Consider the following 57,671-nt stretch of genomic DNA (forward strand, 5'->3'; position numbering starts at 1 on the left):
TCAAGATGAGATTTCCCATGGCGCAAGCTAGTAAGATCCCTGAAAGATGATCAGGTTGATAGGTCAGAGGTGGAAGCGTGGCGACATGTGGAGCTGACTGATACTAATAGATCGAGGACTTAACCAACGCTTTTTAAAAAATGAAATACCTTCTTATTATCTAGTTTTGAAGGAATGAAAATTTCTTCTTGCATTTTGATTTCATACATGGTATGATAATAAATGTCCTAAAAGATTAAATGTTTGGTGGCGATAGCGAAGAGGTCACACCCGTTCCCATTCCGAACACGGCAGTTAAGCTCTTCAGCGCCAATGGTAGTTGGGGGTTTCCCCCTGTGAGAGTAGGACGCCGCCAAGCTATAATCATTGTATTCTTTTTAAATAAATGGGAATACTATATTTATAAAAGTAACATTCATACCGTCGCGGGGTGGAGCAGTCCGGTAGCTCGTCGGGCTCATAACCCGAAGGTCGCAGGTTCAAATCCTGTCCCCGCAATCATGAAAAAAACGAAACTTAGGTTTCGTTTTTTTGTTTTATCTGAAATTCGAATAATTATGTCCCTAACTTATTTGTTTCTTCTTTTGAAACAAGGTAAACTAAATATAGAATGGTTTTTGTTCCATAATATTGCGTTTATGGTTATAGACATGAACTATAGGACGTTTCCTAATAATGATAAAGGTGATTGATATATGCAACATGTTGAATGGATTTCTCAGAGTGAGGAAGAAACTGCGCAATTTGCGCATAGATTGGCACAAAAGCTTTCCAGTGGAGATGTTCTGGCATTAGAAGGTGACTTGGGTGCAGGGAAGACGGCATTCACAAAAGGGCTGGCTAAAGGACTAGGTGTTACCAGAATGGTGAATAGCCCTACCTTTACGATAATAAAGGAATACATGGGTCGCTTGCCTTTGTATCATATGGATGTATATCGGGTAAGTGAATCGGAAGAAGATCTAGGCTTTGATGAATATTTTGATGGTGATGGTGTGACTGTCGTTGAATGGGCCCATTTAATAAAGGATCACCTTCCAGAGGAAATCTTGACCATTTATATCTATCGTCTGGGAGATACCAGCCGGCGTATTGTTTTGGAAGCCAAAGGCGAACGATATGTAAAGTTATGTAAGGAGATTATTTGATGAAGGTTTTAGCTATAGATACATCGAATTTTACATTAGGGATTGCACTGGTAAACGAGAATCAAGTAATTGGTGAGTATACGACGAACCTAAAGAAAAATCATTCGGTGCGGGTAATGCCTGCAATTGAGACACTGCTGAGGGATTGTGATACTAAACCGAAGGAATTGACTAAGATTGTGGTCGCTCAAGGTCCAGGCTCATATACAGGGGTCAGGATTGGAGTGACGATAGCGAAAAGCTTGGCCTGGACGCTTCAGATTCCCTTATCAGGTGTTTCCAGCTTAGAGGTTTTAGCAGCTAATGGACGATATTTTAACGGGGTGATCTCTCCCTTGTTCGATGCAAGAAGAGGGCAGATTTATACTGGATTATATGAAATGGAAAAGGACTCTTTAAAGACAGTCATAGAAGATTGTAATATTCTATCCTCTGAGTGGGCGAGTCAATTGAAGGAATTAAATCGTCCTGTTTTATTTGTTGGTCAAGATGTGGACATCCATCGGGATGCAATTACGGATGCATTAGGGGAATTGGCGGTATTTGCTCCGGTACAGTCATATAATTCAAGGCCAAGCGAACTGGCCTTCATTGGTCTTGATAAGACTGAAGTGGATGTTCACCAGTTTGTACCGAATTATATCCGCATGGCTGAAGCAGAAGCAAAGTGGCTTGAACAGCAGGGGAAATAAACAAGGAAAGCGACCGATTATTATGAGTAAAACATTGACGTTCCGAAAGATGAATACGGAAGATATCGACCAAGTGCTAAACGTGGAAAAGCAGTCCTTTACTTTGCCTTGGAGCCGGGAAGCTTTTTTTAATGAATTGAATCATAATCAATATGCTGTATACATGGTGATAGAGGATGAAGGTAAAATCGCCGGTTATTGCGGTGCCTGGATCGTCATTGATGAATCGCACATTACCAATATAGCGATATTGCCAGAATACCGAGGGCAAAAGCTAGGAGAAGCTTTGCTCAGGAAGATGATTGAAATCTCCATTTCGATGGGTGTGGTGAGGATGACGCTAGAGGTCCGTGTCAGTAATGCAGTAGCCATTTCGCTCTATGAAAAAATAGGTTTCCAAAAGGGCGGAATCCGAAAAAATTATTATACAGACAATCAAGAAGATGCTTATGTTATGTGGGTGAATTTTTCATGAAACAAGATCAATTTATATTAGGTATTGAAACGAGCTGCGATGAAACTGCGGCAGCTGTCATAAAAAATGGTACGGAGATACTGAGTAATGTCGTGGCTTCACAAATTGAAAGCCATAAACGTTTTGGCGGTGTCGTCCCTGAAATAGCTTCCCGTCATCATGTAGAACAAATTACGATTGTTCTTGAAGAAGCACTGCTGCAAGCCGGTGTGACATATGAAGACTTGGATGCCATTGCCGTTACAGAAGGCCCCGGCCTTGTTGGGGCACTATTAATAGGCGTGAATGCGGCGAAGGCTGTAGCTTTCGCACATGGAATACCAATTGTCGGTACGCATCATATCGCTGGTCATATCTATGCAAATCGGCTTATTCAGGAGATCGAATATCCTGCGCTTTCTTTAGTCGTTTCGGGAGGTCATACAGAATTGGTGCTTTTAGAAGAGCCAGGTTCTTTCAAGGTGATAGGGGAGACGCGGGATGATGCAGCAGGAGAGGCGTATGATAAAGTGGCTCGAACATTGGGGCTCCCTTATCCTGGCGGTCCTCATATCGATAGGCTTGCGCAAGAAGGCTCACCAACTTTAAAACTGCCTAGGGCATGGTTGGATGGCAGCTATGATTTTTCCTTCAGCGGGTTGAAATCGGCGGTGATCAACACTTTGCATAATGCAGAACAGCGCGGGGAAAAAATCGAACCTAAAGATTTAGCGGCAAGTTTCCAAGCAAGTGTGATAGAAGTGCTTGTAATGAAAGCTGTAAAAGCTGCAAAGGAATATAGTGTGAAGCAGGTATTGCTTGCTGGAGGAGTTGCGGCAAATAAAGGCCTTAGGGAAGCATTAACGGAAGCTTTTAAGGATTTACCTATGGATATATCCATTCCGCCCCTCTATCTTTGTACAGACAATGCCGCCATGATCGGTGCTGCTGGCAGTGTCATGTTTGAAAAAGGAAAACGATCTGGTTTGGATTTGAACGGAAATCCTGGATTGGATATAGAAGCATTTTAATTGACGAGAAGACAGGATCCCACACTTCGGCATCCTGTCTTTTTATCGTGTTAATAAAATAATAGAATATTCTGTGGATAAAGTTTTTTTGATCATCCTACTGCATGTGTATAAAGTGGTGTTTTTGTGGATAAGTGGATATGTTTCTGTGGATAATGTGTATAACCCAAATTATTGGCTAATAAACGGTAAGTGAATTGTTAACAAGTTTGTGGATAACTTTTTAATTTGAAGTGAAAAAGACCGAGTCGATTGACCCGGTCTTTTGTCATTCTTCCAGTTCAGCCCATTCTTCGAGCAGCTGGTCCAATTTTTCCTGTGCATTATCAAGCTTTGTTTGGACTTCCATCACTTTTTCGTGGTCCTGAAAAACATTTGGATCGCAAAGGAGGTCATTATATTCGCTTATTTCGGTTTCAAGACGCTCCATGGCTGCCTCGATTTCCTCAATGCGCCGTTTTCGCTGGCGTTCTGCTTTTTTTGCTTCTTTATCAATTTTGTAATTTGTTTTTTCTACAGCTGCATCTAAAGTTTTAGCCTGATCCTGCTGTTCAAGTGCTTTGATTTCCGCTTGCTCCTGTTTCTTCTCTAAATAGTAATCATAATCACCGAGGAATTCTTCGTTGCCGTCTTTGGAGAGCTCTATCACTTTCGTTGCTATCCGATTTATGAAATAACGGTCATGTGAGACGAAAAGAATAGTTCCCGGATAATCGATCAAAGCGTTTTCAAGCACCAATTTACTATCGAGGTCCAAATGGTTCGTTGGTTCATCAAGAATTAAAAAATTACCTTTTTGCATCATCATTTTGGCAAGAGCAAGCCGAGCCTTTTCGCCCCCGCTTAGTGTGGAAACGGTTTTCAAAACATCGTCCCCGCTAAATAGGAAATTACCGAGTACGGTGCGGATGTCCTTTTCCGGTTTAAGGGGATAGTCGTCCCATAATTCATTGAGTACGCGTTTATTGGAAACAAGGTTAGCCTGTTCTTGATCGTAGTAGCTGACTTCTACGTTCGTTCCAAAACGGAATTCCCCAGAAAGTGCAGGCAGCTTAGAAATGATCGTTTTCAATAAAGTTGATTTTCCAACTCCATTTGGGCCAACAAGAGCTATGCTCTCTCCCTTTGTCATCCGGGAATTTATATTCCTTGATACCGTTTCCCCTTCGTATCCGATAGCCAAGTCCTGGAGGTGGAGTACTTCATTTCCGCTTTGCCTTTCAATCTGGAAAGAAAAATTCGCGGATTTTTCATCCCCTTGCGGCTTGTCCAAAACATCCATCTTTTCGAGCTGCTTGCGTCTGCTTTGTGCTCTTTTCGTGGTCGAAGCCCTTGTGATATTACGTTGGACAAAGTCGCGAAGCTTTTCGATTTCCCCTTGCTGCTTCTCGAACAGTTTCATGTCCCGCTCATAATCTTCCGCTTTTCCCTCTAGGTAAGAACTATAATTACCATAGTATTTTTTCATGTTATTCCGGGAAATCTCATATACCAGGTTTACTACTTTATCTAAAAAATAGCGGTCATGGGAAACAATGAGCACAGCTCCCTGGTACCCTTGTAAATATTGTTCAAGCCAAGATAGGGTTTCAATATCCAAATGGTTCGTCGGCTCATCCAGAATCAATATATCCGGTTTCCTTAAAAGCAGCTTTCCTAATGCAAGCCTTGTTTTTTGCCCGCCGCTTAATGTGGAAATTGGGGTAGAATAGTCAAAGTCAGCAAACTGAAGCCCATGCAATACGGAACGGATATCCGCTTCATATTGATAACCGCCCTTCTCTTTGAATGCCACCATCAAAGTGTCGTATTCATTCAGCACTTTTTGGTAAACCGTTTCGTTTTCAAAGATGTCAGGTCTGGTCATATCAGCTTCAAGGCGACGCAGTTCCTTTTCCTGCTCTATAAGGTCCGTGAATACCGTCAGCATCTCATCCCAAATGGTCAGTTCGGATTCCAATCCCGTATCCTGGGCCATATAGCCGATTGTGACGCCTTTTGGTTTGATAATTTCACCGCCATCATGGGAAATCTTCCCGGCTATGATTTTTAGCAGAGTCGATTTTCCGGCGCCATTACGGCCGACAAGTGCAATTCGATCTTTATTTTGAACTTCGAGCTTCATATTTGATAAAATAAGTTCAGCTCCATAATATTTCGATAGTTGATTGATTTGTAATAAAATCATAGATTTCACCTCAATTGATTATAGATAGTGTAACGTATTTTAGTTATTATCGGCAACAGCTTGGTTCCATGGTAAAACAAAAGCTGTTACATAAAGTGGAATAATAGTGTATGATTTAGGAGGGGTTACTTAAATGGGAGACTTAACGCATTTTAATGAACAGGGCAGGGCCAAAATGGTCGATGTGAGTGCTAAGCCTGAAACAACCCGGACGGCAGTAGCTCAATCGAGCATTTTATTGAATGATGAAATATATGAATTGGTCACGAACCAGAAAATGAAAAAAGGTGATGTACTGGCTGTTGCACAGGTTGCAGGAATAATGGCCAGCAAAAATACATCCAATATCATTCCGATGTGCCATCCCATTGCTCTGCAAGGGGTCAATATAGCCTTTGAGTGGGAAAAAGAGGAACAAGGATACAGACTTAGGATTGAAACGGAAGCTAAGACAAAAGGGAGTACAGGTGTGGAAATGGAAGCGTTAACAGCTGCATCCGTGACTGCCTTGACTGTTTATGACATGTGTAAGGCCATTGACAAGGGAATGGTGATCGGGCCTACATTCCTAGTGGAGAAAACAGGCGGAGTTTCCAGTAACGATTATAAAAGACAAGTAAAACAAACAGATAGAGAATTAAGTTGAAAAGCATGTGTGAAGGCGGGGAAGAACAATGAACCATGACCCAAAGATACCGCAGGCAACAGCCAAAAGGTTACCATTGTATTATCGATTTTTAAAGAACTTACATTCCTCAGGCAAACAAAGAGTTTCCTCGGCAGAGCTAAGCGAAGCTGTAAAAGTGGATTCTGCCACCATACGCCGTGATTTTTCCTACTTTGGCGCGCTTGGGAAAAAAGGCTACGGCTACAATGTCAATTATTTATTATCCTTCTTTAGAAAAACACTAGATCAAGATGAATTGACCAAAGTCGCTTTAATAGGGGTAGGAAATTTAGGAACCGCTTTTTTAAATTACAATTTCATGAAAAATAATAATACAAAAATTGAAATGGCTTTCGAAGTTTCTGAAGAAAAAGTCGGCAAGCGGATAGCTGATGTGCCCATCTATCATATGGATCAAATCGATACGTTATTGCAGGAAAATAATATCACTGCAGCTATATTGACCGTGCCTGCACAGGTAGCCCAGACGATAACCGATCGTCTAGTCAAAGCTGATATAAAAGGAATATTGAATTTTACACCTGCAAGGCTGACCGTGCCTCCATCCATAAGGGTTCACCATATTGACCTGGCCGTGGAGCTTCAGTCGCTCATCTACTTCCTGAAACATTATCCGGTAGTGGAAGAAGCCGCCTTGGAGGAATGAAAAAAACGCTGCATCTTTGCAGCGTTTTTTTATTTTTTCTTATTTTTTTGTGCGGCTTTAATCTTAAAGTGCAGCATGATCATGCGTAAGCCCGATCCAAAGTCAAGAGTCGCAATGAGGACAAGTATGTAGGCGAAGAGTCCCCATCCAGAAGAATTGACGGTTTGAATCGCGATAGCGGTAAAAAGAGCTCCTAAGCCTGCATAGATGATGCCCATGAATAAGGGTGATTGACGTTTCATAATAAACCTCCGATGAAGGCCTGTGCAGTATCCATCATCTTCTCTATATCCTCCCGATATACCACTTGAAGGATGATAACAAGCGTATTCATCGCAATATGAGCGCTCATTGATACGAGAATGCGGCCTGTTTTTGCATAAAGGAAAGCAAAAGTGAAGCCCATTGCCGTATATAAAAGAAGATGTTCAAATTCACCATGCGCCAAGCCGAAAATAACTGAGCTGATTAAAGCTGAAATAAAGAAGTTAAAGCGTTTATGAAGTGATCCGAAAATGATTTTTCGGAAAATTAATTCTTCCAATATAGGTCCAATTACTGAAGTGACGAAAATGACCATGGGGACTTTGTAAATGAGTGAAATGAGTTGCTGCGTATTTTCAGATTCAGACTCCACCCCAAGCATTTGTTCAATGCTGCCGGCAATGCTTTGCGCAAAAAGAGCCATGAACACTCCTGCAATTGCCCATAATATGGACATGGAAACGGAAGTTTGATTTCGCGTGTCCAACTTTTCCCTCATATCTTTTCTCATTAAAAAAAGAATCAAGAATAAAGCAGTGAGAAAACTGAAAACTATCCAGTATGCTGCAGATTTCACTTGGAGTTCATCAGCCGGCATTCCGGTATAAGACCCGATCAGCATGAAAATGGGTACCCCAACAATACTGGATAATTGCATGGCAATATAAGTGATGATGACGAACCAATATTCCTTTTTCAAAAATGAAAACTCCTTTTATAGTCACCCATCCGCTCGGAACGTTCCTGATATGGGGACAAGCTATAAACGCATACTCCAAAATGGTATCAAAAATTGAGGCAGAACACCACTTAAAGGTACCCCTAACGAAACATTTAAATAACTTTGTTAAGGAAATCATTATGCTAAAGTAGTTTACCCGTAATTTATCAGAAATTAATAAAAAATTTTCAATAAGATACTTGCAAAAAAGGCTCGGTTTATTTAATATTATAAATGTGTTAGCACTCGATGATGAAGAGTGCTAATAATCATGTAACAAATTATCAAGAGAATATGAGGAGGTTGTTTCACTTGTTAAAACCATTAGGTGATCGCGTTATTATTGAACTAGTTCAAACTGAAGAAAAAACTGCAAGCGGTATTGTTCTTCCTGATACTGCTAAAGAAAAGCCACAAGAAGGTAAGGTAGTAGCAGTTGGTACTGGCCGTGTCCTTGAAAATGGCGAACGTGTTGCTTTAGAGGTTGCCCAAGGCGATCTAATTATCTTCTCAAAATATGCAGGTACTGAAGTTAAATACGAAAACACTGAATACTTAATTTTACGTGAAAGCGACATTCTAGCTGTTATCGGCTAATTATACATCATACTTAACTGAACGAAAATTTTCTTAAAATTTTAGGGAGGTACTTATAAATGGCTAAAGAAATTAAATTTAGTGAAGAAGCTCGCCGCTCCATGCTTCGTGGTGTGGACGCACTTGCAGATGCAGTTAAAGTAACGCTTGGACCAAAAGGTCGTAACGTGGTTCTTGAGAAAAAATTCGGTTCACCGCTTATCACTAATGACGGTGTGACGATCGCTAAAGAAATCGAATTGGAAGATGCATTCGAAAACATGGGTGCGAAATTGGTTGCTGAAGTAGCAAGCAAAACAAACGACGTAGCTGGTGACGGTACAACGACTGCAACGGTTCTTGCACAAGCGATGATCCGCGAAGGTCTTAAAAACGTAACAGCTGGTGCTAACCCAATGGGTATCCGTAAAGGAATCGAGAAAGCGGTCAATACTGCAATCGCAGAATTGAAAGCCATTTCCCAACCTGTTGAAAACAAAGAATCTATCGCACAAGTTGCTGCCATCTCTTCAGCTGATGAAGAAGTCGGCCAACTGATTGCGGAAGCAATGGAGCGCGTTGGTAACGACGGCGTCATCACAATCGAAGAGTCTAAAGGTTTCACAACTGAATTGGACGTAGTAGAAGGTATGCAGTTCGATCGCGGATATGCATCTCCATACATGGTTACTGATTCAGATAAAATGGAAGCTGTACTAGAAAATCCATATATCTTGATCACAGATAAAAAAATCACGAATATCCAAGAAATCCTTCCTGTACTTGAGCAAGTTGTACAACAAGGTAAACCGCTATTATTGATTGCTGAAGATGTAGAAGGCGAAGCGCTTGCAACTCTTGTTGTGAACAAACTTCGTGGAACATTCAACGCTGTTGCGGTTAAAGCTCCTGGATTCGGTGACCGTCGTAAAGCAATGCTTGAAGACATCGCAGCTCTTACAGGCGGCGAAGTAATCACTGAAGAAATCGGTCTTGACCTTAAATCTGCAACAATCGATTCATTAGGCCGTGCGTCTAAAGTGGTTGTTACAAAAGAAAATACAACGATCGTTGAAGGAGCTGGAGATACAGCTCAAATTCAAGCTCGTGTAAACCAAATCCGTGTTCAATTAGAAGAAACAACTTCTGAATTCGACCGTGAAAAATTACAAGAACGCCTTGCTAAATTAGCTGGTGGCGTAGCGGTAATTAAAGTCGGTGCAGCTACTGAAACAGAATTAAAAGAACGTAAACTTCGTATTGAAGATGCATTGAACTCCACTCGTGCCGCTGTTGAAGAAGGTATCGTAGCCGGTGGTGGTACAGCACTTCTTAACGTATACAATAAAATCGCTGAAATTCAAGCTGAAGGCGACGTAGCAACAGGCGTGAAAATCGTTCTTCGTGCCATCGAAGAGCCTGTTCGTCAAATCGCTCACAATGCTGGACTTGAAGGCTCTGTAATCGTAGAGCGCCTTAAAGGCGAAGCAGTAGGCACTGGCTTCAACGCAGCTACTGGACAATGGGTGAACATGATCGAATCCGGTATCGTCGATCCTACTAAAGTAACTCGTTCAGCTCTACAAAACGCTGGTTCTGTAGCAGCTATGTTCTTAACAACGGAAGCTGTTGTTGCTGACAAACCAGAACCTGCTGGCGCTGGCGGCATGGGCATGCCTGACATGGGCGGCATGGGCGGAATGGGCGGCATGATGTAATCATCGCCTAGAACCCTTGGTATATAGGGGTTTGTAAGGTGGAGATTAGTGAAATGCTAACTTTTTGCTAACTTTCAGTTTTTGAGACAATTTTACTTCAACAATTAGAGGAGACCTTTCGTAAGTTCACTGAACTTACGAAAGGTCTTTTCTTCAATATTTTTTGTCATATGAGCGTAAATGTTCATCGTCGTGTTTATATCTGAATGCCCTAATCTTTCTTGAATCTCTTTTACGCCTGCCCCAGCTTCAATGAGAAGGGATGTATGAGTATGTCTAAAGCTGTGGGGGGTAATATGCTTGTCTACATCCAAATGCTTCATTAAACGCTGTAAACGCAATACCACTTGCTTCATAACCCTTGGATGTCCGATGTTTTCAGCAAAAATGAAATCTTGATTCTCATATACTAACCGTTGTTTCATTTTCAATTCCATCTGCTCACTCTTGTGTGCTTTAAATAAGGCGACAAGTCCATCGTCAATCATGATTGTGCGGATTGACTTTTTTGTTTTTGGGGTTAGGAGTTGATAACCTGTACTTTTGTTATTTGGATTATAGTATGTTTTGGTGATTCTTATAGTTTTCTTAGTAAGGTCCAGTTCTGTCCATTTTAATGCTAACATTTCGCCTAAGCGCATACCGGTATATGCCAAAGTAGCAAAACATAGATAGTCTAGATATAATCCTTGTTCTTTTGTGATACGTAGAAAGGTTTTCAGTTCATTTAACTCAAGAAACTTTCCCTTAACCTCGTCTTCCTCGATATCCTCAACAGTCACATGCTTTTTGGGCATGACAAAACCATAGGTTGGATTTGTCTTTATCAAGTCTTGCCTGATAGCATGCTTGAAGATCATATTTCCCGTCGTATGGATACTGTCAATATAGTTTTGGCTAAATCCCTTACTTAGATTGTTGATACGGGATTGATACATATGCTTTGTAATCTTACGTAGCGGAAGGTGTCCCCATGATGATACAAGGTGCTTCATAGCTATCCTACGGGCTCTAACACTACTCACTTTTACTTGAGTTCCATAGTATTCTAGCCATTCATTTGCAAAAGTTTCGAAAGTGATGTTTGACTCCCGAATTACTCCACCGTTTAAAATTGATTCTTCAAGTTTGTTCGCTGCTAGTTGTGCTTCCTTTTTTGTCCTAAATTTGAATTGATTGAAAAAGGGGAGTCCCCCGTGTCTTCCTCAATTGCACAGGTTGCAGCTTCTGTCGCTCTTGAAAAATGAGGAAATGACAACGGGAGAGTACGATGAATTTGAATGGACAGTACTTCAGCAGTCCAAAGATCAAGGCTTCAACAGCTTCGAAATTTCGATAGGGTTGCGTGAGGACTGTTTTAAAAGCGGCAAGGGTGTTTATGGTATTTGAGGTGCTTAAAAAGTCAGGTGAAGTAATCAAGACGCAACCACCCGTAGAACTTTTGGAAGAAGAGCAGTTCGATCAGCAATTTACAGTCACCATGGTAACAACAGAATCGAGTGAAGAGATAAAGAAAAAAACATGAAGGTTTCCGAAGTGGATCAGGTTGTTGTAAATGCCCTTGATTTTGAAGGCTTGAGGCATGCTTATTTTTTATCAATCACTAAGTTTTTCCATTCCTTATATAAGGATGGGCGAAGCTTTTTCACATGTTCCAAAAACTCTTCCAAAAATCCAATCTTTTTTAAATCAGTCAACAATTTAGTAGGGACAGATCTGACCGTATTAAATGCCCTCTTAAGGTCAATTATTTTTATTTCCCCTAGTTCATTGAAAAAAATGTGGCGAACCTCAATATCTAGTCTCGTAAAACCCACAGTTTTCATTTCATCCAGCATCGATAATATTTTCCCCACAATTGCCTCTGAGAGTTTTTTCTCTTTTTTTAAATAATGCTTAAGATTATAACCTTTCACAAACTCCATCACTATATAGTTAGAACCATATTCATATAATTTAGGAATAATTGGAGACGATTGTCCTTTTTGCAGTGCATTTAATTCCTTTTTTTGTGTGTCTTCATTAACAAAAATTTTGACGCACTTCTGAGGGGGCAATTGAAAGACGGATCCATCTGCCCCCTTTCCAAGCATTGTGTAACCACTCAGGTCTTGAACGGTTACAACGCCTTTTTTCATGGCTGCTATTTTTTCAAAATCATTCATTTCTGATCTCCTTTTTTTCGATATTTCTTCAAATGCGCCTATAATTTTAAAAACCTTTATAATACTTTAAAGTTTCATTTAATCCAGCTTTCAAATCATAAGCCGGATTACACAAAATCCCTTGTCTGCTCTCCATCTCCAAAAAAATGGGAGATTCCCCATTAAGGATTTTCTTAAAAAATAGAAATCACTCCCACTTCTCCTTTTGAAGTTTGGCGGGGACCATAAACATTGGCATATCTTAGAATGGTAAAAGGTACGTTATGAAGTATGTTAAATATTTGAATATACATTTCTAATACCATAATAGGATTGAGGTTGAATGGAAAGTGTTTCCATTATACTACAATCGTCTTTTTCTCCGTATACTGCACAAGATGAGGAAAGTATGAATTTTTTCACATCGTACTTTTTGCAGCATTCAAGCAAACGAATCGTTCCAAGAATATTTTGATTAGCATCCTCAACTGGATTTTGTATCGAGTAGGCAACATCCACTTGTGCCGCTAAATGGATCACTACATCCGGTTTTTCTCGAGCAAAAACATCTTCTATTTGTGGTGAAGAAATGTCCAGGTCAATGAAACAAACGTGAGAAGGCACATTTTCTCGTTTACCTGAACGTAAATTATCCACTACTAGCGGTTCATAACCTGATTGAATTAATAAATCGACAACATGTGAACCAATAAATCCAGCTCCGCCTGTAACGAGTACCTTCATCCGGACTCACAACTATCATCTATATATATGAGAAGACCGTATAATATTTTACATGCATAAAACTCCTTTATAGTATTATGAATTCGTGCGATGCACTAATATAACCCAAGTTCTTTTCCCCAAACCTCAATTTTTTCAAGGTATCTCTTGAGAAGAGTGCTTTTTCCTCCATCCAACACCTTTTGCAAATGGCTAGAAAGCTTTTTTTCTAGGGTTCTTTGTAAATACGCCTTTTTAAGAAGATTCAGTGGATCCTCACTGAAGGTTATCCCATATTTTAGCATTTCTTGGCAATAAACTTGCACACATTGACTTCGAATCTCCTCTTCGCTTTGTTGCCAATCCCAGCGAAAATCTATTAATAATTCGACTAGAACGACCAAATCATACCAGCAAGGATAATGCTTCGCTGACTCCCAATCAATCAAAGAGACTTTCCAGTTCTCCTCATCATCATTCGCATTTTCACAGCAAATATTGTGGACATGGAGGTCGCCATGGATCAGACACTGGCCAGATTTAGTAATTTCGGGGAAAAAAACCGGACCTTTTTTTAATATTCTTTTGATAATTTTATACCTTGGTTCCACCAATTCTTTTAAGTTAGGATCTTTCATTGCCAAATCTAGGTTTTCCATTGCTTTTTTGACCCCTTTAGTCCTTTCCTTTACCTTCTCCTCAGAATCAAAATGGGGAAGAGAGGCGTCGAAAAGATCTGCATGCCTCACAAATTGATTATCAAAGGTTTTGGCATGAAACTTTGCCACCGTGGGGATAATTCGTTCCAAATGATTTGGAGCTAATTTTATTTGTCCTCGTAACGGCTTCAAACATTCAGTAAACATCCATGTTTCATTCCCATTTACATTCGGTTCAAGCCAATACAAACGCGGCATAATCTCGTGATAAATGTAATAAGCTTTTTGATACATATTAATTTCCAACCTATGATTTTCTTTCAGTGGCAGTTTGTATATTTTTAGCACAATGGGAATGAACTCCGTGCCATCAGTTAGAACCAACTTCCAAATACTTGTCTTTTCACGTGAATTTTTGAGGCATTCTATTCTTTCTTCCACTAATTTCACTTTTTTTCCAAGGACATTTTCAAGCTTTTTTTCCCAATCAAATTGTTTCCAACGGCTAAGAATTTCTTCTATACTATTCAAATAGAAAGTTCCCTCCCTCTTTTATCATTTTTACTGTCTCCCCCATAAATTTCGCAAATGGGAAACAAAACTCCGAACAAATGGAAGAGGGTCATTCCAAGCAAAGAGAGCCTCAACCTTTTTTCCATATAAGCTCTTTATCCACTCAACGAACCTCATTTCCCCATTTTTTTGTTTTTGGCGAAAGGAAAGAAAATCACGGACGAAGTAAACCCATTTGACCCCTTCTTTCTGCTCTGTCACTGGTGATGGATTTTGCCCGGTAAGGGATAAATAATACAAGTAAGCCAAATTAACCCCACAAGCAATCGATAATGCTTGAGTTAAACCTATTCTTGAATTGATTTCGATAAATTTCAGTTTCCCATCTCTTGGATCCCGTTTAAATTCGGCAATAGCCAAGCCTTTGAATTGAATATCTTTTAGAAAGGTAGTAGCAAGTTGAATGACTTCTTCATCCCTAACACTTAGGGCAAGAGCAGTGGATCCAAAATGAGGGGGAAATTGATGTAATTTTTGGTTCATCCACAAGCCAATTAAATTCATTTGTTCGTCAAAAAAAGTCTTGACGGAATAAATACAATCCTCCGCACCAGGAATGACTTCCTGGATCATTAGTTCACCGTATGGGCGATAAAAAAGGTATTCTTCTCTCAATTGGGAAGGACGTTCTACTACAATGGCTTTCTTATAAAGACGATGATCGATATTTGAGCGGAAATGAGAAGAATAAACTGGTTTTAATATACAAGGGAAGGTAATTTGATTGATAATTTGCTCAAATTGTTCTTCATTATTTATAGCGTAAGTTTTGGGGCATGGCACATTTGATTTCATGGCCAATTCATACGTTAATCTTTTATCTAATACAGCTTCGACCAGTGTGAGATTAGGTAATAGAAACCGATAGTAGTGTGAAAGGACAAATCTGTTTTTTGAAATAAACTGAACAAAGTCATCAGAACCCGCATACAGGACTGGCTTTTGTCCAAACTTTTGCGACAGTCTAGTAAGAAATAGTATTAATGCTGGTCCCTCACTAACTGGATTCGGACAAATTCCGCAAGTGGCAAACCAAGTTTTACCGATTTCATATTTTCCGCTCGTATCAAACGCATATACCTTTACCCCTTCTTTCGCTAAACTCCTCACAATCCCTATACCGGTTGCACTTAGATCAAGAACAACGGCTGGAACATCATGTAGCATGCTCTTTCCTCCTTCAAAATAATGATTGATAGATTTTTTCAATCTTTTTGACCATGTTACTAGTGGTTAAATGTTTTAGTGCAAATGCCTGTGCATTGCGTGCTAATTCTTTTCTAATTGATTTTTTTCGTAATAAGAGCGATAACTTTTTTGCAAGCTTCTTTGGGTTAGCTGGTTCAACAATAAATCCTGAATAATTATTTTTAATAATTTCCGGGATTCCGCCACAATTGGTAGTAATAATTGCTTGTTTGGTAAACATTGCCTCAATAATTGAGATTGGCAGCGTATCGCTTGTGGTTGGCAGAATAAATATGTCTGATTCACTTAGCAATTTAGGTATGTCTTCTCTGCTGCCTAAAAAGGAAACGTTTTTCAATTCCAACTCATTAACCTGCTTCTCGAGCTGCTTTCTCATCTCACCATCGCCTACTATCCGGACTTCTACATCTCTCAGCTTGTCTTTAATAAGCGCAAGGGCTTCAAATAGGTACATATGACCTTTACGTGGTCGAAGGCGTGCAACACAAGTTATCACCATGTTAGATTGGCTTTTTTTCCTTTTCTTCTGAATATTCCATCCACCAAAATCAATTCCAGTATAAACAGTGGTCATTTTAGATTCCTCCGCACCTAAATTTATTAGAATTGGGCGAAAGACATCACAAACGATGATTAATTGATTAGCATTTTTAATGGCTTGTCTGTCAATGGCCGAAAAATAGATTTCCTCAACCGACCCTTTTTCCATCAAGTTAAACTTTAATCTGTTGTGGGTCATAAATCCATGAGGTGTAAAAAGAAGAGGTTTTTGAAGGGATCGGTTTAGTATCCCTATTACATTAGCTGTATATCGATCTTGTGCGTGGATAATATCATATTGCTCCAGGTCAATATCCTTTAACATCGTATAGTAACTATATAGTTTGCTAATGTTGTGTAGAATTTTTCCATTACAGCTGCCATACCGATTGATAAAAAAATGTGTAAATTCCTCAGAATATCTAGTTCGTAATACCTCCATTTCTTTAGATGGAAAATGATTTGGTGCTATTACATGGACACTATGACCTAATTTTTCCAAGCCGTTTTTAAGTGTTGTGATATAGTTTTGCAGTCCACCGATACTTGGATACTCCCAAAACGTTGTGATTAATATTTTCATTTTTTTGTTTTGAATTTCTGCTGAATGGATTCGCTGCCTTTCTACCACTTGTTCTTCTTCAAATATTTCATTAATCTCATAATATTGATCCATAGCTGAGATTAGGTAAGGAAAAAGAGTCGGCACAAAATGCTGGTCCTTTTGATGTTTTCCTGTCACTTCCACACCCTCCTTATGATTTCAAAAGCTTCTGCGAATTCGACCCCAACCGTCATTCCCCTGACCCGCGCTAAATATTTCACTCCGTCATATGAACGTGGATGAGGGAATGGTCTCATTTCTATATCATAATGGTGAAGAGATTGTAGCTTGTCATCGATGGTATCTGTAATATCCACAAAATAATTGGGTTTGAATTCCTTATCATTCGTATGCTGGCTCCATTCACTGGAAGAAACCGTTTCAAAACAAAGGATCTCAATCGGTTGTTTTCCAGGCAACGGCCGGGCTGCTGTGATGACTGCTTGAAACAAAATTTGATGGTCTTTGTTTGTATCTCCATAATGATGAGTGAAAATTATAGAAGGTTTATGCTTATCCAATAGAGCTTCAATCGCTTTGGCGATTTTGTGAAGAGGAATTGTTTCCAACAATAGATTGGGGAATTCCAAAAATAGGACCTCGTCTACCCCTAAGTGTTTGTTAGCTTGCTGCATTAATGGCTGAATGTGCTGCTCCTCTTCCTTACGTCCCTTGGCGGCAATCACTGTGATTACCTTATAGCCATGATTAATTAATTTCTTTATCGTTCCGCCGCTTCCAAGAATTTCATCATCGGGATGAGCGGCAATCACTAGAACATTCATACTCATTCAGATCCCTCAACTCCATTTAATATTAGTACTCTAATAATTATATGAAATTGATCCGAAGTGGATATGGACAATGGTAAAAAAACTTCGACACACCCATGTCGAAGCAGAAAGGTTACTTGATCGTTTGTTTCAACGCCCTCAGCGATGACTTGAATTTTTAATAACTGTGCCATTAGAATAATAGTCTTGATGATGGTTTGATCATTTAAGTCATGAGTACCTTCAGACATAAAGGATTGATCAATTTTCAGGCTTATCAACTGGGAATCGTTTAAGCTAATTAAGCGAACTATATCCCGTTCCAAAATCATCGATACTAATCATAACACCAATTTTTTTAAGCTCAATCAGTGTTGAAATAGCGGATTCAACATCCAAAGTCATACTTTCAGTAATCTCAATCTCTAAATATTGGGTTCAAGTCCCGTTTCATTTAATACTTTTCGAACCACTTCAGGCAGCCTCGATTGAAAAAAATATTTTGCTGATATGTTGACCGCTACCGTTATTGGCGGAAAGCCATCGTCCTGCCACTTCTTATTTTGCATACAGGCCGTACGTAATGCCCACTCACCTATCGGGATAATCAAACTGGTTTCTTCTGCTTTGGAGATGAAATCAGCTGGGGCAATCATTCCTCTCTCAGGATGATTCCATCGAATTAATGCTTCAGCCCAAATTATTTCATTTGTTTCAAGGTTCATTTGCGGCTGATAAAATGGTATGAATTCGTTTCTTTCTAAGGATTTACGCAGGTTGATTTACATTTCAAATTCATGTTGAGATTTTTCTTGTAAATCATCCGTATAAATTTGATAATTATTACTCCCGAGACTCTTGGCTAAGTACATGGCTAAATCAGCGTTTTTTATGAGCGCATCAAAACTGTCACCGTGCTCAGGGAAAATACTAATTCCGATACTCGGTATCACTAATATCTCATTATGACATTTATAAAACGGATCAGATAAATTTGTTTATATTAGTTGAGCTCTGTTTACGTTTGAGTTGGATAGCAGAATAGTAAATTCGTCACCGCCATACCTTGATTTGTAGATTGATAATATTGTTAACGCTTACATTTTTGCAGATTGAAGTTGCAAAAAGATGTACTAAACTATTTGAATATGTCCATTTATAATCAAATTATGAAAGGGGTTACTATCATGAAAGAACGGTCTCAACGAGTACTTACCAGATTTTTGAAAGTAAATACCTTTTTGACTTGTGAGGATTTAAGTAAAGAGTTCAATATTAGTGAGCGTACTTTTCGAAACGAATTGGTCCTGATTAATAAATATCTGTCTGAAAATAACTATCCATCCATTACGACGATAAGGGGAAAGGGGTTGAAGTTAGATCTGTCTGATGTGGACCGAGGAAAGCTCCAATTGAAAATTGGTGATGATAGGGAAACGGATTATTATAGGCCCAATGAACGTTTTCTTGCCTTACTTTTAGATATTGCCGATACCACAAAAAGGACAATGCTTTTTGAAATGGAAGAAAAACTGCAGGTATCGAAAAGTACATTGGATGAGGATATGAGAAGGCTTCGTCAGTTTTTAAAGGAATATGGTATTTCTGTAGTGAGTTTAACGAAGCAAGGGATTGTATTAAAAGGAGATGAACGATCAATACGCACTATGTTGTACGACGTAATTAATAGTGTTACAGATATTTCCAAACTATTAGGGTACCGAGATAGAGATACAGTGAATACCTTTGCAGATCAATTTGTCCTTGATTATTTGGATACAAGTGCATTGAGTGTCATTGGAGAACATTATGACGAAGTCTTTGAAAAGTCTAGAGTGGAGATTAATCATTTATATCGAAATCAAAGCATTCTATTTTTAGGTTTATGGGTAAGGCGGTTGCAAGAGGGAAATAACCTTAGGGAATTAGCCAAAGTTAGAGCCGAGATAAAAGAAGATCCTGTCAGAAATTTTGTGGATTTCATCTGTATGGAGTTTGGTTTATATCCATCATTAAATGAAATAAAATATACTACCTTTACAATCGAATCTTTTAATCCAAAAGATATGAATAATTCATTCGATTGGGTTACCGCACAATTATTAGCTATTCAATTAATTGAGCATGTAGAAAAAGTAACCAGAATCCCCTTTTCTCAGAGAGAAGAAGATTTGTATGAAGGTTTGTATAAGCATATCACAGGGTTATTAAGCAGGGCGAAGAACGATTTACAGGTATTTAATCCGTTGAAAGAAACTATTAAGGAGTCCTTTGCCGAGATTTATCAGGCAGTCACATGCTTTGGTAAGCAAATAGAGGACTATATAAAAAAACCATTATCAGAAGATGAAATCGGGTTTTTGACCGTTTATTTCTCAACTTCTGCCAGCCAAATAAAACAGAAAGAACAATATGTTTATCAGGCTGTTGTGCTTTGTAATCATGGGATTTCAACTGGAAAGCTATTGGCTGCGAATTTGAAAGAGCAATTCAATATCGAGATTGTAGCAGTATTGAGTTCGTTTGAATTAGCCTTTATAGACAAGCTTGATGTTGATTTAGTTTTTACGACCATTTCAATTGATTATCCAAGAAAACCCGTATTATTGCTTAATCCAATATTAAGAGAAAGTGATAAGAAGGAAATTAAAGATTTTTTACTCAAAAATAAGAATAAGAGAAGGATCGTTTCCAATAAGTTAGATGCCACATTGCTAATGCAGGATATTCTTATGTTAATTGTAGAAAGCGGCGGTACGGTAACACAGGAAAGCTATCAGAAAGTAGAAGAGACTTTTAAAGAGCATCATTTAAAAATTAATACAAGGGAGATACAGCCGATGTTGCAGGATATTTTGAGGGATTCCAACATTCTACTAAAGCAAGAATGTAAAGACTGGAAAGAAGCGATTACGAAATCTGCCCAGATATTGTTAACAGAAGAGGTCATTGAAGAGCGATATATAAACGCCATGATTAAATCTGTTGAAGAGTATGGGCCTTATATAGTAGTAGGGAAGCATTTAGCGTTAGCACACGCAAGGCCAGAAGATGGAGTAAATAAATTAGGTATTAGTGTCATGACGTTAAAGGAACCGGTGAATTTCGGTAATCCGGATAATGATCCGGTGAAAATTGTTTTTTGTCTAGCCGCAGTGGATTCTTATTCGCATCTAAATGTGATGAAAAATCTGATTGAGTTAATTAATGATGAAGAGAAATTAGACCAGTTAATTACGGCACAAGATGTAACCATGTTTAATCAGGTGTTATATGGAAGTGAAGTAGTGGAATGAGGAAAGCTGTGGACAATTGGTGTAGATGCAAGTAGGAGAAGATGAATTATATAAAACAAAAAATGAAAGAGGAGAGTGTGACATGAAAAAAGTAAATATCTTATTTGTATGTGGAGCAGGTTTAGGAAGCAGTTTTGCTTGTCAAATGGCGGCAGAGGATGTATTAAGCAAGTTGGGTATTAATGCCAAGCTAGATCATAGTGATATCTCGTCTGCTGTTTCAGTAAAACCCGATATTATTATTACGGCACAGAATTTCAAATCCCAATTTGAGAAATTTTCAGTTGATCCAAAACAAACGACAATTGTTTATTTGAGAAATATTGTATCTAAACTAGAGATTGAAGAAAAAATCACCCCGGTATTAAGGGAAAAAGGCGTTTTAGCTTAAAAATAAATAGAGATAGCTAGAGATGGGGGGAGAAAATGGGTGTAGTCAACTTTATTATAGAGAATATTTTGACACAGGCATCAGTCACAATCGCTTTGATTGCTATGTTGGGGTTAATTTTGCAAAAGAAATCAACGGGGCAAGTTATTTCTGGTTCGTTAAAGACGATGTTAGGATTTATGGTATTGTCAGCCGGATCTAGCATTATAGTTGGTAGTTTAATATATTTCGGTAAAATTTTTGCAGAAGGTTTCCATATGCAAGGGATTATTCCTTCGATTGAAGCCATTAATGGCCAAGCAATGAATGAGTTAGGCTTGGGTCGTGATATCGCACTAACTTTCTTAGCTATCTTTGTTTTTAATATTTTAATTGCCCGGTTTACTAAATGGAAATACATCTTTTTAACTGGTCAGGCAATTCTTTGGATGGCTACTATGACAACAGTATTTGGTTACTTTGCAGGTCTACGTGGTGTTGCATTGATTTTAATAGGCGGTTTCATTGGGGGCGTCTTTGCGGTAGCGATGCCTGCGATTGCACAACCATTTGTTCGTAAGATTACTGGTATGGATGATATTGCATTAGGACACTTTTGTACGGTTGGGTATGTGTTTGAAGCAGGTGTAGCGAAACTAGTTGGGGGAAAAGGCGAAAAGAAAAAATCTGTTGAAGATTTGAAATTACCAGCTCAATTTGAATTCTTACAAGATACCTATCTATCTTTGATGGTGGTAATGACTCCTCTCTATATTATTACAGCAGCGTTCGCAGGTAATGAGTTCGCCTCTAAATTATCAGAAAATACAAACTACTTAATATTTGCTTTCTTACAATCTATCCAATTCGTAGTTGGAGTGTATGTATTACTAGCAGGGGTTCGCTTATTACTAGGTGAAATTGTTCCGGCATTTAGAGGGATTGCCATGCGGTTGGTTCCAAATGCAAAGCCTGCATTAGATTGTCCAGTCCTATTTCCATTTAGCCCTAATGCAGTCATTGTAGGGTTTATCACAACTACTATAGGTTCAATTATTGCGATGTTTGTATTACCAGTCTTTGGGTTGGCAATGATCTTACCAGGTATTTTGACAGCCTTCTTCGCGGGTGGGACTGCCGGTATCTTCGGTAACTTAACAGGTGGTATTCGCGGTGCAATTATTGGTGGTATTGTACATGGTTTCTTCATTACATTATTACCAGCACTGTTAGTAACGACTTTCAATTCTATGGGATTTGTCAATGCAACAGCTACAGATGTTGATACAGTAACAGCTGCTTTACTATATGCATGGCTCATTGGTCCACTTTTAAAAGCTTTCTAGGATGTTGAAAGAGAAAAGGAGGTTCAAGTAATGTTTGGATTTGGTAAGAAAAAAACTAAAGAACCGAAAAAAGAAACAACCGAAAAGGTAGTGTTAACAGTAGAACGAAAAGAAGAGTTAGTACGTATTATCTCCACTAAAAAAGAAGAAGTAAATCAAACAGTTGGAGAAGAACAAGCAAAAATTCATGAGGAGATTGGCCTAGCATTTAATGAACTTGGTGAAGAAAATAATGCTATAGATTCGTTAGAAAAAAGTATTCAGGCTAAAAAGTCATTAGGCGAAGGTTACAAAACTTTATTAAAACTTTATAACAAGAAGCGTGCAGAAGCAGCAAAAGTGAATGATGAAGAATTATTACAGATATATCTAAAGAAAATGGATCAAATGATGCAAGTTTCTAAAGAGGTTACGCGTGGTGTTCGATAAGGAAGAAAATAAAAGAAGTATAAAGGGAGAGTAATTGATTATGTATATAACACTAAAAGAAGTAACACTTAGGGCTGAAGAATTGAATTATACAGTTGGTTCATTTAATGCACATAATTTAGAGATGTTACCTGATATGATACGTGCAGCAAAAGAGCAAGGAGCACCAATTATTATTCAAACAAGTATAGATACTGCGAAATACATCGGTTATGAAAATTTTGTTGCTGTATGTAAAACTATGGCCACAAATGAAATGGTAGATGTGGTATTGCATTTAGACCATGCAAGGGATTTTGATGAAATTAAAGAGGCAATCAATAAAGGTTATACATCAGTGATGTTTGATGGTTCTCATTTACCATTCAAAGAGAACATTATGAAAACAAGAGCAGTAGTAGAATATGCACACAAATATGGTGTTTCAGTGGAGGGCGAACTAGGGACAATTGGTGGTACTGAAGAAGGGATTCATGTAGATGAGGATGATAAGGTTTATACTGACCCAAAAGATGCAGAAGAGTTTGTTAAAGCAACAGGGGTTGATGCTTTGGCCATTGCAATCGGTACTAATCATGGCCAATATAAATCTAAAACAGAAGTAAATCTACCGCTATTAAAAGAAATCAATGCTGTAGTAGATGTACCTTTAGTTATTCATGGAGGTACAGGTGTTAATGAAATGGATATTCATGAATTAATAAATAATGGGATTCGTAAATTTAATGTTGGTACTGAGTTGTTAGTAGCATGGACGAAAACAGCGAAAGAAACATTCGGAGAAACAAAAGTAACTAAATCATTACGACATAATATCATTCCATGTAATAAGGCAGTAAAAGAAATTGTCAAACATAAAATTGGAATCTTCATGAATAAAGAAGACCGTACGCTTCAGGTAAAATAGTAAAAAAAGTTCATTGGGCATTTCGTAGGAGTTGGAGAAGATGGATAATAAAGAGAGTACGGGGTATTCCTAGTACTCTTTCTTTATTCGTTAGATTATGAGGTGGTTAGATGGATAAAGCCTTAATCTTATTAGCAGGTTTACCAGGAACAGGGAAAACCTACTTGAGTAATATCATCAATAGTAAATTAGGGTCATTTTATAATCTTTCTCAGGATGACTTGAAAGAATATTATTGTGATATATATGGTTATCGTAATTTAGAAGAAAAGCAGAAAATAGAAAAGATAGCATGGGCGATGTACTATGAAATAATGGAACAGCAAATGCAAGTAGGCGACAATATTATGTCTGATTATCCTTTTAGTCAGAAACAAAAGCCTCATATTCAGCAATTAGTAGATAGATATGGTTATGAGGTCGTTACTATTCGGTTAATTGCAGATTTAGATATTTTGTTTGAACGGCAAAAAAAACGAGATTTGGATCCGACAAGGCATTTGAGTCATATCGTGACTTCCTATAAAAAAGGGGATCATTTAGCTAATAGAAGTAATGCAGATAATTTATTGATCTATGAGGAATTTATAAATAGATGTACAACAAGAGGATATGACACGTTTGAATTAGGGAAATTATATGAAGTGGATGTATCAGATTATACAAAAGTGAATTATTCTAGGTTGTTGGAAGATATAGAACGGGGATACATTAAAAGGTACATTTCTGAAACTAGCAAAGAATTGTGAAATCCAAAACTTAGAGGCTTTTTTAATTACATGATATTATTCATCCCTTAGGGCTGGAACCCTAACCCCATTATTAAAAGGAGTTTGACCACAATGAAAATTATTAGAGTTAGAGAAAAAGTTGCAATTGCACTTTGGGTATTATAATAGTAGGAGTTGAATTTAAAGGATGAGTTAATAGATGAATTTAAAAAGATGAAATATCATCAAAAGTTATTACTTACGATTGCTTTGGATAAAAATCCTGAACAATATACTTTTTTTCATTTCATTTTGAATAATGATCTGAGTGAAAAGGGTTCAAAGGTAATTTTTGATATACTTCATGCTTTAGAAGATAAAAAGGAAGGTACTTACCAAAAGGGTAAATATGAAGCAGTCATTGCATCATTATTAGGAGATAATCCTTCAGTGTCCATGGATACCTTTGAAAAGGCATTGTTACATGTAAATATTGATGTGAACCCTATTTATCTAATTAAATCTTTGAGAAATCAATATTTTCAAGTTGATTTATGTAATTACCTCTTGGAACAATAAAGTATGATAATCTCAACAAGCATCAGTAAATAATATTATTTCGGCAAACTAACTAAATATCCAAAAGCTAAAGAAAGAAAACCCCTTTTTCTATAGTTGCACTGACCTGGAAAATGAGAAAAGTAAAAACACCTTTCGTTGAAATTTAGGTATTAAATATCAACCAATCAATGTGGAGGTGTTTTTTCTATGGAAAAAACAATGCAGTGTAGGTAAATGATTCTAGAAGGATTTGACGTTATAATAATTAATTTTTTGTCTATAGGGTAGCTTTTCTCCATAGAGGGTGGCTCATCCACGGACCCATTTTTTTATAATTTTCACAATTACTATGAATTGCGTATAATGAGATTATGCAAGGGAATACATAAATTTAAACAAATACGAAATGAAAGAATGGTTATCATTCTATTCTATAGGCAATTAGTCTATTAAAGGTGAAATGATTATGATATCTAGTCTTATGAAGTCTTGGACAATATGGATGAAAATCGGAGTGATTTTATTCGGGGTATTCTTACTATCGTGGTTGGGTCCTGATGAAATTGGTCTTACTGATTTGCTTATTTCATTAAGAGAAGGTGAAGAAACAGGAAATAAGTTAATGCTTGCCGTTTTTTTGTTAATTTCTTTAAATACAGTTTTAGCTTTGTTTCATTATATTGGTGCACTCCTGTTGGGAGACGAAATTGGTGATCGTTTAAACCGTCCATGGTTAAAAATTATCATTCCTCTTATTGTTATTCCTCTCGACTATATCGTGATAAATGCTTATTATTCTTTAACATACTCATTTAGCGCATATGCATTGTTATTGTTGTTAGCAATCTTATTATTGCAAGCCTTTGAAAAGGATAGGCTAAAGCCAATTATTAAAACGATTATTTGTTCCCAATTAATCTTTGGGATTGAATGGCTGAATGAGATTCCTTCTTTATCTAAATATGGATTTGGCCAAGGGTCGATTTCAAAGGAATTAAAAGATATAGCGGTTCAAATTGGATTTGAGCAATCATTAACATTGTACAGTTTAACTTTGTGTTTAATTTTTGTTATTAATGCTGTTATTTTAGCTGTGTATTTTTCATTAGCTGAACAAAAATGGCGGATAAAGCAAGAGCTTCATTATGCGCAGTTGGAAGCAATGCAGTCAAGATCAGGACGAGAAGCACTATATCTGGTCCATGATTTAAAAACACCTCTCACAGCAATTGAGGGGCTAAATTCTTTAATTAGTTTGAAAGTGGACGATTCTAAAATTAAAGAATATTGTCAAAAGGTTTCATCATCGATTCATTCCGTTAGCGACATGATTTCCGAGATTTTATATGATGATAAAAAACATTGGTGCCGTATAAAAGATTTAGTTGAATACGTCGAAGCAAGCAGACTGAGCGGGACAAATCTTAATCTGAAGGTAGAGTTTCAAACAGATCCTGAAATTAAAATTTTAATTAATAAAATCCGAATGACGAGGGCATTAGTGAATTTAATTGACAATGCTTACGATGCAGTGAATGGAATAGAGGATGGCAAGATTTTGCTTAAGGTGAAAACCTATGAAAATGAACTTTGGTTGGGCGTATCAGATAATGGGAAAGGGATTTCACCTAAAGAGCAGCTGAAAATATGGAAAGCTGGGTTCAGTACGAAATCGCATCCAGGGATGGGGTTAGCTTTCGTACGACAAGTTGCTGAAGGACATGGTGCATCTTTAGAAATTGACAGCAAGCTTGGGCACGGGACAATAATTTGGATTAAACTAGCTGAGAGGAGTGTGTCAAGATGAACATTTTAGTCATTGATGATGATGCATCAATTCAATATATGCTAAGTGAAATTTGTGAATTTGCCGGCTGGAATGTAGATACGGCTAACAACGGAAAAGAAGGGTTAAATGTGTTTGCAGAAAAAGGAGCAGATGTTGTTTTAGTTGATTATCATATGCCGGAAATGGACGGAATAAAAACAGTGGGTGAGCTTCGTAAACTTAATGCTGATGTTCCGATTCTTGTATTAACAGTCGATGAACGACAGGAAATTGCTGATCGCTTTCTTGAAGCAGGCGCAACGGATTTTGCGTTAAAGCCTGTAAAAGCGCCTGATTTGATTTCAAGAATTCAACTGCATGCTCGCCTTGCAAAATTAACTCAATCAGCTCCGCAGCAAAAGTCCAGTGAAGAAAAGGATGTATTTGTAACAAAGGGAATTAGTAAGAAAACACTTTGTCACGTTAGTGGTTTTCTGAATTCTAATCGTGAACCCTTTTCTGTTGATACAATTTCTAAAGAAGTTGGTTTGGCTTATCCGACCGTCTATCGCTATATTATGCATTTACTTGATGAAGGAAAAGTGGAAACTATTGTGAGTTATCAAAAAATAGGAAGACCGAAAAATTTATATCAATGGATTGTTGACTAAAAAACTGCCTTAATACAAGGCAGTTTGAGTTTGTAAACAAAAGGGGTTCATCTGAATTTTTAAACAAAGTTGATTGGTACGGAAGCTACGAGACTCCTGCGGGAAAAGCGCTCCCAAGGGAGACCCCACAGGCGCCAAGAGCGCCGAGGAGGCTCTCGGACCGCCCGCGGAAAGCGAGTGCCTGGAGAGAAATCAACGTTCATATTTTAAACTCCCTCAAAAATAATGTAGGTAATCTTAATTAAAATCGAGTTTGTCAACAGTCTGAAACTGCCTTAAAACAAGGCAGTTTTTTTTATTATAATGGGGGTCTCCGTTGCTGCAAAGGCCGCTAATGCAGTAGGACTTTTTTTCTTTTTTTTCTGTATTTTTATATTTTCTGATAATATAAAATTATTTTACAACACTAAAGATTCTTTAAAATTCAAATGTCTTCATTGAACGTCTTCGAGTAAAATGAATGAATTTATAAGTAGATTTTGCTATCTGATTTCTTTTGCACCAGAGTCAAGATTAGAAATGTAAACGCTTACCGATGGTGGGTTGGATGGCATGCGTCGGCATCATCGTATTAGGCGTAGGTGGAACGAAATCAATAATTTATATATTAAAATAAAAACCATGCAATAATTTTGTGAAAGTAACGATTGGTGGATGGTTTAATATTTAACCATATTTAGGGGGACTTTATTATGCAAGCACTTTTAAAAGATGATGTTCAGCAGCCAAACCAGTCCAGGAAAAAGCATCCTCCAGGACTGTATATGCTGTTCGCGACTGAGGCATGGGAGCGCTTCAGCTATTACGGAATGAGAGCAATTCTTGTTCTTTACTTAACAGCAACTGTTGTAAATGGCGGGCTTGGAGTCGACAAATCTACGGCTATGGGCATATACGGATTCTTTACTGGTGCCGTTTATATTACGCCAATGATTGGCGGATACTTGACTGACCGTTTCATAGGCAGAAGATTGGCAATCACAATTGGCGGTATTTTAATGGCGCTTGGTAACTTTTCGCTATTCTCAAGTCAGAGTTTGACAGCGCTTTACATTGGTCTTGGTTTATTGATTATCGGTAATGGTTTCTTCAAGCCAAACATCTCGACAATTGTTGGTGATCTTTATGAAGACAACGATCCGCGTCGTGATGGAGCTTTCACCATCTTCTATATGGGTATTAATGTTGGGGCTTTCTTCGCACCATTAGTAGTTGGCCTGATGAGCTATAAATATGGGTTCTTGACAGCAGCAATTGGCATGATTGTAGGGCAGTTAGTTTTCAACTTATTAGGAAATCGCTATTTAGGCGATATCGGTAAAGAACCTACTGGCAAACCGGAAGTTACAGCTGGTCAAAAGTCAGCTGCACCGTTAACGAAAAGAGAACAAAAACGTACAGCGGCTATCGTTATTTTGGCAGTATTCGTTATTGCGTTCTGGGCCGCTTTCGAGCAGGCAGGAAGTTCATTGACATTGTATGCTAATGACCAAATTGATCGGAATGTATTTGGTTTTGAGGTTCCAACTGCCTGGTTCCAATCATTGAACCCATTATTCATCGTGATTTTAGCGCCAATTATGTCTGCATTATGGTACAAGCTTGGCAGCTCAAAACGAGGTGACTTAAAAACCCCAACGAAGATGGCTCTTGGTTTAGTCACTGTTGGTTTAGGTTTCTTAGTACTGCTTCCTGCTGTTATGTATACAGGAAATGATACAGCGCTGAAAGTAAACATCCTGTTTATGATTGTAACGTATTTCCTTCATACATTAGCCGAATTAATGATTTCACCAGTTGGTTTATCAATGGTAAGTAAAATTGCTCCAATCAAGCTTGCCTCTCTTCTAATGGGAGTATGGCTGGCAAGCTCCGCGGTAGCTAATATGGTAGCCGGACAATTAGCTGCATATACGCAGTCTTTAGGTTACCTGGAAATCTTCAGTGTAATTGGTTTTGTAACAATTGGCTTAGGTATTGTTTTATTGCTTCTTTCGAAGCCAGTAGCAAAGCTGATGAAATAATGAAAAAATGAGCTGACCCAAAAGGCATATAATGTGCCATTTGGGTCGAGCTTTTTTTAGTGTGAAAAAATAATAGAATCGGTCCAAACTGGTGTAAAGGAACGATTCTCTGAAGTTTTATTTCTTTTTGCTTAATCTTATTGTGTTTCAGCATTTTCACGAGTCTTTCATCAATTTGAATGGTATGGAAAGCTAATGTAAGTAAACAAATCAGAAGAAAGGAAAAGGAAATCTTATCGCTATCCCTAACGACTTCTGGATAGGCTATACTTATCTAGACAGAAAATTTAAGGTCAGGTAGACTACAGATACAACTAGTTATAGAAAAGAGGTCCGATATGCGACGCGATATACAACTGAATGAACGAGCTTTCTCTTCCAAGGAAGTGGCAGAAGAAGTGGGGATTGCAACTCCCACTGTTCGAAAATATGGTCAAATCTTAGAGCGGAATGGATATGAGTTTTTGAAAGATGGAGATCGACGTATCTTTGTTAAATCTGACATCGGAGCGCTTATAGCGCTACGCGATACGGACAAGCCCCTAGACGATACAGCTAAAGACCTTGTATATCAACAAAAAGAAAGATTAGAAGGATCCAATGAAACACAGATAGCGATACCCGATACATATGAAAATTCACCCCACGACCCCAATCAATTAAACGAGGTCTTAATGTTTTTAGTCAATGAACTGGCAGCCACACGTGAAATGAATGTCCAACTGACAAACGATATGTCACAGCTTAAAACAAAGGTTTCCCGGCTCCAGCAAGATCATCATGTTATAAGTTCTAGTATTGGAAATTCAGCGCAAAGAACTAATTCTAAAATTGAACAATTAACAGAACAACAAAATACTCATTACGAAACATTGCTGGAACAAGAAAAACAAAAAAGTGAACTCTTACAAAAAGAAATACAAAATATGCGGGACGAACAGAAAAAAGAATGGAGTTCACAAAATGAATTTAATAAACGTTTAGAAGAGACTATACAAAAACGTTCCGAAAAATGGCGGGCGCTTTTCTCCATATTCAGAAAATAAGGTGACTGTTAAGGTTTTTTGCCTAGCTGTGTATTGATTTGTTATTGATGATGAAACATTTAAAATATTTTTTAAATAAATAATGATGGATAAAAGCATAGAGATGCGAATCCTAAAAATTCATAGTGTAATATATGATTCGCGTAGCTGAAAAATAGAATTAAGAAAGAATCTTTCAACTTTACAGGATTTGGCACCTGTTATGTAAATGCTCGGCGATACCAATGTAGCGGACGTTCTACCAAAGGCTCAATTGAAATTCATTGGGGATTTGTTTAAGCGATATGCATCTAAAACAAAATACACCTTGCATTCAAAAACAGGAGTCATCCTTACTAGAGGTGCTCCAGACAGGGATAGATCGGCTTTTTTTGTGTGTTTCGTATCGCTGGGCGATATAACTTGCAAATAAATTCGAACCTTTAGGTTTAATAGAAAAGCGGCGTTTGATATGCAAACATGATATACATCCGAATGAACGAGTATTCTTTTCTAAGGAAGTGGAAGAAGAAGAGGGGATGCACACCCACTGTTCAAAAGTATGGTCAAAACTTAGAACGAAACGGATATGAGGTTTTAAGATGGTGGTTGCCTATCTTTATTCAATCTGACATTGAAGCGCACATAGCGTTACGCGATACGGATAAGTCCCTAGAGGGTACAGCTAAAGGCCTGTGTATCTACAAAAAGATAGATTAGAAGGAACCAATGAAACAGAGATAGCGATACCCGATATATATGACAACTTAACCCATAATTCCAAACAAATAAATGAGATTTACCAATGAACTCGCAGCTACGCTTGAAATGAACGTCCACTGACAAACGATATGTCACAGCTTAAACCAACGGTTTCCCAGCTCCAGCAAGATCTATGTCCTCAATAGTGTTCCTCAAGAAAGGGGCCTATCTGTTCTTTTGTGTGTTTCGTATCGCTGGGCGATATAACATGAAAATAAATCCAAGGAACCTTCATCTTTAATAGAAAGGAAGGTCCGATATGCGACAGTATATACATCCGAATGAATGAGGATCCTCTTTCAAGGAAGTGGCAAAGAAGTGGAGATGCAAAATCAATGTTCGTAAGTATGTTTAAAACTTAGAGCGAAATGGATATCAATTGTTAAAATATGTAAATGCACATTCCTTCGTTCAATCCGACATCGAAACGCTTAAGTGTTACGCGATACGGGCAGCCCCCTAAACGATATAGCTAAAGACCCTTGTATCAAGAAAAAGTAAGATGAGAAGGAACCAATAAAACAGAGATAGCGATACCCGATACATATGACAATTTAACCCATGCTCTCATTCAATTAAAAGAGAGCTTAATCTTTTAACCAATGAACTCACAGCTACATGTGAAATGAACATCTAACTGACAAACGATATGTCACAGCTTAAAACTGAACAACAAAAAATCCATTACGAAGCATTACTTCAATAAGAAAAGGATTCATTACCTTTATTTTAGTCTCCTTTACGATATTCAGGTGTTAATTTCTGTTAATAACTATTTAAACCTAAGGCAATCAAATCAAAAGTAGAAATTCCTTTGTTCCAACTATTCGCAATCACTATTTTCAAATTTCAACAATTTCCCGAGAAATATCTACAAATTCTGAGTAGATATCGACAAAATAATACTCCTTATCGGCCTTTTGCAAAAAGCTTGTTTTAGCAATAATTACTGCATTTAGCTTCTATATTATTTAGCCTTATCAAGAGACAGGCCTCTAGAGTATAAGAAGTTTTCTTTCCTGCTCCTTTGAATTACAAACAACAAAGCAGTGATCCCAAATTTTCGGGATGCACTGCTTTGTTGTTTGTAGATATTCTACGCATTCATAATTAGCTCGATAACTTCTTACCATGCCGTAAATCAACATCAGCAAAATCCTGCTCCCTTTCGATTTTACCAACCAAGAAAATGTAGGACAGTGCTCCTGCGAAGGTTATACAAGCAATAGGGTAAGTGCAGGAGCAAAATTACCGACCTGGGCCAGGAAGCCAATCACAATCGGAATAATAATTGATGCAGTACCACCTACATTTCAGTACTAAAGAAATATACAGGGGTGAATGAGGGACAACCTACGATAGTACTGAAGGCAGCTAAATCGCCGCGAGTAGCGACCTGTGCTCGCTCGAACATCACAACAAGACCTAGAAGCAAGTCAAAGAGAACAAGGCAAGGCCGAAGAAAAACGCAAGCAGGTTTATCAGTGATAGCTTTTTTTATAGGTGAATGAGGGCTATCTGGAAGGCAGCTAGATCCCCGCGAGTAGCAACCTATACTAGCCGACCAGTAACGTGCAATCTCTAATAGGGTACTAACCTCATCAACGGGCAAAGTCTGCCCAAAATGACGTTGGATTCAATCATAAGTTGTTCAGAGTAGCTGCTTAATCCCTTGATTAACAGATATTACCACCATGTGGTTCGTCATTATTTTTGCCCCAGAACCTTCTAAACTCCCAATAAACTTGACTATATTAACGAGAATCCAATTGAATTTAAAAAACTTGCATTACTAATTATTTTAAGATTATAATACTTGTATACAAGTGTACTTGAACTCTAATAGAGGTGAATATATGGCTGAATCAAAGGAATTTCTTTATCCTGTAAAATGGCTTTCAAAAGCTTCAGCTGGTGATCGTGTTACATCCGAGCTTAGAATGCGTATTATTTCGGGGATGATTGAAAGCGGTGCCATCCTATCTGAAAATAAATTAGCTGCTGATTTTGGTGTAAGCCGCTCACCAGTTCGTGAAGCGTTAAAAATACTGGCCTCTGAAAATATCATCCGATTAGAAAGAATGGGTGCGGTTGTCATTGGTTTAACAGAAAAAAAGTATTCAGAAATTTATGATGTACGTATACTCATCGAAACGTTTGTATTTGAACGTTTAGTAAGGATGAACACGAATGAATTGGTAATGGAACTTAGTAAAATATTGGAAATGATGAAAGTGTCCATAAAATACCTTGATGCGGATGAGTTTTCCTATCAGGATGTTCTGTTCCACGAAACGATCATTCGATCCATCGATCATTCCTACATCCTGATGATCTGGGATAATTTAAAACCTGTGATGGAAAGTTTGATTCTTCTATCCATGCGCAGTCGTTTTAAAGAAAAGTATGAAGACTTTACACGGATCATAAATAATCATCAACTTTATATTGATGCGATCAAAACAAAAGATCGAGACATCATGATTAAGTCGTTACATGAAAACTTTGATGATGTTCAAGAGAAAGTTGAAGACTTATGGATGGCCCAACAGATGCTTTCAAAAGGAGTCGAACAAGAAAATGACTAGCTATATGTTAGGTGTAGACATCGGTACAACAAGTACAAAAGCTGTACTATTCACGAAAAAAGGCGATGTCATCCAGCAAGAGAATATTGGCTATCCTCTTTACACACCGGATATGACAACGGCGGAACAAGACCCTGAGGAGATTTTCCAGGCTGTTCTGAAAGCCTTTTCAAATATAACGAAGCAGCATCCAGATAAAAAACCAACATTCATTTCATTTAGCAGTGCGATGCATAGTGTTATAGCTATGGATGAAAATGACCAGCCGCTAACCGCATGCATCACTTGGGCAGATAATCGCAGTGAAGCTTGGGCCCATAAAATAAAGGATGAATTAGATGGGCATGAAGTTTACAAACGAACAGGAACACCGATTCACCCGATGTCGCCATTATCCAAGATCACCTGGATCGTGAATGATCGCCCGGAGATCGCAACCAATGTTAAAAAATATATCGGGATTAAAGAATATATCTTTAAAAAGTTCTTTGATCAATATGTGGTCGATTATTCCCTTGCTTCATCGATGGGCATGTTGAATCTCAAAAATTTGGATTGGGATGAGGAAGCCCTAAGAATTGCTGGAATAACGCGTGATCAATTATCTGAACTCGTACCAACAACAAAAATCTTTAACAACTGTGACCCGGATTTAGCCAAACAGATCGGGATTGATCCAGAAACCTCTTTTGTCATTGGGGCAAGTGATGGTGTCCTTTCAAATCTAGGTGTAAACGCTATCCGTAAAGGTGAAATCGCTGTCACGATTGGGACGAGCGGTGCGATTCGGACGATTATTGACGAGCCGAAAACAGACGAAAAAGGAAGAATCTTTTGCTATGCCTTAACGGAAAAGCATTGGGTGATTGGCGGGCCGGTAAACAATGGCGGGATGGTCCTTCGCTGGATTCGCGATGAATTTGCTTCTTCTGAGGTGGAAACGGCTAAAAGACTCGGAATCGACGCTTATGAAGTTTTGACCAAGATTGCCGAACGCGTAAGACCAGGCGCTGATGGATTGTTATTCCATCCATATCTTGCAGGTGAACGTGCACCATTATGGAATCCGGACGTACGGGGTTCATTTTTCGGATTAACACTGTCGCATAAGAAAGAACATATGATTCGAGCGGCTCTAGAGGGAGTCATTTACAATTTATACACAGTATTTTTAGCCTTAACCGAATGCATGGACGGTCCCGTGACCCGAATTCAAGCTACGGGAGGCTTCGCAAGGTCGGCGGTTTGGCGGCAAATGATGTCCGATATCTTCGAATCGGAAGTCGTGGTACCAGAAAGCTACGAAAGTTCATGCCTTGGTGCTTGTATATTAGGGTTATATGCCGCTGGGGAAATTGATTCCTTCGAAGTAGTTTCTGAAATGATAGGCAATACCCACAAGCACACACCGATAGCCGATTCTGTAAAAGAATATAGGCAGCTGCTGCCGATTTTCATTAACCTATCAAGGGTATTGGAAAACGAGTATACACAGATTGCGGATTATCAAAGAAACTTAATAAATGCTGCAAAGTAAAGACATGGGGGGATTACAATGCCATTAGTTATTGTCGCTTTAGGAATTGTCGCCTTATTAATTTTAATAATGGGCTTAAAATTAAACACCTTTATTTCCTTGATCATTGTATCGTTTGGAGTGGCTTTAGCACTTGGGATGCCACTTGACGGAATTGTCAAAACCATTGAAGCTGGATTAGGCGGAACACTTGGCCACTTAGCGTTAATCTTTGGACTTGGAGCGATGTTGGGTAAGTTGATCGCAGATTCAGGCGGAGCGCAACGCATTGCCATGACCCTTGTTAAAAAATTCGGGGAAAAGAATATTCAATGGGCTGTCGTGGCAGCGTCATTTATTATCGGTGTCGCCTTATTTTTTGAAGTGGGCTTAGTATTATTGATTCCAATCGTTTTTGCGATTTCAAGGGAATTAAAAGTTTCGATATTGTATCTTGGTATTCCAATGGTAGCGGCATTATCCGTAACACACGGTTTCTTACCGCCGCACCCAGGACCAACCGTTATTGCTGGTGAATATGGTGCAGACATTGGCCAGGTTTTACTTTATGGCTTCATCATTGCGGTTCCAACCGTTATTTTGGCTGGACCAGTATTTACGAAAATAGCGAAAAGATTAGTACCTGAATCATTTACGAAAACAGGCAGCATTGCCTCTTTAGGAGAACAAAAATCATTTAAACTTGAAGATACACCTGGATTTGGAATCAGTGTATTTACCGCTTTACTTCCGGTTATATTAATGTCAATTGCTACGATTATCACTTTGATGCAAAAAACAATCGGATTTGAAGATAATGGTTTACTGGCAGCTATCCGTTTTATTGGTGAAGCAGGTACTTCCATGTTACTTTCCTTATTATTTGCGGTCTATTCAATGGGGTTAGCAAGAAAGATTCCAATGAAAGATATTATGGAATCCTGTACATCAGCGATTCTGCATATCGGAATGATGCTCTTGATCATTGGGGGCGGCGGAGCCTTCAAACAAGTATTGATCGACGGCGGTGTAGGTGACTATGTAGCTGAATTATTCAAAGGAACATCATTATCACCAATCTTGCTTGCTTGGATCATCGCGGCAATCCTGCGTATTTCATTGGGATCTGCTACCGTTGCAGCCTTAACGACAGCTGGTTTAGTTATTCCGATGTTAGGTCAGACGGACGTTAACCTTGCTCTAGTTGTACTTGCGACAGGAGCGGGAAGTTTAATCGCTTCACACGTTAACGATGCTGGTTTCTGGATGTTTAAAGAGTATTTTGGTTTAAGCATGAAAGAAACATTTGCAACGTGGACTTTGCTTGAGACAATTATTTCAGTAGCTGGATTAGGATTTATTCTATTACTAAGCTTATTTGTATAAGCCTTTCCCGGCAGTAAATCCCCCACTTATGGCAGGGATTTACTGCCTATTATTCTTACATAGAAGGAGCAGAAATAAAATGTACAATACAATTGGTGTCATTGGTTTAGGGGTAATGGGCAGTAATATCGCTTTAAATATGGCTAGTAAAGGGGAACAAGTGGCTGTCTATAACTACACAAGAGATTTAACGGATCAGCTTGTTGCTGAATTGGACGGTCAGTCGATTCATCCATATTACGAGATCCAAGACTTTGTTCAGTCACTGGAAACACCGAGAAAGATTTTTCTAATGGTGACTGCGGGTAAACCGATCGACTCGGTGATCACTTCATTACTTCCTCATCTTGAATCAGGCGATATTATCATGGACGGCGGTAACTCCCATTACGAAGATACTGAACGCAGATATGATGAATTGAAATCTAAAGGATTCAGTTATGTAGGAATTGGTATTTCCGGTGGGGAAGTCGGGGCGTTAAAAGGACCTTCAATCATGCCAGGCGGAGATAGGGACGCCTATGAAAAAGTAGCTCCAATCCTGACAAAAATCGCAGCCAAAGTAAATGATGATCCTTGCTGTACCTATATCGGTCCAAAAGGGGCAGGTCATTTTGTGAAAATGGTACATAACGGGATTGAGTATGCGGATATGCAATTAATCGCCGAAGCTTATACGTTTTTAAGAGAAAAATTGCATTTAGAGGTTAATGAAATTGCTGACATCTTTGAAACATGGAATGAAGGCGAACTGAAAAGTTATTTAATCGAAATCACAGCGGAAATTTTAAGGAAGAAAGATGAAGTAACGGGCTTACCCTTGATCGATGTGATTCTTGATAAGGCAGGACAAAAAGGCACAGGGAAATGGACCAGTATGCAAGCAATTGATAACGGAATACCAGCATCGATAATTACCGAGTCTTTGTTTGCTCGCTACATTTCCGCTTTAAAAGAAGAACGGGTTCATGCAGAAAACATTCTAACAGGGCCTGAGAACGTTCAGCAACAATTAGATAAAAATGAGTGGATTGACTATATTAGGCAAGCATTATATATGGGCAAGGTTTGTGCATACGCGCAGGGTTTCACTCAATATAAAATGAGTTCTGAACTTAACGGCTGGGACTTGCCTTTAAAGGATATTGCGCTTATTTTCCGCGGCGGCTGCATCATTCGGGCAGAATTTTTAAATGTCATTAGCGAAGCCTATCAAGAGCAGCCGAATCTGGCCAATTTATTGATTTCACCATATTTCGCTGAAAAGGTTGCAAATTACCAGGCAGGATTGCGAAAGGTTGTCTGTGAGGGAATAAATTCTGGCATCTCGTTTCCATGTTTAGGCTCTTCACTTACTTATTACGATAGTTATCGTACAGGCATTTCAAATGCTAACCTACTGCAAGCACAACGTGATTATTTTGGGGCACATACCTATGAGCGACGTGATTTAGCAGGGGTCTTTCACACAAACTGGCAGTGATGGAAAGAGACAAAAGAGACAAGCATTTATCAATGACCGTTCATGAATTTGAGAAGGTACCTTCCTTCAAAAAGAGAGCTGCTTTGGCAGCTCTTTTTTTATGTAACAAAAGGGGTCCATTTAAATGTTAAAACAAAGTTGATTGGAACTGGTGTGAGACTCCTGCAAGGAAAGTGAGTTTCTTGAGAGGTAAAACAATGTTCAAATTGTACAAGCCTTTAAATAACTTAGACTCAAAATTTCAGATGGGAAATTTAAATGGTGTATTTAAATGATAATAATCCCTATATGATCGATAAGATACCATTTTTTTATTCTTATAATACCCATCCAACTGCAAAATTTTGGATTTGTTGGTTTCTAAATAATAATGATACCCTTCTGTTTCTAAACTATAGAAGGCATAGGAAATTCCAAGCATTTGTTTCTTGGTGACTTTTGTATCAGGGTGATGTTGTATAAAATCAGCCAATTGCTGTACAGATGTTGCTCGAATGTCTGAGATATCAAATAATGTTTCCTTAATATTAGTCTTTATTTTATTCAAAGTAGTTTTTGCTTTATGTTTGATTTTTTTGGAATGCCTTTTCAAAAATATCACTCCTACTCTGTTTATAGTTAAAAGATTTATTATGTTATTTCCAATAAGGAAACGGAGTAAACGCAAATTTTAATCCTGGGTGAAATTCCACCAAAAGAGAAAGAATCTTGGTGAAAAGATCGACGGCAACGAATAATGTTTTTGGGGTGGTTTAATATTCAGGTAAAGTGGTATATAAATGATAGCGGTTTATTTCTATGCTGTGCCTATTAATGGTCGGGGTTACTTACGAAGAAAGAGTATCGTTTCATGAATGATGTCGACAGGTAGCACATATTCTTCTTTTGATTATTACCAATTATTTCTGCATGAAAAAGGAGTGATATATCATGAGGCAAATGTGTATTTACTGTTTTAAATGGGCTGACATAGATACGATGACACCACTTTTTGAACAAGGTAGAGAGTTCGTCAATTATTATTGCGAGGATTGTGTTACTGCTGTTATGGATAATTTGTTTAAGCTCCCATACAAACATGTATGCGAACAATCAAGAGTCCACTAGCAACAAGCAATGCGATTTAAAAGTTAAATGATTGCGCTGAAACAGCATAACTAGAGGCCATCTCAAACGAGAAGGGCTTTTTTTGTTCGCGTTTGTATAGGATGGGGAGCGTGTGTAATCATCGGTGCTCATCTAACATGTGAATGTCTTTAAAGTTGAAGTCCTCCCACAGTTTATTGATGGGAGGCCTTTTCTTATCCAGTAAGCAGGCTGTTTAACCCTAGTTATTTCAACCCACTTAAACAATATGATCATAACGAATATTATTAAGTAGTACTATGGAGACAGTATATCGGATTGAGGAAAAATCACATGATTTAATACTGTTGATTATTGAATTCGGATTAGATATTAACAATAAAAACAGATAAAGAAACTAAAGCATTTAAGGGGAAGATTAACCTGTTAAAGGAATTCAATGTTTGTTATACTCTTGACGCTGATGTTAAGTGGGAGAAAATAAAAAAAGGATTGAGCAGTAAAAAAGAGGATGTTTTACAAGAAGTCTTGAAAAGGATGGAGCACTGTGAGTATTTTATTGTGAAAAGTGATAGTAAGCATCATATTATCAATACTTCATTAATACGGTATATACGCATTTTTGAAAATAAGTAATCTCACTACTGCTTTCTTGGAATATAAGTTATGGTTGTATTCTCCTAACAGTCTATCTGGGAGGGGATTTTTCTATGGCAAAAAAACTTTTTCATACATATACAGAGCGAATAGGTTTGGTTAACACTTTGAAAGGAGTGAAGAGATGAATAAAGAGTTAGATGATGGTTTTATTGAGTCATTAATGGTTTCCCTTCAAGACGAAAGGGTCATTGAAAAGATAAAAGCAATAGCTGAAGCGGCCTCGTTTAGTCAAATGGGGGAATATAAGGAGCTGCTGAGAGGAAAAGAAAAAGAAATAGCAAGACTCCAACAAGAGATTGAGTCGAAGAAAGAGGAAATTAGTGAGTACCAAATAAAGATTACCCATCTAAATGTGAAAATGGAAGCCTATTATACTGAATTGCAAAAGAGAAGAGCTGACTATCGGGAAGCGGAAGAACTTTACGAAGCTGTTCAACAATTATCCGAAACCACTAAAAGTTCGTTAAAAGGAATTTTCAAGGGCGGGTCGGTGCAGGAATTCATTGTTTGTGGTGTGCAATATGAAAACATTTCATCTTTGTGGGATTTTATCAAAAACGAGATTATGGAAGGAAGAGAGCAGGAAAGAGAGATTTTGCTCGCCCTTTTTATGTATTTCTTTCAAGAATACGGTAAAACATACGATACCCCTTTATATAAAATACAGCAAGTGAAAATGAATGAGGTCTTCAGGGAAGACTTGTACATAAGGGCCCTCAATAGCAAAATATCAGGGAACATTACGGACATCCTGCTGCCGGGTTATATAAGCATTAATGGTAAAACCATTAAAAAATCCGTTGTGAGAATCTAGCGGCGAAAAAGAGAATGATATTAAAGGAGAAATACAATGACATCGATTATTATCCCAGAGATTGAAGAAGGCATTGAAAAAATCCTTCTTATGCAATGGTATAAGCAGCCAGGCGATTATATTACGGTTGGCGAAAGCTTAGCCAAATTCAGCTGTGAGGGCATCGAATTTGACCTCTTTTCAGAAAAGGAAGGAACCCTTAAAGAATTGAATGTAGCGGAGGACACTATAGTCAAGATTGGTGATCTGATATGTTATTTGGATTCTGGTGATGCAATTTCAGAAGAATTATTAAAAGAAGTTGAAAAACAAGAAACGATAGAAGATAAAGAGCCGCATGAGAACGTAACAAGCTTAGCTGAAAAAAACAACATAGACAGTTCCATATACTTAATGAATAAGAACGAAGAGCAGGTTCTATTCTCACCTGATTCCCAAACCGTTCCGGTCTCTGCCATTTCAATGACTTATAAAGAAGTGAGATCTTTAATCAGCCATTTATATCAGAGTGCAGAAGAAACCTTCTTCAAGGATGAAGCGAGCTTCTTTCAAGACATTAAAAAGATGCTCCGTTCCAGATGGGTTTACATGAATAATGGGAATATTATATATGATCACAACATCGCAGCTTTATTTCCTTATAGAAAATACTATGAATTAGTGGACGAGGATTTTGACTACAAAAAGCATCTGGACGTTTCCGGTTTTAAGGGTGATGCCATGACACGGGAAGAAGCTGCGAAAAGTTTCAATACAACCGATCACCCTGTATATAAGAGAATACTAGCTTTAGATGATTACTCCGCGAGTAAAAACCCTTCCATTTCTAGGATATTTGCCAATCAAACGGCTAACTCTTCTAAATCGATAGCGTTTAAATCCAACGGGTACGACATTCAAAGCTTCGATGTAGTAAATCAAAAAACAAATTTGCTGGGAAAGGGATTTTTCGTTCCCGTTTTCCGTTTAAATGCGGAAAATGCCTTTGAAATCAATGACCGAATGGCTCTCCATCTCTGGCTGGAAAACCGATTGGTACCAAGTGGATTAAGCGCAGAACGCCAGAAGGAGTATGAGTATTTACTGGAATTATATCAATTAAAGGGTTTAGATCAGGAAAGTTTTCTAAAAGAATTGCCATCGATCGCTATCGATTCCAAGACGTTTTATGAGAAGCTTTTAAAATCTGAAAAAGTAAGAGCTGATATTGATACATATGACGAAAAGATGTTAACAGATCCAAACCGGGGACATTGGGATTTATGGCCTGTCCACTCTGCTGAAAAACCTTTAACGATAAAACTGAACGAAGAAATAATGGCCAGAAACCCTAAAATGGATATCAGGGAGGACGGCATAGTTGGCATTGACTTTGGAACGAAAAGTACAGTGGTCGTCCATCAAGAAGAAAGTGATTTTACTCTTCCCATGCGTATAGGGATTGGCTACCTTAACACGGAAGTACAAGACTGGCATTATGAAAATCCAACCGTGATCGAATTTATCGATTTAGAACATTTCCTGGAGCTTTATCAAGAAAAAGAAGGAAGACCGGATACAAGGTGGCAGGATGTGACGGTTTCCCACAATGCCCTTAACAACTTGATGAATGGAAAGAGTGACCATTACTATTCCATATTGAATAATTTAAAGCAGTGGGCTGGAGAAAAGAGAAACGAACTCCGATTAAAGGACAAGAGGGGATATGCCGTTGTACTGCGTTCCTTTTTGGACTTAACCGATCAGGAAATCAATCCAATTGAATTATATGCCTACTACCTCGGTTTGTATATCAATAACCAGAACAATGGAATTTACCTGGACTACACCTTATCTTTCCCGGTGACGTATGAAAAAGAGGTAAGGGAAAAAATTCTGAAGTGTTTTGAGCGTGGGTTAAAAAAGACGCTTCCTATGCCGATTCAGCAGGATGAAGAATTAATGAAAAAGTTTCGTGTCACCGCTGGGGCGAGTGAACCTGCTGCCTATGCCGTTTGTGCGTTACAGGAATACGGGTTTGAACCTGAAGAGGATGAAAAAACATACTATGGCGTGTTTGATTTTGGTGGAGGAACGACAGATTTTGATTTTGGGATTTGGCGTGAAGCGGGCTTGAAAGAAAGCAGGTATGATTATGTCATCGAGCATTTTGCAGCGGGAGGGGACCGTTATTTAGGTGGGGAGAACATGCTAGAGCTTTTGGCGTTCCAAGTGTTTAAAAACAACCAAAGAACAATGCGTGAGCTAAACATTCCTTTTACTCTCCCAGCAGAATGTGTGAAATTTCCCGGAAGTGAAACGCTGATAAATGAGTCACAAGAATCCTATTTAAATACGAAACAATTGGTAGAAAAATTAAGGCCGCTTTGGGAAAGGCATGAACGGTATGAGGAACAGTTTGGAAAAGGCATGATCCGGGCTGACTTGTTTGACAAAGCGGGTCACGCAAAACTCAATGTGGAACTTTTGATCGATCAAGATGAAATGGAACAACTGATTGAGGAAAGAATTGAAAAAGGCATTAAAAATTTCTTTGAGTCATTAAGGCGCGCTTTTGCCCGGTCAGAACACAGTAGAATTAATAAAGTGAATATCCTCCTTGCAGGTAATTCAAGTAAATCCCCGGTCGTCATGAATCTATTTAATAAATGGATTGAAATAGAAGTGCAGAGCACTCAAAACTGGGGAGAAGTATCTAATGATCTTTTTGAGATTCTCCCGCCACTGGGGACAGAAGGCGCTTATTTAAAGCAAGAAGAGAGAAACAGAGTGATTAACCGAGATATATTAACCGCTCCTACAGGAAAAACGGGCGTTGCCTTTGGACTTGTACAAAGCAGAAAAGGCGGAAGTATAAAAGTTATTGACCGCGATATGGTGAATGGTGAATCAAAGTTCAAGTATTTTCTTGGCATCGGGAGAAAAGGTAAATTAAAAACAATGATTGATCAAGAAGAAGAGTATAACAAATGGCATCTTTTCATTGATGCGTCAGAAGAAGATTTTGAAATTTATTACACAAGCCTGCCGGAAGCTAGTACCAACCAGCTTGATATTAAGCAGGCACAGAGGAAAAAGCTTCGAATTGAGTATGTGGATGATTCGGCCTTTGTTTATATTCGAACCATAAGCCCGACTGTCATCGAATATGTTGTTGCAGACGAAGGCTCGATTTTAAGTGGGGATTATTTATCTGAAATTACTAAAGTGGAATTAAGCTAATAAGATATGTTGAACGAAAAAATTAGGTTAAAACACAACAGATCATTCATGTGTATGGGCTTTGATTGCTTCAATTGAATATATCAAGATGAAAGATGCTATGTTCAATTGAGTGGTATATAAATAGAATATGTCCTCGCTTGGTGCAGGGTTAAGGTTTTATGCAGGACCTTGAGTGACTATAAAGTTAAAGGCCCCCCACAGTTTACTGTGGGGGACCTTTTCATGCTCATCGTATATGTATTCCCATGGACCCCATTTAATAGCCTTTATAATGTTCAAGAAATAGTTTTCATTTCCAACATTTTTTCACTTCTTTGATCCTCCTGTTGTTCCATAATCATTAAGAGTTAATTTTACATCGTAGTTGATCGGAGCTTCACTAAATGTTTGGTCCCAATCCTTTTTGACCTTATTCCATACTTTGGGGTGCTCAATTCTCAATCGATTTCCGAAGCCGGCAACGTCCGTTTTGTATTCTTTTTGCATTTTTTCTAAAACATTCCCCACCAAGCGTTTCACTTCTTTTTCTGATGATTTTTCTGCTTTTTTTAGAAATTCATTTTTAAAAGTATCTCCTGAAACTACCCAGTTTTCAGATAGTCTCCCCACTGATTCAATGTTTACATCAAAAGAGATGCTGTCTCCTTTAACACGTGGTATGATACTGCTTTTCATGGTCTCTATTTCATATACAATCGGCTCACCGGTTTCTTTATCAAAGCTTTTCACTACACCGCCTTTTCCCTTACCTGTTATCCATGTTACGCCCTCCAGTTCCTCTTCATTTAAAGTACCAGTCATTTTGTGCGTCTTTCCATTGATTACGGCAGCTCCGGCAAATTTGACTTGCCCATCTGCTGATAGAACTTTTTGCATCAGAAAACTAGACCCTGATTTGATCTTGCTTTCTACTTTAATATGTGACATGGGGGGCAAAATCCTCGTTGTTCGATATGCATTTTCTACAATGCCAGCCAGACGGAACGCTGGAATTTCCCCTGCCTTCTTTGTTTCCAGTGTTTTGCTTGCTCTTCCTTTACTGATGAGCACAAGGCAGCTTGGTCTAAGCTCACTTTCCCGTAGATTTTGATCAAGTATTTGTTCCAACTTATACGATTTTGCAAGGTTTTCACCGATAACAACCACTTTCATATGGTGCGCGGTTACGGGTTGTTCACTTCTCAGTGATAATTCACGAACCATTTGATGCATGGAGTCTCCAGTTTCAGAAACATTAACATAAGATTTTTGTTGTGGTCCGGATTGTTTCGTTGTCGAACTCGCTACCTGTGGAGTGATAAATTGATAGGTTGCAGTAATCAGGTTCCTTTTTGAATAACCCCCCCCTTGTTCGTTTAACTTTTTCTCGATGGTGGACTGCTTGGCCTTATCGAATGCCAAACCTATACCTAAACTTTGCTCTTCAATTTCATGACTGCTCCAACATCCTGTAAGGGATAAGAACAAAAGAACAGAGAGGGAAATGTAGAGGGGGCGCGTCTTGCTATGTGATTGTTTCATATTTTTTCCCTCCCTTTATTCTTGAGATGATAAGCAGTAGAAGGGGGAGTAAACCAAATAAAAACATGGCGATATTGCCGACGAAATCTCCTTGCTTAAATAGGTCATTGATATTTTTCGGAATCATGGCAAAGATGTAGAGAATCGGAAGCAAACCAAACATGAATGGGTGAATGCTTTTTTTCGTAATTTGAGCCAGCCCTAAAGCGGCTGCAAAAAATGTAATCGTAAATGTGGCGAATATTTGCATGATCCAGACAACGAGCAATAAAGATTCAAACCGTTCAAAGATCAACCCGGCGACTTCAAAACTTCGGATAAGATCAAGTGTCGGCCATGTTCTCATGACCACTCCATCAATAGATAATGCCCCGATAACCATTACGACCGTTATCACGTAAAAAATCAATGGAATGGATACTCCAACAAGCAGGGCTTTTACTGCTTTTTTTGGTGAATTCATAAATGGAATAAGCAGTAGCATGATTTCAGGCCCTGAAAAAGCGAGAGCCGTTGTTTTTACTCCTTTCAGTACAGGGACGATTCCTTCTCCTAATACCGGACGCAGATTATCGATCTCGAATATTTTAAAGCTCATGAAGGTAACAACCAAAAAAAGGATAACTGTCAAAGGTAAAATAATTTCAAAAAGACGGGCCATCGGGTTAATGCCGCCGATGATGAGATAAAGACCTACCCACATGAAAATCATGATGATTGCCCAAGTAGGCGTACCCTCCAGAAGTAAATACCTTATTACTTCCGCCATTGCACGGAGCTGAAAACTGGAAGTTGTAAGAAAGTAACATATTACAACTAAACTTAGTAACCCACCCAGCCATTTTCCTACAATTGCATTGATGTATTGATAGAAGGTCTTTTCGGGAAACTGTTGGCTTAATTTGACCATGATCAGCCCCGCGGTTATTGTGATGACTCCGCCTAAAATAACGCTTATCCATACATCTGGTGTTTGTACCTTTTCCGTAGATGATCTGGGTAGGGTGAGTAATCCTGTGCCGAGTATGAAGTTGATGACAATGACAGCTGCTTGTGGAGTTGTAATTTTGTCTTTCGGGCTGAGAATCATTCTTTAACCACCCTTTCACCGATAGGTTATCCTTTACGTATGGGGTTTTTTGTATGCAACATCTTTGGACGGCGTTTCATCATCATAAGTGGCATTCGCACTATCAGGTCTTTCCACTCACTTAAGCGATAAGGAACGGCTGGACTCAAGTAAGGCACACCAAAGCTTTTTAATTTCACTAAATGACTGACCATTAAAAGAAAAAAGAGAATGACCCCGTATAATCCAAATGTAGCAGCACAAATCATAGCTGGAAAACGCAGAATCCGTAATGTAATCCCAATACTATAGTGCGGAATGGAAAATGATGAAATGGCGGTTAAGGCTACTACAATGACCAAAACAGGGCTAACGATCCCTGCCTGTACAGCAGCTTCCCCAATGATTAAACCGCCGACAATTCCCATTGCGGGACCGATTGGCTTAGGCAATCGCAGTCCTGCTTCCCTCAAAATTTCTATGGCCATTTCCATGAATAATGCTTCGATAAGTGCCGGAAACGGAACCCCGGACCTGGTTCCGATAATGGAGATGGCCAGTTTGGTCGGAATCAACCCTGAATGAAATGAGATGAAAGCTATATACAAAGAGGGTGTAAAAAGAGCCAGAATAGCTGCGAGGTAACGAAGCATACGAATGAATGTGCCAGGAATCCACCTTTCATAATAATCTTCCGGTGATTGCAACATCATGCTCAATGTAACCGGAACGATCAAAGCGAATGGCGTCCCATCTAACAAGATGGCCACTCGACCTTCCATCAAAGCAGCGATCACCCGATCAGGACGCTCTGTATTCTGTACCTGCGGAAAAGGACTAAGGTAATTATCTTCGATAAGTTGCTCTACATAACCTGATTCCGGCACACTATCAATATCAATTTTCTTAATTCGATTTTCCACCTCTTGCACCAATTCGGGATCAACAATATCTTTTATGTAAGCGACAACCAAATCTTTTTTTGAACGCTTTCCTACTTGGAATTTTACTAACGATAAATTCTCAATTTCACCACTGCACCTTAAAAAAGATGTATTATCACTCAATGATTCAGTGAAACCGACCCGTGGACCTCTGACTAATGCCTCTGATACCGGTTCCTCGATCGCCCTTGTTTTATGTTTTGCAGTTCCTAGGATCAGCGCATCCAATGATCCATCAATTAAAAGGGCGGTAGAACCTGTTAGTACTTTAGACGCTAACTCTTTAATGGAACGGACAGCTTCTATTTCACTAATGGATAACACTTCATTTTTTATGAATTCTTTTGAAATGCTTCCCTTGAGGTAGGGAGTGTTCTGTTTATATTCTGCTGAAAAATCAACCATCAATGATGGCATGATATGCTGATCAATGAGATCTTTATCCGATAGTCCATCCACAAAAATGATAACTGACCGTATACCGGTTCGCCCTAGATTAAATTCCCGAAAATGCACATCCCAATTATGGCCAATTTCTTGCTTAACACATTCAAGATTAAAATTAAGATTATCTGTAAACTGATGTGTTGAATCTTGGGAGGTATATGCTTCTTGTTTGTCTTTTTCGTTACCCTTTCCTTTTTTACCAATCTTTGATATCCACTCTTTCATCATCATCACTCATCCTTTGAGGTGCGAAGCAAATTAAACAATTTGCTGATTAGATACGGAATAACAAACACAATGAAAGCCTGTATAAAAACCTGCCATTCTGGAAGGTAGGAAACAATCGTTTTCCACATTTTTATCACCCTAAACTTGTCTCAGATAGCAGCTGGAATTCCTTTATTTCTCAAATAGTATTAATATCTTCTATGTTTCTTATGCAATGAAGTTAAAAAGCCATTAGCCGTATTTGCCATTAATTTATACTTCGCAAAGTAGAGGCGAAATGGATATCAGCGATTTATCCAAATGACTCATTGATAATAGTGAGCTTTAATAAACATTGGTTTTTCTTCTTTGAACTGTGGATGACTTATGCTCACAATTTGAAATATAATTTTAAAAATATCAATATCAAATTGAAATGATGCTCGAAATAACATATACTGAAAATTGAGAATTATTTGTAAATATTAACTGATTTTGGGAAATGTCGCATTTATCAACTTGAGAATAAGATACCCCAATCGCAACCCGGAACATACACGATTAACACTTTATCGGATTGTGAATCCTGGTGAAAAAAGAACGGAATGGATGAGATTATTATCTTTCGCTAAAGTTGCTCTTTATTTTCTAAAGTGATTTCAAAGGGGTGGAAAATGATGAATATATGGACAAGCTGCACAATTAGTTCAATTCTGGCACTTTCCTTACTAGCACCATCCGTGTCTTTTGCTAATGAAAATCCAAATCATGAAGCCGCTGTGAGTAAGGAGACTGCAAGCCAGTATCCAATATTAGAGAAAGCAAAAAAACCGGAAGAAGCGGGCTTTTCGTCTGAAAAGCTGGAAAAAGTGGATCAGCTTATTGAAATGGAAGTGGCAGCCGGTTTCCCCGGTGCTGCCCTGATTGTCATAAAGGACGGAAAAATCGTTAAAAATGAAAGCTACGGGTACAAACAGAAGTTTAATGAACATACGCCTCTTAAGAAGTTTCAGAAGATGGAAAATGACACGTTGTTTGACCTTGCTTCAAACACGAAGATGTATGCAACCAATTTTGCCATTCAAAAATTAGTCAGCGAAGGCAAGCTAAATATCCAGGCAAGAGTCCAGCAGTACATTCCTGAATTCAAAGACACGGAGAAGGATGTAATCAAAGGAAAGGACAATCTGAGGATTATTGATGTTCTTCATCATACAGCAGGGTTCAGACCCGATCCGCAATACCATAATCCAAAGGTTTCTAAAGAACTTTATTCCCAGGAGCGGGATAAAACCATCGAGTTCATCTCAAAAACACCGCTCACATATGTACCTGGAACACAGAATGTCTACAGTGATGTCGATTATATGCTGCTTGGTGCCATTGTTGAAGAAATAACGGGTAAGCAGCTTGATGCGTATGTTGAACATGAATTGTACAAGCCGCTTGGGTTAAAAAATACTAAGTTCAATCCTCTTCAAAAGGGCTTTAAGCCAAAGGGTTTTGCCGCAACTGAATTGCTTGGCAACACCCGTGATGGCGTGATAGACTTCCCTAACATTCGCACATACACACTTCAAGGGGAAGTACATGATGAAAAAGCATTTTATTCAATGGGAGGCGTTTCAGGGCATGCCGGTCTTTTCTCCAATACGGAAGATATGGCAGTCCTTCTGCAGGTGATGCTGAATGGCGGGGGATACGGTAAACATATGTTGTTTGATCAAGAAACCATCGATGAATTCGTCGCACCTTCCGAGATGAATCCTACATATGGGCTTGGGTGGAGACGAAATGGCGATGCTAGCATGGAATGGATGTTCAGCCCTTATGCGAGCGACAGTGCCTACGGTCATACTGGATGGACTGGGACGGTCACGATCATTGATCCGGAAATGGATTTAGGGATTGTGTTACTAACAAATAAAAAGCACTCTCCGCTCGTTAACCCTGTAGCCAATTCCAATCAGTTTTTTGGCGACCTCTTCAAAACAGGAAGCTATGGAAGTGTTGTAACTGCAATTTATGAAGCATTGGAAACGAATGAATGAATGTATATTTCCCATAAAGTTTAAGGCCTCCCAATAATGTTGGGAGGCCTTTTTTCTCGTTTATGGATTTCTTTTAGCCAAGCTCTATTCTATACAGTTTGGGCAAGGATCAGATTTTTATATGCTCCGTCTTGATGGAGCAAATTATCATGGGCACCTTGTTCGATGATTTCCCCATTTTGTACAACGATGATGCGATCGGCATGTTTAATAGTCGCTGGCCCCGATGGAATTGCCTGTGGGGATTATCGTTTCAATTTTAGGAGCGCCGTATTTTATCTATTTACTCGTGAAAAACATTTAATAAATATGAAGAAGTACAGAAAATTTGCAGAAAAAAAAGCCCGTTTTCAGGACGTTTATGAGGATGGTTTTTTTTGCAGTTTTCAAAGAATTTTGATGAGAACTGTACGAACAGAAAGCGGCTCTCGGGAGTGATGAATCATCCCCTAAAAGAACTATTTTAAAAAATATATTGACCGAACGGCTTGTATCCGCTTACAATGATATTTAGTTATTAGTGTATTTAGAAAATTGTAAAAGAGGTACCTGCATGACAAATGAATTCGACAGAAGAATCGGGCGCCATGCAATCATGTACGCGTTTGCGAACGAAGAAGAAGAAGTCATATTGACGAATGACCTTAAGCGGATGGATTGGCTTTATGGAAAAGGTAAAGTCGGTTCAATGGAGCTGCAGAAAATAGTTGCGGCCATTGAGACATCAGCGAAAAGGCTTGGATTAGTCAATCCCGATATGTATCGTGAAATGCATGCACTGTATCATGCGATCATCGAAGCACTCCAAGGAGTGACACGCGGCCAGGTTGAGCTTGGCGGTCTTTTGAGGACTGCGGGACTTCGGTTTGCCATCGTTCGGGGCAGGCCGTTTAAAAACGGGGACGAAGGTGAATGGATTGCTGTAGCCGTGTATGGAACGATTGGAGCACCGGTTCGGGGATTTGAACATGAAGCCGTTGGCTTGGGAATTAACCACATTTAAATAATTAAAAGCCTATAGTTATTTAGTGAAATAGGGGGCTGTATTGAAAGACTGGATAAGTCTGTCAATACGGCCTCCTTTTGTTTGTTTAAAAAAAGAATAGGGGTGCAGGAAATGATTATGTTAACGGGCCAAACTTTAACGATTGAAGAAGCAAAAAAAGTGTTATATGGGGAGGCATTTGTCACGGCTTCTGCCGAGAGTGTCAAGAAAGTTGAAAAGAGCCGGGAAGCGGTTGAAAATATCGTGAAGCAAAAGAAAGTCATCTATGGCATCACAACAGGTTTTGGAAAATTCAGCGATGTATTGATTGATGCAGAGGACGCAGAGCAGCTACAGTGGAATTTGATTCATTCCCATGCTTGCGGAGTCGGGGAGCCGTTTCCTGAGGTCGTTTCGAGAGCTATGGTCCTTCTCCGTGCCAATGCGCTATTAAAAGGGTTTTCCGGTGTGCGTCCTGTCGTCATTGAACGTTTGATCGATCTTTTGAATGCCCATATCCATCCGGTCATCCCTCAGCAAGGATCTCTTGGAGCAAGCGGGGACTTGGCGCCGCTTTCCCATTTGGCGCTAGTATTGATGGGAGAAGGGGAAGTGTTTTATAAAGGAGAGCGAATGGAGGCCATCATAGCTTTATCGAAGGAAGGTATTCTTCCTCTGACTCTTAAAGCAAAAGAAGGTCTTGCATTAATAAATGGAACACAGGCCATGACTGGGATGGGCCTCGTCAATTACATTGAAGCCGAACAGCTGGCACATCAAACTGAAGCGATCGCTTCACTGACGTTAGAAGGTTTACGCGGCATAGAAGATGCCTTTGATGCCGATGTTCATCTAGCACGAGGCTACCGCCAGCAAACAGAGGTCGCGGAACGGATTCGTCGCATGATCAGCGGCAGCCAGCTCATCACGAAGCAAGGGGAACTGCGGGTACAGGATGCTTATTCGCTCCGCTGCATTCCGCAAGTGCATGGGGCATCATGGCAAACACTTGATTATGTAAAAGAAAAACTGGAAATTGAAATGAATGCAGCGACGGATAATCCGCTTATTTTTGACGATGGGGAAAAGGTTATTTCAGGGGGTAACTTCCATGGCCAGCCGATTGCATTTGCGATGGACTTCATGAAAATCGCTGTTGCCGAGCTTGCGAACATTTCAGAGCGCCGCATTGAGCGACTCGTCAATCCTCAGCTGAATGATTTACCGCCATTCTTAAGTCCGTCACCTGGCTTGCAGTCGGGAGCGATGATCATGCAATATTGTGCCGCTTCACTAGTTTCTGAGAATAAAACACTCGCCCATCCTGCAAGTGTTGATTCCATTCCATCTTCAGCGAACCAGGAAGATCATGTAAGCATGGGAACGATTGGGTCCCGACACGCACATCAAATCATTCAGAACGTACGCCGCGTTTTGGCGATTGAGCTCATTTGTGCCTTACAGGCGGTGGAATACCGCGGAACAGAAAAGATGGCTCCGTTTACAAAAGAGTTTTATACGGAAGCAAGAAAGCTCATTCCAAGCATTACACAAGATCGTATCTTTTCTAAAGATATTGAAGCAACGGCAAGCTGGTTACATCAAATCGATTGGAATTCATTTATTCATAGGAGTTTACCTACAACATAATATGAAGTGCGGAATATCCGAATGAACGTTAGGCTTATAGCCCTTTGGGTTTTAAGCCTAACATCGTTATGTAAATGCTACATAGATCCCAGAAATCCAAAAAGGTCTCAGCATTAGAGAAAATGACCTTGAAATAGTAATAAATGCAGGAAATGACCATTGATGGAATGATTGGCTTTACCTATTCGTGCTAGATTAAAAATGCATTTTGGAGGGGAATCTAATTTGGAAAATCGGCAATTGCAACCACCTGTCATAAATGAAAAAAACCAGCCGTCAAATACTTTACAAAGGAAGCTGAAAGCTCGCCACCTTACGATGATATCGTTAGGCGGTGCAATTGGTACAGGGCTGTTTCTCGGAAGCGGTCCGGCCATTCACTCTGCAGGACCTGGCGGTGCTTTGGTCGCTTACGCCGTAATTGGTATAATGGTTTATTTTATTATGACAAGCCTCGGAGAACTGGCATCATTCATGCCAGTCAGCGGAGCTTTCAGCACCTATGCTTCGCGTTTCATCGACCCAGCATTAGGATTTGCGCTTGGTTGGAACTATTGGTTCACTTGGGCGATGACACTTGCCGCGGAACTATCTGCCGCAACGATGGTAATGAAATTTTGGTTTCCTGACAGCTCGTCTTTTTTATGGAGTTCTTTGTTTTTAGTTTTAATATTTTTATTGAATTACGTATCCGTTAAAGGGTATGGCGAAGGGGAATATTGGTTTTCCCTCATTAAAGTGGCAACCATCATCATTTTTATAGTAGTAGGAATATTGATGATATTCGGAATCATGAATGGAGAGGCGATTGGTTTTAAAAACTTCACAGTTGGTGACGCTCCATTTGCCGGTGGTTTTTTGGCTACATTGGGTATTTTCATTGCTGCTGGATTTTCTTTTCAGGGTACAGAAATAGTCGGTGTTGCAGCCGGTGAAAGTGAAGACCCGGCAAAAAATGTACCTCGTGCAGTTCGCAGCATTTTCTGGAGGATCTTCCTCTTTTACATCCTGGCCATACTTGTTATTGGACTGATCGTTCCTTATACGAATGGCAGTCTGCAAGGACACACGATCATGGTTAGCCCATTTACGATGGTGTTTGAAAAAGTGGGACTGGCATTCGCTGCTTCCGTGATGAATGCCATCATTTTGACAGCTGTATTATCCGCTGGAAATTCGAGTCTTTACGTGACGAGCCGAATGTTGTACTCTATGGCAAAAGAAGGGCTGGCACCGCGTATTTTTGGGAAGCTTAACAAGCGCGGCGTTCCCATTTGGGGACTGGCAGTCACTTCACTTGTAGGGATGCTGGCCTTTTTTGCTTCCGTTTTCGGTGATGGAGTTATTTATATTTGGCTTATGAATGCTGTTGGAGTCACTGGATTTATATTTTGGCTGGGAATAGCGGCGAGCCATTATCGGTTTAGAAAAGCCTATATTGCTCAAGGGTATTCACTGGACGATCTTCCCTATAAGTCAAAATGGTTTCCTTTTGGACCGATATTTTCCTTTGCTCTTTGCTTTTTCGTTTTATCGGCGCAAAACTATCAGGCCTTTATCGGCGATGAAATTAACTGGGCCAGTGTGTTCGCTGCCTATCTTGGCATTCCATTCTTTCTGGTAATGTGGCTTGGATATAAGTTCATTAAGAAAACAAAAGTAGTTCCGCTAAAGGATTGCAAAATTGATTTTGATGAACATAGGAATGCAAAATAGACATGAGACTTCTTTTAATAATTTATTTGGATTAATTATTAAAAAATACAACTTTCTTTGTTAGGATCGTTAGCAGCCTTTAAATGACAAGGTTTCTTACCGCCAAGAAACAAAACAAACAATAATTTGAAGTGATGAAAAAATGATCATCGGTTCCAGTTGATTAAGCCGAAGTAACAGTTGGAGATGATTGAATCAATACGCACTATATCAATTTCATTTTAGGGATATTCCTTTTTTAAGAAGTATTATCCCATTATCCCCCTACAAGTAGAGTGACAAGATGTCCTTAATAATCTACCTGGAGGGGATTTTTTTATGGAGGAAAAGGGACAAACATTTAAAACATATACAGAAGAATTAAAACGTGAAGTCGTTCGATAAAGTTGGAGAAGTTCATTGAATTTATGCTTTGTTTAATAGGAAAGGAACTTACCTTGATATAGATTAATTAACAGTTTAGTAAAACAGAGATAAGCCCTTCCAAAAGGGTTTGGAGGGTTACTTGGCATGGCCATGAATATTGTAACAATAGGATATATAATAATTCAGGTTAATTGGGGAGGAAAGACATTGATAATATATTTTGTCTTATAAGATATATGAAGGTATTGTTAAGTCTATCGACTATATGAAATGGTCTATGAACATGTTGGAAAATAATTGTTCATCTACTTAATTAAATTTCCTTTCTTCCATATACTCACCAATTTTGCGAAACTTATCAAAACGCTGTTGGCGTAGAATGCCTTTATCTAATTGACCAAGTTCTTGTAATGCCTTTCGTAATGTTTCTTTGATAAATTGCGATTGAAGTGGGGTGTCAATATGTGCTCCTCCAACAGGTTCTTTGATGACCCCATCAATCACCCCTAGTTCCATCAAGTCCTTAGCCGTAATTTTCAATACTTCAGCTGCTCGTTTTGCTTGTGCGGCATCCTTCCATAACACTGCTGCTGCTCCTTCAGGTGAAATAACCGAATAAAATGTGTTTTCTAGCATGTAGATTCGATTGCCAATCCCTAGAGCCAACGCACCACCACTCCCACCTTCACCAACTACAAAGCAGATGATTGGTACTCCAAAACTAGCCATTTCACGAAGATTGTGGGCGATAGCTTGAGATTGTCCACGTTCTTCAGCTTCACGTCCTGGGAAGGCTCCTGGCGTGTTAATAAATGTTACGATGGGGCGATTGAACTTATTGGCTTGTTGCATAATCCTTATGGCTTTTCTGTAGCCTTCAGGTTGCGACATGCCAAAACGACGATAGATATTGTCTTTTGTATTTTGACCTTTTTGATTTCCTAAAACAGTTATAGGCATTCCTTCGAAGGTAGCTATTCCTGAAACTAATGCAGGGTCTTCCCCATAAAGTCTGTCACCATGAAGTTCAATAAAGTCTTCAAAAATATGGTGGATATAATCTAAAGTAGTTGGGCGTTGTTGAATTCTAGATAGTTGAATTTTATCCCAAACTTCCATATTTTCATTAAGATGAATTTTGATTTCATTGACTTTTTGCTCAAGATTTTTTAATACCTCGTTTAGGTCAAGATTATGCTTTGTAGACACCTCTTTCAGTTCAGCAATTTGATTTTCCAGTTGTTTTAATTCTTGCAAATTCATCGTTTAAAACACTCCCTGAAATTGAGATGATGGATTTTTAAAATGGTTGTTAATGATTGTTTTAATTCATTCCTATTTACAACCATATCCAGTTGCCCATGTTCCAATAAAAATTCAGAGGTTTGAAAATTCTCTGGAAGTTCTTCTCTTATAGTCTGTTCAATTATGCGTCTTCCTGCAAAGCCAATTAAAGCTTGTGGTTCGGCAATATTGATATCACCTAATGAAGCGAAACTAGCAGAAACTCCACCCGTTGTAGGATTGGTTAAAACGGATACGAAAAGAATTTTTTCGTAGTTTAGTTGTTCTAAAGCAACACTTGTTTTTGCCATCTGCATGAGACTAAGAATTCCTTCTTGCATGCGAGCTCCGCCGCTTGCTGAAAACAATATAAATGGTTTTCGTGTTTTTAATGACTTCTCAATGGCTCTTGTGATTTTTTCACCGACTGCTGATCCCATGCTTCCCATACGGAAACGAGAATCCATGACACCAATCACAACCGGATAGCCACCTATTGAAGCTTCCCCAGTAATAACCGCATCATTTAATGCAGTCTTATTCTTATCAGAAATTAATTTATCTGTATATTCAGGGAAGTTCAACGGGTCAACGGAAATTAAACTTTTATTGAATTCCGAAAAAGAACTACTATCTGTAAGCATTGAAATGCGGTCATAAGCCGTAACGGGATAGTGATATTGGCATTTCGGACATACATTCAATTCTATTTTCATAAGAGATTCATCATAGGTTTCCCCACATGATTTACAAGTAAAAGGGATGGGAGTAAAGCTTTTGTCTATTTCAAAAAAAGAGTTCGATTCTATTTTTTCTCTTTTTAATGGATACATCTTCATCAATCCTCCTGTGGTAAGACCGCCGTATTACAAGTTACGCTCACCATTCTTTAAAATATGGAGCGTGATTTTTAGCTTTTCTTAAAAAGTTTTATACAATCAGAAATCATTCTAGAGAATAAAAATTTTATTTGGTGGGTGCTTCATTAAGAAATTATCTATTCCTGTATGAATGCATTTTTACTTGAAAAATCAGAAACTTACGATTTTATTGATGGGAATTACGTAGGCTTGTATACAAACCGAGTATACAAACATTAAGACTTCTTATTATCTTTCTATAAAGAGGATAAAGGTTACTTAGCTTAACAGAACGGTTGTTTGAAGTGTATGAGTGTAATCACTTTTTATCGCTCACCATTATTCCAATTCTTAGAAAGAACGATTTACCAAATAGCAAAGCGTCATCTAATAAAGCTAATACTCCCATTGTTGGTGTAAGCTCATAATATGCATTTACGAATTTAATTGAATGGGCTCATTCTTCAGTGGATAATATTTTATTGGTTTATCAGATTGTAAAAAGATAAAGATTAATAGTTTTTTTAATCTAAAGGGGAAGATTAGGATTTTGTTTAACAAGAACTCTAGGGATGTTAGGATATCATTTGGGG

46 protein-coding genes, 1 tRNA gene, 2 rRNA genes and 5 pseudogenes are annotated in these 57,671 nt (G+C 38.7%); 34 read left to right on the forward strand and 20 right to left on the reverse strand.

Annotation, left to right across the window (positions count from 1 at the left end):
* From LQ188_RS24070 to tsaD, 7 genes are all read left to right on the forward strand, one after another.
* A 23S ribosomal RNA gene (locus tag LQ188_RS24070) occupies nucleotides 1-127 on the forward strand; the annotation flags it as partial.
* A gap of 115 nt (nucleotides 128-242) precedes the next feature.
* A 5S ribosomal RNA gene (gene rrf, locus LQ188_RS24075) occupies nucleotides 243-358 on the forward strand.
* Nucleotides 359-424: 66 nt separating this feature from the next.
* Nucleotides 425-498 (forward strand) — tRNA-Met (locus LQ188_RS24080).
* Between the two features lie 197 nt (nucleotides 499-695).
* Nucleotides 696-1,148, forward strand: coding sequence for a tRNA (adenosine(37)-N6)-threonylcarbamoyltransferase complex ATPase subunit type 1 TsaE (gene tsaE / locus LQ188_RS24085; RefSeq protein WP_101225597.1), 453 nt, complete (start codon nucleotides 696-698; stop codon nucleotides 1,146-1,148).
* On the forward strand, nucleotides 1,148-1,840 hold the full coding sequence (gene tsaB / locus LQ188_RS24090) for a tRNA (adenosine(37)-N6)-threonylcarbamoyltransferase complex dimerization subunit type 1 TsaB (RefSeq protein ID WP_230178626.1): 693 nt from the start codon (nucleotides 1,148-1,150) through the stop codon (nucleotides 1,838-1,840). Before tsaE ends, tsaB begins: the two co-directional genes overlap by 1 nt.
* 22 nt (nucleotides 1,841-1,862) lie before the next feature.
* A complete protein-coding gene (rimI, locus tag LQ188_RS24095) occupies nucleotides 1,863-2,315 on the forward strand; it encodes a ribosomal protein S18-alanine N-acetyltransferase (RefSeq protein ID WP_230178627.1) in 453 nt (150 codons plus the stop codon).
* The gene (gene tsaD / locus LQ188_RS24100) at nucleotides 2,312-3,325 is read left to right on the forward strand and encodes a tRNA (adenosine(37)-N6)-threonylcarbamoyltransferase complex transferase subunit TsaD (protein ID WP_101225600.1); all 1,014 of its coding nucleotides are present in this window, start codon (nucleotides 2,312-2,314) and stop codon (nucleotides 3,323-3,325) included. Before rimI ends, tsaD begins: the two co-directional genes overlap by 4 nt.
* 268 nt (nucleotides 3,326-3,593) lie before the next feature.
* On the opposite strand, the gene LQ188_RS24105 is transcribed toward tsaD, so the two are convergent.
* Nucleotides 3,594-5,513 carry an ATP-binding cassette domain-containing protein gene (locus LQ188_RS24105; protein WP_230178630.1) on the reverse strand — a complete coding sequence of 640 codons (1,920 nt, stop codon included), beginning with the start codon at nucleotides 5,511-5,513 and terminating at the stop codon, nucleotides 3,594-3,596.
* Between the two features lie 133 nt (nucleotides 5,514-5,646).
* Between LQ188_RS24105 and moaC the strand changes: the two genes are divergently transcribed.
* Nucleotides 5,647-6,159, forward strand: coding sequence for a cyclic pyranopterin monophosphate synthase MoaC (gene moaC, locus LQ188_RS24110; RefSeq protein ID WP_101225602.1), 513 nt, complete (start codon nucleotides 5,647-5,649; stop codon nucleotides 6,157-6,159).
* A gap of 28 nt (nucleotides 6,160-6,187) precedes the next feature.
* Nucleotides 6,188-6,847 carry a redox-sensing transcriptional repressor Rex gene (locus LQ188_RS24115; RefSeq protein WP_034306345.1) on the forward strand — a complete coding sequence of 220 codons (660 nt, stop codon included), beginning with the start codon at nucleotides 6,188-6,190 and terminating at the stop codon, nucleotides 6,845-6,847.
* Between the two features lie 29 nt (nucleotides 6,848-6,876).
* Here LQ188_RS24115 and LQ188_RS24120 read toward each other — a convergent pair whose 3' ends face one another.
* Together LQ188_RS24120 and LQ188_RS24125 are read right to left on the reverse strand one after the other, a co-directional pair.
* Nucleotides 6,877-7,089 (reverse strand): YdiK family protein, encoded by a 213-nt coding sequence (locus LQ188_RS24120; protein WP_034306342.1) that lies wholly within the window; start codon nucleotides 7,087-7,089, stop codon nucleotides 6,877-6,879.
* On the reverse strand, nucleotides 7,086-7,811 hold the full coding sequence (locus tag LQ188_RS24125; protein WP_101225603.1) for a type II CAAX endopeptidase family protein: 726 nt from the start codon (nucleotides 7,809-7,811) through the stop codon (nucleotides 7,086-7,088). Before LQ188_RS24125 ends, LQ188_RS24120 begins: the two co-directional genes overlap by 4 nt.
* A gap of 333 nt (nucleotides 7,812-8,144) precedes the next feature.
* Between LQ188_RS24125 and groES the strand changes: the two genes are divergently transcribed.
* Both groES and groL read left to right on the forward strand, forming a co-directional pair.
* Nucleotides 8,145-8,429: a co-chaperone GroES gene (gene groES / locus LQ188_RS24130; protein ID WP_101225604.1), complete on the forward strand. Its 285-nt coding sequence runs from the start codon at nucleotides 8,145-8,147 to the stop codon at nucleotides 8,427-8,429.
* A 59-nt stretch (nucleotides 8,430-8,488) separates the two neighbouring features.
* Nucleotides 8,489-10,126 (forward strand): chaperonin GroEL, encoded by a 1,638-nt coding sequence (gene groL / locus LQ188_RS24135; RefSeq protein ID WP_101225605.1) that lies wholly within the window; start codon nucleotides 8,489-8,491, stop codon nucleotides 10,124-10,126.
* 104 nt (nucleotides 10,127-10,230) lie between these two features.
* On the opposite strand, the gene LQ188_RS24140 is transcribed toward groL, so the two are convergent.
* Nucleotides 10,231-11,241: a site-specific integrase gene (locus LQ188_RS24140; protein WP_363320618.1), complete on the reverse strand. Its 1,011-nt coding sequence runs from the start codon at nucleotides 11,239-11,241 to the stop codon at nucleotides 10,231-10,233.
* Between the two features lie 148 nt (nucleotides 11,242-11,389).
* Between LQ188_RS24140 and LQ188_RS24145 the strand changes: the two are divergent.
* Nucleotides 11,390-11,680 (forward strand): annotated as a pseudogene (locus LQ188_RS24145) (chemotaxis protein CheA); the annotation flags it as partial.
* A gap of 32 nt (nucleotides 11,681-11,712) precedes the next feature.
* On the opposite strand, the gene LQ188_RS24150 reads toward LQ188_RS24145, so the two are convergent.
* From LQ188_RS24150 to LQ188_RS27060, 9 genes and pseudogenes are all read right to left on the reverse strand, one after another.
* The gene (locus tag LQ188_RS24150; protein WP_230178634.1) at nucleotides 11,713-12,291 is read right to left on the reverse strand and encodes an RIO1 family regulatory kinase/ATPase; all 579 of its coding nucleotides are present in this window, start codon (nucleotides 12,289-12,291) and stop codon (nucleotides 11,713-11,715) included.
* Between the two features lie 273 nt (nucleotides 12,292-12,564).
* The gene (locus LQ188_RS24155) at nucleotides 12,565-13,014 is read right to left on the reverse strand and encodes an NAD-dependent epimerase/dehydratase family protein (RefSeq protein WP_101225608.1); all 450 of its coding nucleotides are present in this window, start codon (nucleotides 13,012-13,014) and stop codon (nucleotides 12,565-12,567) included.
* Nucleotides 13,015-13,109: 95 nt separating this feature from the next.
* Entirely contained in the window at nucleotides 13,110-14,183 is a 1,074-nt protein-coding gene (locus LQ188_RS24160; protein WP_101225609.1) for a phosphotransferase, read from the reverse strand.
* 30 nt (nucleotides 14,184-14,213) lie between these two features.
* Complete coding sequence (locus LQ188_RS24165; RefSeq protein ID WP_230178635.1) at nucleotides 14,214-15,392, reverse strand: ATP-grasp domain-containing protein; 1,179 nt, start codon at nucleotides 15,390-15,392, stop codon at nucleotides 14,214-14,216.
* 13 nt (nucleotides 15,393-15,405) lie between these two features.
* Nucleotides 15,406-16,716, reverse strand: a complete 1,311-nt coding sequence (locus LQ188_RS24170) for a glycosyltransferase family 4 protein (protein ID WP_230178637.1) — start codon at nucleotides 16,714-16,716, stop codon at nucleotides 15,406-15,408.
* Complete coding sequence (locus tag LQ188_RS24175; protein WP_101225611.1) at nucleotides 16,713-17,369, reverse strand: PIG-L deacetylase family protein; 657 nt, start codon at nucleotides 17,367-17,369, stop codon at nucleotides 16,713-16,715. The genes LQ188_RS24170 and LQ188_RS24175 overlap by 4 nt, the downstream gene beginning before the upstream one ends.
* Nucleotides 17,366-17,683 carry an EAL domain-containing protein gene (locus tag LQ188_RS27055; RefSeq protein ID WP_101225612.1) on the reverse strand — a complete coding sequence of 106 codons (318 nt, stop codon included), beginning with the start codon at nucleotides 17,681-17,683 and terminating at the stop codon, nucleotides 17,366-17,368. The genes LQ188_RS24175 and LQ188_RS27055 overlap by 4 nt, the downstream gene beginning before the upstream one ends.
* Nucleotides 17,649-18,076: pseudogene (locus LQ188_RS24180) on the reverse strand (EAL domain-containing protein). Before LQ188_RS24180 ends, LQ188_RS27055 begins: the two are co-directional and overlap by 35 nt.
* 57 nt (nucleotides 18,077-18,133) lie before the next feature.
* Nucleotides 18,134-18,331 (reverse strand): annotated as a pseudogene (locus LQ188_RS27060) (diguanylate cyclase); the annotation flags it as partial.
* Between the two features lie 207 nt (nucleotides 18,332-18,538).
* On the opposite strand from LQ188_RS27060, the gene LQ188_RS24185 reads away from it, so the two are divergent.
* The 11 genes from LQ188_RS24185 (at nucleotide 18,539) to LQ188_RS24235 (ending at nucleotide 30,479) form a co-directional block, all read left to right on the forward strand.
* Nucleotides 18,539-20,647, forward strand: coding sequence for a PTS sugar transporter subunit IIA (locus LQ188_RS24185; RefSeq protein WP_230178641.1), 2,109 nt, complete (start codon nucleotides 18,539-18,541; stop codon nucleotides 20,645-20,647).
* Nucleotides 20,648-20,729: 82 nt separating this feature from the next.
* Nucleotides 20,730-21,038, forward strand: coding sequence for a PTS sugar transporter subunit IIB (locus tag LQ188_RS24190; RefSeq protein ID WP_098373543.1), 309 nt, complete (start codon nucleotides 20,730-20,732; stop codon nucleotides 21,036-21,038).
* 35 nt (nucleotides 21,039-21,073) lie between these two features.
* Nucleotides 21,074-22,363, forward strand: a complete 1,290-nt coding sequence (locus tag LQ188_RS24195) for a PTS sugar transporter subunit IIC (protein WP_230178643.1) — start codon at nucleotides 21,074-21,076, stop codon at nucleotides 22,361-22,363.
* Nucleotides 22,364-22,393: 30 nt separating this feature from the next.
* Nucleotides 22,394-22,792, forward strand: coding sequence for a hypothetical protein (locus LQ188_RS24200; protein WP_101225618.1), 399 nt, complete (start codon nucleotides 22,394-22,396; stop codon nucleotides 22,790-22,792).
* Nucleotides 22,793-22,832: 40 nt separating this feature from the next.
* Nucleotides 22,833-23,699 (forward strand): class II fructose-bisphosphate aldolase, encoded by an 867-nt coding sequence (locus LQ188_RS24205; protein WP_101225619.1) that lies wholly within the window; start codon nucleotides 22,833-22,835, stop codon nucleotides 23,697-23,699.
* Nucleotides 23,700-23,809: 110 nt separating this feature from the next.
* Nucleotides 23,810-24,448 (forward strand): AAA family ATPase, encoded by a 639-nt coding sequence (locus LQ188_RS24210; protein ID WP_101225620.1) that lies wholly within the window; start codon nucleotides 23,810-23,812, stop codon nucleotides 24,446-24,448.
* 156 nt (nucleotides 24,449-24,604) lie between these two features.
* Nucleotides 24,605-24,988, forward strand: a complete 384-nt coding sequence (locus tag LQ188_RS24215) for a DUF1878 family protein (RefSeq protein ID WP_157831160.1) — start codon at nucleotides 24,605-24,607, stop codon at nucleotides 24,986-24,988.
* A gap of 448 nt (nucleotides 24,989-25,436) precedes the next feature.
* Nucleotides 25,437-26,777: a HAMP domain-containing sensor histidine kinase gene (locus LQ188_RS24220; RefSeq protein WP_101225622.1), complete on the forward strand. Its 1,341-nt coding sequence runs from the start codon at nucleotides 25,437-25,439 to the stop codon at nucleotides 26,775-26,777.
* Nucleotides 26,774-27,409, forward strand: a complete 636-nt coding sequence (locus LQ188_RS24225; protein ID WP_230178645.1) for a response regulator — start codon at nucleotides 26,774-26,776, stop codon at nucleotides 27,407-27,409. The genes LQ188_RS24220 and LQ188_RS24225 overlap by 4 nt, the downstream gene beginning before the upstream one ends.
* 692 nt (nucleotides 27,410-28,101) lie before the next feature.
* Nucleotides 28,102-29,433: a peptide MFS transporter gene (locus LQ188_RS24230; RefSeq protein WP_101225624.1), complete on the forward strand. Its 1,332-nt coding sequence runs from the start codon at nucleotides 28,102-28,104 to the stop codon at nucleotides 29,431-29,433.
* A 338-nt stretch (nucleotides 29,434-29,771) separates the two neighbouring features.
* A complete protein-coding gene (locus tag LQ188_RS24235; RefSeq protein ID WP_101225625.1) occupies nucleotides 29,772-30,479 on the forward strand; it encodes a hypothetical protein in 708 nt (235 codons plus the stop codon).
* A 1,851-nt stretch (nucleotides 30,480-32,330) separates the two neighbouring features.
* On the opposite strand, the pseudogene LQ188_RS27065 reads toward LQ188_RS24235, so the two are convergent.
* Nucleotides 32,331-32,530: pseudogene (locus tag LQ188_RS27065) on the reverse strand (hypothetical protein); the annotation flags it as partial.
* Nucleotides 32,531-33,076: 546 nt separating this feature from the next.
* Here LQ188_RS27065 and LQ188_RS24240 point away from each other — a divergent pair.
* From LQ188_RS24240 to gnd, 4 genes are all read left to right on the forward strand, one after another.
* Nucleotides 33,077-33,808: a GntR family transcriptional regulator gene (locus tag LQ188_RS24240; RefSeq protein WP_101225627.1), complete on the forward strand. Its 732-nt coding sequence runs from the start codon at nucleotides 33,077-33,079 to the stop codon at nucleotides 33,806-33,808.
* On the forward strand, nucleotides 33,801-35,345 hold the full coding sequence (gntK, locus tag LQ188_RS24245) for a gluconokinase (protein ID WP_101225628.1): 1,545 nt from the start codon (nucleotides 33,801-33,803) through the stop codon (nucleotides 35,343-35,345). Before LQ188_RS24240 ends, gntK begins: the two co-directional genes overlap by 8 nt.
* 18 nt (nucleotides 35,346-35,363) lie before the next feature.
* Nucleotides 35,364-36,710, forward strand: a complete 1,347-nt coding sequence (locus LQ188_RS24250; RefSeq protein WP_101225629.1) for a GntP family permease — start codon at nucleotides 35,364-35,366, stop codon at nucleotides 36,708-36,710.
* Nucleotides 36,711-36,789: 79 nt separating this feature from the next.
* Entirely contained in the window at nucleotides 36,790-38,193 is a 1,404-nt protein-coding gene (gene gnd, locus LQ188_RS24255; protein WP_101225630.1) for a decarboxylating NADP(+)-dependent phosphogluconate dehydrogenase, read from the forward strand.
* A gap of 241 nt (nucleotides 38,194-38,434) precedes the next feature.
* Here the strand turns inward: gnd and LQ188_RS24260 are convergent, their stop codons facing one another.
* Nucleotides 38,435-38,785, reverse strand: coding sequence for a hypothetical protein (locus LQ188_RS24260; RefSeq protein WP_101225631.1), 351 nt, complete (start codon nucleotides 38,783-38,785; stop codon nucleotides 38,435-38,437).
* 1,275 nt (nucleotides 38,786-40,060) lie between these two features.
* Between LQ188_RS24260 and LQ188_RS24265 the strand changes: the two genes are divergently transcribed.
* Nucleotides 40,061-40,753: a hypothetical protein gene (locus LQ188_RS24265; protein WP_101225632.1), complete on the forward strand. Its 693-nt coding sequence runs from the start codon at nucleotides 40,061-40,063 to the stop codon at nucleotides 40,751-40,753.
* Nucleotides 40,754-40,789: 36 nt separating this feature from the next.
* Nucleotides 40,790-43,975 (forward strand): biotin/lipoyl-containing protein, encoded by a 3,186-nt coding sequence (locus tag LQ188_RS24270; RefSeq protein WP_230178647.1) that lies wholly within the window; start codon nucleotides 40,790-40,792, stop codon nucleotides 43,973-43,975.
* A gap of 309 nt (nucleotides 43,976-44,284) precedes the next feature.
* Here LQ188_RS24270 and LQ188_RS24275 read toward each other — a convergent pair whose 3' ends face one another.
* The 3 genes from LQ188_RS24275 to LQ188_RS24285 are packed head-to-tail and all read right to left on the reverse strand — an operon-like array spanning nucleotide 44,285 to nucleotide 48,190.
* Nucleotides 44,285-45,499: a Ger(x)C family spore germination protein gene (locus LQ188_RS24275; RefSeq protein WP_101225634.1), complete on the reverse strand. Its 1,215-nt coding sequence runs from the start codon at nucleotides 45,497-45,499 to the stop codon at nucleotides 44,285-44,287.
* Nucleotides 45,483-46,589: a spore germination protein gene (locus tag LQ188_RS24280; RefSeq protein ID WP_101225635.1), complete on the reverse strand. Its 1,107-nt coding sequence runs from the start codon at nucleotides 46,587-46,589 to the stop codon at nucleotides 45,483-45,485. Before LQ188_RS24280 ends, LQ188_RS24275 begins: the two co-directional genes overlap by 17 nt.
* Before the next feature lie 26 nt (nucleotides 46,590-46,615).
* Nucleotides 46,616-48,190: a spore germination protein gene (locus LQ188_RS24285; protein ID WP_101225636.1), complete on the reverse strand. Its 1,575-nt coding sequence runs from the start codon at nucleotides 48,188-48,190 to the stop codon at nucleotides 46,616-46,618.
* Nucleotides 48,191-48,843: 653 nt separating this feature from the next.
* Here LQ188_RS24285 and pbp4b point away from each other — a divergent pair.
* The 5 genes and pseudogenes from pbp4b (at nucleotide 48,844) to LQ188_RS24310 (ending at nucleotide 54,568) form a co-directional block, all read left to right on the forward strand.
* Entirely contained in the window at nucleotides 48,844-50,217 is a 1,374-nt protein-coding gene (gene pbp4b, locus LQ188_RS24290; RefSeq protein WP_101225637.1) for a penicillin binding protein PBP4B, read from the forward strand.
* 199 nt (nucleotides 50,218-50,416) lie between these two features.
* A pseudogene (locus LQ188_RS24295) lies at nucleotides 50,417-50,521 on the forward strand (iron chelate uptake ABC transporter family permease subunit); the annotation flags it as partial.
* A 249-nt stretch (nucleotides 50,522-50,770) separates the two neighbouring features.
* Entirely contained in the window at nucleotides 50,771-51,220 is a 450-nt protein-coding gene (gene hutP, locus LQ188_RS24300; protein WP_101225638.1) for a hut operon transcriptional regulator HutP, read from the forward strand.
* A 114-nt stretch (nucleotides 51,221-51,334) separates the two neighbouring features.
* A complete protein-coding gene (hutH, locus tag LQ188_RS24305; RefSeq protein WP_101225639.1) occupies nucleotides 51,335-52,852 on the forward strand; it encodes a histidine ammonia-lyase in 1,518 nt (505 codons plus the stop codon).
* Between the two features lie 318 nt (nucleotides 52,853-53,170).
* Nucleotides 53,171-54,568, forward strand: coding sequence for an amino acid permease (locus LQ188_RS24310; protein WP_230178663.1), 1,398 nt, complete (start codon nucleotides 53,171-53,173; stop codon nucleotides 54,566-54,568).
* Nucleotides 54,569-55,243: 675 nt separating this feature from the next.
* Here LQ188_RS24310 and LQ188_RS24315 read toward each other — a convergent pair.
* Together LQ188_RS24315 and accD are read right to left on the reverse strand one after the other, a co-directional pair.
* Complete coding sequence (locus LQ188_RS24315) at nucleotides 55,244-56,197, reverse strand: acetyl-CoA carboxylase carboxyltransferase subunit alpha (protein ID WP_101225641.1); 954 nt, start codon at nucleotides 56,195-56,197, stop codon at nucleotides 55,244-55,246.
* Nucleotides 56,194-57,051 carry an acetyl-CoA carboxylase, carboxyltransferase subunit beta gene (gene accD / locus LQ188_RS24320; protein WP_230178649.1) on the reverse strand — a complete coding sequence of 286 codons (858 nt, stop codon included), beginning with the start codon at nucleotides 57,049-57,051 and terminating at the stop codon, nucleotides 56,194-56,196. The genes LQ188_RS24315 and accD overlap by 4 nt, the downstream gene beginning before the upstream one ends.
* Between the last annotated feature and the right edge of the window lie 620 nt (nucleotides 57,052-57,671).

It is taken from the genome of Peribacillus sp. Bi134, from assembly GCF_918698065.1.
Lineage (GTDB): Bacteria > Bacillota > Bacilli > Bacillales > DSM-1321 > Peribacillus.

What these genes read in the sequence shown, in the direction of transcription:
- LQ188_RS24105 (WP_230178630.1), bottom strand. Translation starts at nt 5,513, where the DNA reads ATGATTTTATTACAAATCAATCAACTATCGAAATATTATGGAGCTGAA.
- hutP (WP_101225638.1), top strand. Translation starts at nt 50,771, where the DNA reads ATGACAAATGAATTCGACAGAAGAATCGGGCGCCATGCAATCATGTAC.
- tsaD (WP_101225600.1), top strand. Translation starts at nt 2,312, where the DNA reads ATGAAACAAGATCAATTTATATTAGGTATTGAAACGAGCTGCGATGAA.
- rimI (WP_230178627.1), top strand. Translation starts at nt 1,863, where the DNA reads ATGAGTAAAACATTGACGTTCCGAAAGATGAATACGGAAGATATCGAC.
- LQ188_RS24220 (WP_101225622.1), top strand. Translation starts at nt 25,437, where the DNA reads ATGATATCTAGTCTTATGAAGTCTTGGACAATATGGATGAAAATCGGA.
- LQ188_RS24115 (WP_034306345.1), top strand. Translation starts at nt 6,188, where the DNA reads ATGAACCATGACCCAAAGATACCGCAGGCAACAGCCAAAAGGTTACCA.
- LQ188_RS24195 (WP_230178643.1), top strand. Translation starts at nt 21,074, where the DNA reads ATGGGTGTAGTCAACTTTATTATAGAGAATATTTTGACACAGGCATCA.
- LQ188_RS24210 (WP_101225620.1), top strand. Translation starts at nt 23,810, where the DNA reads ATGGATAAAGCCTTAATCTTATTAGCAGGTTTACCAGGAACAGGGAAA.
- LQ188_RS24205 (WP_101225619.1), top strand. Translation starts at nt 22,833, where the DNA reads ATGTATATAACACTAAAAGAAGTAACACTTAGGGCTGAAGAATTGAAT.
- gnd (WP_101225630.1), top strand. Translation starts at nt 36,790, where the DNA reads ATGTACAATACAATTGGTGTCATTGGTTTAGGGGTAATGGGCAGTAAT.
- LQ188_RS24315 (WP_101225641.1), bottom strand. Translation starts at nt 56,197, where the DNA reads ATGAATTTGCAAGAATTAAAACAACTGGAAAATCAAATTGCTGAACTG.
- LQ188_RS24310 (WP_230178663.1), top strand. Translation starts at nt 53,171, where the DNA reads ATGATATCGTTAGGCGGTGCAATTGGTACAGGGCTGTTTCTCGGAAGC.
- LQ188_RS24240 (WP_101225627.1), top strand. Translation starts at nt 33,077, where the DNA reads ATGGCTGAATCAAAGGAATTTCTTTATCCTGTAAAATGGCTTTCAAAA.
- LQ188_RS24285 (WP_101225636.1), bottom strand. Translation starts at nt 48,190, where the DNA reads ATGATGATGAAAGAGTGGATATCAAAGATTGGTAAAAAAGGAAAGGGT.
- LQ188_RS24270 (WP_230178647.1), top strand. Translation starts at nt 40,790, where the DNA reads ATGACATCGATTATTATCCCAGAGATTGAAGAAGGCATTGAAAAAATC.
- LQ188_RS24185 (WP_230178641.1), top strand. Translation starts at nt 18,539, where the DNA reads ATGAAAGAACGGTCTCAACGAGTACTTACCAGATTTTTGAAAGTAAAT.
- LQ188_RS24250 (WP_101225629.1), top strand. Translation starts at nt 35,364, where the DNA reads ATGCCATTAGTTATTGTCGCTTTAGGAATTGTCGCCTTATTAATTTTA.
- LQ188_RS24120 (WP_034306342.1), bottom strand. Translation starts at nt 7,089, where the DNA reads ATGAAACGTCAATCACCCTTATTCATGGGCATCATCTATGCAGGCTTA.
- moaC (WP_101225602.1), top strand. Translation starts at nt 5,647, where the DNA reads ATGGGAGACTTAACGCATTTTAATGAACAGGGCAGGGCCAAAATGGTC.
- pbp4b (WP_101225637.1), top strand. Translation starts at nt 48,844, where the DNA reads ATGAATATATGGACAAGCTGCACAATTAGTTCAATTCTGGCACTTTCC.
- gntK (WP_101225628.1), top strand. Translation starts at nt 33,801, where the DNA reads ATGACTAGCTATATGTTAGGTGTAGACATCGGTACAACAAGTACAAAA.
- tsaE (WP_101225597.1), top strand. Translation starts at nt 696, where the DNA reads ATGCAACATGTTGAATGGATTTCTCAGAGTGAGGAAGAAACTGCGCAA.
- LQ188_RS24225 (WP_230178645.1), top strand. Translation starts at nt 26,774, where the DNA reads ATGAACATTTTAGTCATTGATGATGATGCATCAATTCAATATATGCTA.
- tsaB (WP_230178626.1), top strand. Translation starts at nt 1,148, where the DNA reads ATGAAGGTTTTAGCTATAGATACATCGAATTTTACATTAGGGATTGCA.
- LQ188_RS24235 (WP_101225625.1), top strand. Translation starts at nt 29,772, where the DNA reads ATGCGACGCGATATACAACTGAATGAACGAGCTTTCTCTTCCAAGGAA.
- LQ188_RS24280 (WP_101225635.1), bottom strand. Translation starts at nt 46,589, where the DNA reads ATGATTCTCAGCCCGAAAGACAAAATTACAACTCCACAAGCAGCTGTC.
- LQ188_RS24230 (WP_101225624.1), top strand. Translation starts at nt 28,102, where the DNA reads ATGCAAGCACTTTTAAAAGATGATGTTCAGCAGCCAAACCAGTCCAGG.
- LQ188_RS24175 (WP_101225611.1), bottom strand. Translation starts at nt 17,369, where the DNA reads ATGAGTATGAATGTTCTAGTGATTGCCGCTCATCCCGATGATGAAATT.
- LQ188_RS24150 (WP_230178634.1), bottom strand. Translation starts at nt 12,291, where the DNA reads ATGAATGATTTTGAAAAAATAGCAGCCATGAAAAAAGGCGTTGTAACC.
- hutH (WP_101225639.1), top strand. Translation starts at nt 51,335, where the DNA reads ATGATTATGTTAACGGGCCAAACTTTAACGATTGAAGAAGCAAAAAAA.
- groL (WP_101225605.1), top strand. Translation starts at nt 8,489, where the DNA reads ATGGCTAAAGAAATTAAATTTAGTGAAGAAGCTCGCCGCTCCATGCTT.
- LQ188_RS24165 (WP_230178635.1), bottom strand. Translation starts at nt 15,392, where the DNA reads ATGCTACATGATGTTCCAGCCGTTGTTCTTGATCTAAGTGCAACCGGT.
- accD (WP_230178649.1), bottom strand. Translation starts at nt 57,051, where the DNA reads ATGTATCCATTAAAAAGAGAAAAAATAGAATCGAACTCTTTTTTTGAA.
- LQ188_RS24200 (WP_101225618.1), top strand. Translation starts at nt 22,394, where the DNA reads ATGTTTGGATTTGGTAAGAAAAAAACTAAAGAACCGAAAAAAGAAACA.
- LQ188_RS24155 (WP_101225608.1), bottom strand. Translation starts at nt 13,014, where the DNA reads ATGAAGGTACTCGTTACAGGCGGAGCTGGATTTATTGGTTCACATGTT.
- LQ188_RS27055 (WP_101225612.1), bottom strand. Translation starts at nt 17,683, where the DNA reads ATGATTTTGGAACGGGATATAGTTCGCTTAATTAGCTTAAACGATTCC.
- LQ188_RS24275 (WP_101225634.1), bottom strand. Translation starts at nt 45,499, where the DNA reads ATGAAACAATCACATAGCAAGACGCGCCCCCTCTACATTTCCCTCTCT.
- LQ188_RS24190 (WP_098373543.1), top strand. Translation starts at nt 20,730, where the DNA reads ATGAAAAAAGTAAATATCTTATTTGTATGTGGAGCAGGTTTAGGAAGC.
- LQ188_RS24265 (WP_101225632.1), top strand. Translation starts at nt 40,061, where the DNA reads ATGAATAAAGAGTTAGATGATGGTTTTATTGAGTCATTAATGGTTTCC.